Source organism: Paenibacillus algorifonticola (genome assembly GCF_000971975.1).
GTDB classification, from domain to species: domain Bacteria; phylum Bacillota; class Bacilli; order Paenibacillales; family Paenibacillaceae; genus Pristimantibacillus; species Pristimantibacillus algorifonticola.
On the sequence record NZ_LAQO01000026.1, the window covers coordinates 57,672 to 115,342 of the forward strand.

A 57,671-nucleotide genomic window follows, 5' to 3' on the forward strand; every position below is an offset into this window, starting at 1 on the left:
ACCTGAAGGCAACGGAGGAAGAAATCTGGGAGGCGGCGCGCCGGGCATCGCTTGAAGAGCTGATTCGAAAAATGCCTGAAGGGCTGGATACGATTATCGGAGAGCGTGGTGTCAAGCTTTCGGGCGGGCAAAAACAGCGCCTGTCGATTGCCAGAATGTTTTTGAAAAATCCGCCAATCCTCATCCTCGATGAAGCGACCTCGGCACTAGATACGGAGACGGAAGTCGCGATTCAGAAATCGCTGTCCGACCTGTCCGTAGGCAGAACGACGCTAGTCATTGCCCACCGCCTGACGACGATCAAAAATGCGGATCGCATCATTGTCGTCGACGAGAGCGGCATTGCTGAGCAAGGAAGGCATCAAGAGCTAGTTGCGGCCGGCGGCATTTACAGCAAGCTGCATCAGGCACAATACAGCACGGTCTAGCCTTTACGGCGAGAGTTGTTTTTTCAATAAAATGGCCTGATAATCCTCCGGTGTATTCATATTAATGAATTGTTCGGCAATCTCCGGATTATCGGGCTTGTAAGGAATGACGGACAGCTGAGGGAGCACATCCATTACCTTCAGATTGCGGCTGTACAGCGCAGCTGCCCATTTGCCCAGCGTTCGTCCATGAAAGATGGCAAACAAAGGATGGCTTCGCTCTTCGATGATCGGGACGACAGCATCTTTGGCTGGCTGGTTGCCGAGCAGCGCCAGCATTTCAATAAAAGTCAAAGCGGTAAGCAGCGGATAGTCACAGGCTGCGACAACGTAAACCGTGTCTGGCTCCTGGTCGCTCATTCCGGCATGCAGACCGGCAATCGGGCCAAGGCTTGGAAAAATATCAGGCTTAATCGTAATAGAGGGAGCAAGGAAGGGATATAATTCAGGCTCATTAGTAATGATAGAAATGCGGTCTGTTAGAACACTTAGCTGCTCGGTTATCATTTGAATAACGGGTGTGCCATTAATAAGGAGCAATTCTTTACGCTGCTGCATACGGCGGCTTTCTCCTCCGGCAAGCACGATAGCTTCCAGGTTCATCCTCGTTCACCTTGCTTTCCATGATTCGTTGATGTCAGGAACATTGACAAATACTTGACCTCTATTCATAATGTAAGGAACTTGTTCGCTATTTACCATAGTTTAAAGTATGAGGCTATCATTTAACAACATTCTCTTTTGCATAACCTGGGGTGAGGAGCTTGGAGCATTCAATAAAGGATCAATTGAACCGTGGTCTGCGGGACCTGCGTTTATCTGTTACCGACCGTTGTAATTTCCGCTGCCGTTATTGTATGCCGGCCGAAATTTTTGGCAAGGACTACCCGTTTTTGGCTGAAGACAAGGTGCTCAGCTTTGATGAGATAGAACGGCTCGTAACGATTTTTGTATCATTGGGCGTCAAAAAGCTTAGAATTACCGGCGGAGAGCCGCTGCTTAGAAAAGATTTGCCAACGCTGATCAAGCGCTTGAATGCGATCCCGGGCGTTGAAGATATTGCACTGACGACCAACGGGGTTCTGCTGCCCAAATCGGCCGCTGCGCTTGCGGAAGCTGGAATGCGGCGGGTAACGGTCAGTTTGGATTCGCTAAATGACGAGCGGTTCCGACTAATGAACGGAAACCGCAGCGGCGTGCAGGCCGTGCTGGATGGTATTGAAGCGGCATCTGCAGCAGGCATGCCGGTCAAAATCAATATGGTTGTCCAGAAGGGCACCAATGATCAGGATATATGGCCGATGGCAGCTTATTTTCGCGAAAGGGGGCACATCCTTCGGTTTATTGAATATATGGATGTCGGCAATTCAAATGGCTGGAAGTGGGATCACGTTTTTTCAAGCAAACAGATTTTGCAGCTTTTAGAAGAACATCTGCCGCTTGTGCCAGTGGAAGCCCACTATGTAGGAGAAGTTGCTTCCCGCTATCGCTATCAGGATGGATCGGGGGAGATCGGTTTTATTTCCTCCGTAAGTGACGCTTTTTGCAGCACTTGTACACGGGCACGAATATCCGCTGAAGGCAAGCTGTACACATGCCTGTTCGCCTCGAAGGGCTACGATTTAATGGAGCTGCTGCGCACTGACGAAACGGATGAGTCGATTCGCGAAGCCATCGCCAGCATTTGGACGAATCGCAATGATCGTTATTCGGAGGAACGGGCTACCCGCACCCAGTCACCAGCGAAAATCGAGATGTCCCATATTGGCGGCTGATTTCATAAGGCTAGTCAGGCTTAGGCCATCCAACCACGCTTCAGGCAGAAGCGTGGTTTTTTTTTGATTAAAAACATCATAATCGTCTATCACTTTTTCTAATGGAAATCATCATAATTCTTAATTTATACAGCTAAATCTGAGCGAAATACCCCCATTTCACTCGGATTTAGCCATATTTTGCTTCCTAATCGACAAATTAGGGAAAATTAGGAGGCAATGTGCACATTGCCCGATTGCACTTAATATGTTAGTTTGAATATTATTGATGGACTAAAGTGTGTAAGCGCAGTTTACAAGGTGAAACGGCCGAAAGCCGTCCTTTGGCGGCGCGGCGCGTTTCAGTCCGAGAAATATAGAGAAAGGATGAGAAAATCATATCCTTTCCTATATTTTAAAACAGTATGATTTCATGTTTATGAGAGGTGGATTTTGTTGCAACTTCAGGTGACGAACAGTCCTTTTAATCAGGAGCAGGTTGAGCTTCTTAACCGCCTTCTGCCAACTTTGACGGAATCGCAGCATATATGGTTATGCGGATATTTGTCCGCAGTTCAGAGCACAGCAGCTTTTGCGCCCATGAGTGCAGAGCCGCAATTAAGCGCGGCACTTGCTGTAGCTGGGGAAGCGCTATCAGCACCGGTTCAGCCAGCAGGCTCGCGCGAAGTGACGATTTTATTCGGATCGCAGACGGGCAACAGCCAGCGCCTGTCCGGCAAGCTTGCAAGCTTGCTTACGGATAGCGGCTTTCAGGTTACATTGTCCGCGATGAACAAATTCAAGCCTAATGGCTTGAAGAAGGTCGAAAATTTATTGATTATTGCAAGTACCCATGGAGAAGGCGAACCGCCGGATAATGCAATCTCCTTCCATGAGTTCCTATATAGCAAAAGAGCGCCGCAGCTGGATGAATTGTATTTCTCCGTTCTGTCGCTCGGTGATACTTCGTATGAATTCTTTTGCCAGACGGGTAAAGATTTCGACGTTCGCCTTGAGGAGCTGGGCGGCAAGCGCCTGACGCCGCGTATGGACTGCGATCTCGATTATGATGAGCCGGCAGCAGAGTGGTTCAATCAAGTTGCTGCTGCGTTAAGCGAGCGGTTGAATGGATCGACAGCAGCTCCGCAGACAGCGGCTGTTTCTGCAGCAGGTATCGCTACAGCGACTGAATCCGAATATTCGCGTACAAATCCGTTTCATGCGGAAGTGCTCGCGAACATTAACTTGAACGGACGCGGTTCAGACCGCGAGACACGCCATCTGGAGCTGTCGCTTGACGGATCGAGCTTGCAATATGAGCCAGGCGATTGCCTTGGCCTTTTCCCGGAAAATCATCCGAGGCTTGTGGACGAGCTGATTCAGGCTTTGGGCTGGAGCGCGGACGAGAAGGTTCCATTTAACAAAAAAGGCGAGGAAGGCTCGCTGCGCGAAGCGCTTCTGAAGCATTATGAAATTACAGTATTGACGAAGCCACTGCTGGAGCAGGCTGCGAAGCTTTCTGCAAATAGCGGGCTCCAGGAGCTTGCAGCGCCAGGCAAAGAGAAAGAGCTGAAGGACTATATCAACGGCCGCGATTTGCTTGATCTGGCGCAGGATTTTGCGCCATGGAATTGGACGCCGGCTGCGTTTGTAGGCATTTTGCGCAAGCTGCCAGCACGTCTGTATTCCATTGCAAGCAGCTTCCAGGCCAATCCGGACGAGGTGCATTTGACGATTCGCGCCGTTCGTTATGAAGCAAATGGCCGCGAGCGTTACGGGGTATGCTCGATTCACACGGCAGAGCGTCTGGAGCCAGGCGATACCGTGCCGATCTATATTCAGAACAACCCGAATTTCAAGCTGCCGACAAGCGCCGAAACACCGATTATTATGATCGGTCCAGGCACAGGCGTAGCACCATTCCGGGCATTCATGGAGGAGCGCGAGGAATCCGGTGCGGAAGGAAAATCATGGTTATTTTATGGCGACCGCCATTTCGTAACGGACTTTCTGTATCAAACGGACTGGCAGCGCATGCTGAAGGACGGCGTTCTGACGAAGCTGGACGTTGCGTTCTCACGCGATTCGGAAGAAAAAGTGTACGTACAGCACCGTATTTTGGAGCAGGCTGCGGAGCTGTATGAGTGGCTGCAAGCCGGTGCCCATGTATATGTGTGCGGCGATGAGAAGCATATGGCACATGATGTGCATTCCGCGCTCATTACTGTCATTGAGCAGGAAGGCGGCATCAGCCGCGAGAAAGCGGAAGCTTATCTTGCCGACATGCAGCAGCAGCAGCGCTACCAGCGCGATGTGTACTAAACGGACCTAAGCGAGTGCGAGAGGAGATAGCAGCAATGGCAAATGATCAAATCGTAAAGCCTATCGGCGGCCCGCCGAGCGATGTTGAACATATTAAAATAGAGAGCAATTACTTGCGTGGAGCGCTCGTTGAGACGCTTCGCAATCCGGTTACAGGAAGCTTGCCGGAGGATGACAACCGCTTGATGAAATTCCACGGCAGCTACATGCAGGATGACCGGGACCTGCGCAATGAGCGCGAGAAGCAGAAGCTGGAGGCCGCTTACCAGTTTATGCTCCGCGTCGTTGTACCGGGTGGTGTAGCGACAGCCGAGCAATGGCTGGCGATGGACGAACTGGCACATAAATATGGCAATGGCACGCTGCGTCTGACGACACGTCAGGCTTTCCAAATGCATGGCGTGCTGAAATGGAATTTGAAAAAGACGATCCGTACGATCAACGATAAGCTCATGACGACGCTTGCCGCTTGCGGCGACGTTAACCGTAATGTCATGAGCAATCCTAACCCGCATCTGTCCGAGGCACATGAGCAGGTGAATGAGTGGGCGAGACGCATCAATAATCATCTAGCGCCGCGCACACCTGCGTATCATGAAATTTGGCTGGATGGCGAAAAGGTAGAAAGCTCGGAAGCTGCTGGCGAAGTGGAACCGATCTACGGACCGGTGTACTTGCCGCGTAAATTCAAAATCGGGCTGGCTGTTCCCCCGTCCAATGATGTAGACGTTTATTCTCAGGATCTGGGCTACATTGCGATTTTGGAAAAAGGCAAGCTCATCGGCTTCAACGTAACCGTCGGTGGCGGCATGGGCATGACGCATGGCGATACGGCGACTTATCCGCAGCTTGGCCGCGTTATTGGGTTCTGCACACCAGAGCAAACGATTGACGTTGCCGAGAAGACGGTTATGATTCAACGCGATTATGGCAATCGCTCTGTTCGTAAAAATGCCCGTTTCAAATACACGATTGACCGCCACGGTCTGGACTGGTTTGTTGACGAGCTGCATAAAAGAATGGACTGGAAGCTGGAAGCGCCGCGCGAATTCCACTTCGACAGCAATGGCGACCGCTATGGCTGGATTAAAGGCACAAACGGCAAATGGAATCTGACACTGTACATTCAAAGCGGACGGATTCAAGATGACGGCGACTACAAGCTGATGACGGGCTTGCGTGAAATTGCGAAGATCCATACCGGAGACTTCCGCCTTTCACCGAACCAAAATCTCGTTATTGCCAATATCACAACGCAGAAAAAACGCAAAATCGTTGAGCTGATTGAGCAGTATAAGCTGACGGACGGCGCGCATTATTCTGCTTTGCGCCGCAGCTCGATTTCCTGCGTAGCACTGCCGACCTGTGGCCTTGCTATGGCGGAAGCGGAACGGTACTTGCCGACTTTGATCGACAAGCTGGATGTGGTCATGGATGAAGCTGGTCTGCGCGACGAGTCCATCGTTATTCGCATGACGGGCTGCCCGAATGGCTGCGGCCGCCCAGCGCTCGGCGAAATTTCATTTATCGGGAAATCGCCGGGCAAATACAATATGTATTTGGGCGCAAGCTTCAACGGCGACCGTTTGAACAAGATGTACAAGGAAAATATTGATGAAACGGAAATCATCAGCACGCTGACGCCTATTATTAACCGCTTCGCGAAAGAGCGCGAGCAGGGCGAGCATTTCGGTGATTTCGTCATTCGCAATGGCTATGTGAAGGCTACGACGTCAGGGCTTAATTTCCACGACTAGTGGCGCTGCTGCAAGCTTTTTAGCAAGGCGAGTTTGGGCAAGGTGAATAACACGCTTGCCAGCCGCTCTATTTTTTCCATAAAGTAAACAAACAATAATAAGGTCCGGGGCCGGCGCTCCGGGCTTTATTTCGCTTATTGCCTAATGAGCCTTCTCGTGCTTATAATAATTGGGTCGATGTAGAGATAGAGATTGGGATTGAACGTATGCAAAGAGAGGAGCACGTCATAGCGATGATGCCGGAGAAAAAAGTAACGTGGCTGGAGCTGTTTTATGATTTATTGTTTGTGGCGGCTGTCTCCAAGGCCACACATGTGCTGCTTCACGTCGAGCATAGCAGCATTACTTGGGAGCATTTATCCAAATTCATTTTGATTTTTGTGCCGATTTGGTGGGCATGGGTTGGACAGACGATGTACAACAATCGTTTTGGTCAGGATACGTTGAAGCATCGATTATTTATCGTGCTGCAAATGTTTTTTGTCCTCATTATGACGGCAAGCTTAAATGTTGATTTTGACGCGTATTATGTGCCCTTTTTTATTGGTTATATAGGGCTTCGGATTATAACGACCGTGCAATATTTGCTGACGGCACGTTCAGAGGTGCTGCATAAGCTGCAAACCGCACGTTTCTTCGGTACCTATTTTTGGCTAGGGATAGCGGTATCGTCATGTTCCTTGTTTTTTGATTCGTGGCTGCGTTACGTGATTTTGTACACGGGCATTATTCTGGACATTATTGTTCCGTTAATTGGCCGCAAGCATCTCGTTGTCACGCCGATCCATACTCCTCATTTACTGGAGCGTTTTTCGCTGTTTACGCTGATTTTGCTAGGTGAATCGGTCGTTAGCCTGCTTTCCATATTGGAAGAAGGAGAGCTGAATTTCACATCCATCACATTCGTTGCCCTTGCTTTTATTCTTGTTATTGCAATCTGGTGGCAGTATTTCGAGAATATGGAGAAAAACGTAGATAAAACGAAGCGAACAGCGGGGCAAACGATTATTTACGGCCATTTGTTTATCTATTTGTCGCTTTGCATGATCGCTGCGTCGATCCAACTGGTGTTTTTGAACAAACTGGAATATGGCTTTATGCTCGGATTCGTTTTTGGCTCCGTGTTCATTTATTTTCTGTCGGTTATGTGCTTGCTATACAGCTACCGCTTTGAGCATTTGCGCCCAACCGTGAAGCATATTTCGCTGCTGTTGCTGCTGCTGCTTGTTTTATTCAGCGTGAACTTGCTCGTTGTAGTACCGCCGACGGTCGTGCTTCTGGAGCTTGTGCTGTTCTTTATCGTATTTGCCAAAACAACGGCTTAGCTTTCAAAGTATGAATGTTAAGCGGTTATTCTTTATAAAAAGCGTGACCTTCGGTCACAGTATCCTGTAATGAAACAGCGGCAATCTTGGACAAAGTTATAAGATCCTAGACTGCCGCTGTTTTTTGTACAAACGTTTCCTGCTGCTGGAACTCAGAAACAATCGCCCGAGTGCAAAATACATGATAAACGCTGGCTTTATCCACCTTTTGTTATATATACATATGCCTATTTGCTCATACCCGACCAACAGAATGTTGCTTAAGGATGATTAATTCAAATTCCAATTCATGTTAAAATTGTAGAATTACAAATAGAAAGGTGAGAAATACGATGGGATCGTGGGGAACAGCATCGCTGGAAAGCGACGAAGGTCTTGATGTTCTTGATGCTTTAAGCAAATATGCAGTGGACCGCCAGTCTATTAAGTTGAAGGAGCTTCTAGTTCATTATAGAGAGCTTGGATTACTTGCGGAGGATCCGGAAGAGGAGGATTTCCTTTATGATAATACAGCGATTGCTCTAGCTGAAATTGTGTGCGCCTATATCGAAAACGGCAAGACGCAGTACGAGGCTCTGAGTGGTTTGAAGGAGATCGTCTGGGAAACAGAGGAGCTGCTCGAGTTGCAGCAATTGGTTCAGCAGGTGCTGGATAATAAAGGCGGAGAACGTGAGCTGTATGAACTGTGGGATGGAGATTCCGACTGGATCAACCATATGGAAAATGTGGTTCGTATTTTATCGGAGCAGCTTTAAATAGTGAAAAATAAACACTGGCTGCAGCTGCTTTAAGCGGTTGCAGCCTATTTGCCATTCATAATAAGCTTATATTTCCTGAAAATCCAAGAGTTAACCAAGTCAGTCATTGCATTTTTGCTTATGCGCACAGGTGGTTTTTGCTCTTGCAAACCAGCTCCTGTTGCTGCATGTGCCGAAAAACGAAGCGGCTTTGTCATTTTTTTAATATCGTTCGTTACTTCATTAAAAAACGCATCCTCTGACCATTGCCCATAATAGGGAAAGGGGATACCTTCATTTCTTATAAAAAATACTGAGCGTTCATGACCCGTCGAAACAGAGATGGAATAAACAAAGAAGGGGTGATAATCAATCCTTTTTTCCTCTTCCGTAAAATACTGATAAAATGCTTCATAAGCGGCATACACCTGATCGTAATCATGCTTCGTTTGGGCATAATCGGTACGATGGAACTGCACTTGCTTATGCTCAAAAAGCATCAAAATGCTTTTAAACTCTTCAGGTGTTATGAAAAATTTAAGTTTATAAAATCCGCTGTTTTTTAATTTGTCCATTTCTTTCCTCTCACCACCCAATATTGACTCCACTTATATGATCACATTTTAACAAATTGAATCCATGTTCTACCTATTGTTTCCTATTTTTTTGTAAATTAATATAAAAAATATAAAAGAATATTCCGATACTATAAATAGAAGATAATAACCGAAATAAATGAATGGGATAGGGGTGCGTTAAGGATGAAGATTTACAGCTCGACCCAGTATGACTTAAATTTATACACAAATTCGAAACAACAGACCGATAAACCGACCTTGGTCACAGGCACGATATCCGGTCTATCTCATGACACCGATACAGTGGAAATTAGCCCGACTGCCAGACAGTTGGCGGCATCCGATATTGTGAATCATTCGGCTAAATATTTTGGAACCGTTCAAATCAATGAGTCGCTGAATCGCCTTCTCACAGATCAACCCTCGGAGGTGGAGGAAGCTGTTTACGGCATCATTCAATCCAATTTCATTACAGACGTCACCGGAGAAGAGGACCGAGCAGCGTTATTAGAATTGGGACTTACTCAAGCTAAGTATATCGCGGACAACTACATGAAGGATGATGAAGCGGCGGAATTTATGAATACGATCCGTCAAATCGGAGCCATCTCCAAAACGAGAACGGTAGACCCTGAAACGAATGAAACCCATTACGAAACACCGCCGCAAAGGCCTATTGGTGCTCCAGATGATTATATCGATTTGACCTATATGATGAAGAAATTCGAGCCGAATACGCTGGACAAGCTGCAAGATGCAATTGTGAACGGAAAAGACTGGAACAGCATCTTGCAAACCTTCGCTAAGAAAGCAGCGACAAATACGGATTGGGTGAAGGCATACAGAGAGGAAGCTGCCAAACCGATCGGAGACATTGTCGGTGAGAACAGATTCGAGAAGGCCTCTACTGCCAGCTTGACTGCGTTTGTCAAAGATATCAAGGACATCATTGCCAATGCCGGATTTGAAAATACGGGGCTCATAAAGGACAATATAGAGGCTTTTATGCGAACGTTGGAAAGCACAAGGTCCTTTCAGTCTTAAGAGTATCGAGTAAAAAAATACCCGCTTGCCGCTGCTTGGATGAACTCCAGACAGGGCAGGGGGGTATTTTTTTAAGAAACAAATGCAGAAACACATTGAGGAAATTCTTTTCTCTTCAGTAGATAATAAAAACATATTTGGGACGGTTCTGAGAATGGAATCGGAAAATAAACAGTTGATATGGGCCGGAGCGGCAGGCGATATGAATATGGACAAACAGTTCTTTATCGCGAGCACGACCAAACTTTAAGTTAATGCATCCATATTGAAGCTAAGAGAGCTGAAAAAAAGTGATAGGCTTCTCCACGCTGTCTGTAACGGCAAGTTTAATTTCCTATAAAGTAGATTGTTCGCTCAGATGCAGCTTGAGATATTGATAAAGTTTTTGACTGGCTAATTGCAACGGGTAGGCCGATGCTTTGCACAGGATTCCGAAAGTCATATATATAAGTTTTCCACTGATCGTCCGTATGGTTGTTCCCGCAGCAGCGGGCTCCGCTATAATCTTCGGGATCAGTGCGATGCCTAACCCGTTCTCGACGAAAAACTTCAAGGCCGTCATACTCCCTATCTCCATAGTATCAAGCGACAAATTTCCCGTTTCCTGCATAACCATCTCCAGCCTTCTGCGATATGGACAGGTTTCAGCTGTGATGAGCAGTCGATACCCTCGAATATCTTCCGGTGCGAGAACCGCTTTCAGCGTTAGCGGATGGTCTTCAGGCATTAACGCCACAAATTCTTCCTGAAATAGGGGTTCAAAATAAAGATCGTTCCCTATATCCGGTGCCGAACATAATGAAAAATCAAGCTCTCCGCTGAGGATTCGCTCGGTCAGTGTCGGAGTGTTCGCATATTCCAAAGAAATCCGGATGTTCGGATACATAGACATGAACTCCTTTAAAATGCCAGGCAACCGATAGCTCCCTGTTGGCTCCGTGACGCCTATGCGAATATGGCCCGTCTCCCCCAGCTGTAGATTCGACAAGCTTGTTTGTATTTGCTCCATATTCTTTACAATTTGCATGCTTTGGTCATGAAATAACCTCCCGGCTTCCGTCAACCGAAACTCCTTTCCATGTCCTCGTTCGATCAACTGAACGCCTAAATCCAATTCAAGCTTTTGTATTTGCATCGTAACGGTAGATTGAACATAGTTCATTTCTTTAGCCGCACGGGCAAAACTGCCGTATTTTACGATCATTTGGAACGTTTTTAACGTCTTAAAATCCATTATACACCTTCTTCTATAGTTCAAAATATTTGAATAGATCCTTCAAATAGTTCAATTATACAAATGCGATCGGAGGATTTACAATGAAAAGATCAAATTACAATATAAGGAGTGTATCCGTTATGCAGATATATAACAAAGTAGTTCTTGTTACGGGTGGCGGCACAGGGATTGGCAGATCAACAAGTCTCATGCTGGCCAAGCGAGGGGCGACCGTTATCGTTAACTATTCTCGTTCGCAAGCCGATGCAGAAGAAACCGTTCGATCGATCAACAAGGAGGGCGGCCAAGCTGTAGGGGTACAAGCAGACGTATCAAAGGACAAGGAAGTCCGGAGCATGGTCGAAACCATTATTCAGCAATTCGGGACCGTGGATTTGCTCGTCAACAACGCCAGTATTACAAGTCATATTCCGATGGACAATCTGGAGGAAGTTACCGGAGAAATATGGGATGAATTGTTCGATGTGAATGTAAAAGGCATGTTTTACTGCGCGCGAGCTGTCGCACCTTACATGAAGAAAAATAAACAGGGAGCCATCGTCAATTTGGGCAGTATCGCCGGACAAACCGGATTAGGCTCTTCTCTTCCCTACGCCGTATCGAAGGCCGCCGTTCATGGCTTAACAAAATCGCTAGCGCGAGCTTTAGTACCCGATATTCGGGTAAACTGCATCGTACCAGGAGCCGTCGCAACAAGATGGTGGACCGGAAGAGAAGAACAAATGCAGAGATTAGCTCCGAATCTGCTGCTACAGCGTATTTCGACACCCGAAGATATTGCCTCCATGATCTGTGCAACCTTAGAGCAAGAAGCGATGACGGGGCAAATCATTACTGTGGATAGCGGTCAAACGTTGTAGGGGGTAACTGATGTGATAACTTGCCGCTACTTATGATACGGTTCATCGCGCATGAGCTTAAACGCTCTTGTCAATATCAAAAACACCCGTCTGCTGCTGCTTGGACGAACTCCAGACAGGGCAGGCGGGTATTTATATGCAAAGCCTTATGGATGAGGCTCGATTAAAACTCTTCGTCGGATTGGTTAATTTGCCAGTGGATGCCGAATTTGTCCTTCAGGCTGCCGTAGCCTTTAGACCAGAAGGTTTCCGCAAGCTCCATCTCGACGGTGCCGCCTTCTTTGAGCTTGTTGAAGACTGACTGCAGTTCTTCAAGGTCCTTGCTGACGACGGAGAGACTGATGTTCGTGCCTTCAACGAAAGGCGAGTCCGGAAATACATCGGAAAACATAATTGTGCTGCCCATAATTTTCAGGCGCGTATGCATGACCAAAGGTTTCACTGCTTCTGGCATCTCATACATCGGATTTGGCGGCGAATCCCCGAATGTCATAATTTCAGGCTTGTCCGTTCCGAAAACCTCTGCATAAAACAATACCGCTTCACGACAGTTGCCATTAAAATTCAAATACGCCTGAACAGCCACTTACGTCACTCCTTCGTAGGTTTGAGTTGGGGTTAAGTTTGGTCAATTACGCTCCTATTGTATCATTAAACCGAGCTTGTTCAAACTTGAAATCTGTCCAGCGAAGCTGAGGGCTTCTTTACCAGCAATTAGGGGAGAAACCGTCCATAAGACTTATTGTTCCCGGCATCTGCCGCAGATAAAATAAGAGGACAAGCTTCGTTTGCAGTTGACGCTGGAAGCATGCAGCCTGAAGGTTATCATAGCTGTGCTAAAAGCCGGGTACCCGCAGCGGGTGCCCTTTCATTTTTTTCAAAGCGGGCTGTTCAGGTTTAATGAAATCGGGTATTTAATGGATGGGATACATAACGGTTATTGCTTTAGCTTTAAATATGGAAAGTGGAAGGTGAACAGCTGGGATGGAAGAAGCACAACGAGCGGCAATAGATGAGATGAAACGAGAGATTCACCAGTGGTTTGACCAATTGGAGAAGCAGGATGGAGCGGACGTAATCAAGCGCACCAAGCTGCAAGTAGGCGTTTCTGATTATGCGCTAATGGACTGTACGGCGGAGCCCATACAAATTGTAGATCACGATCTGGGATTTGGTTGGCCGGATGAAAAGGATGAACAACCTGATCCGCATGCGCTGTTTACGATAGAGCAGACCCAGATGCTCGTTAAGCCTCAGCTTGCGGAAGTAATTGGGGAGCGCTTGGAATTGCTGGCGGCTTCACCTGTTACGGATTACCGCTTTACTTTTTGCGGGAAGTTCCGGGCTGTGGAAAGCGTCTTCGAGCTCACGCTCGTAGAATACGTGAATGAGGCGAAAAAGCAGGAGCTGCTGGGACATATTCAAACTTATGTGGCGCAAAAGCTGGATGCCGGCAAATATCCGACGAAGCCGCTGGAGACGTTTTTTCTAGTGCGGCACTTGCTGAGTGAGCAGCTTTTCCCGCAGCTGGATGGCGAATGGATCGTTGCCAAATTCGAGAAAATTTTAGAGCTCAATAAATCCCGTAAAGAACCGCTCCAAGAACATCGCAGCTACATCATCATGACGCTGAAAGCTTGGGTTGAAAACCAATTGCTGCCGCCCTATTTCACCATAGAGGAGGGCGAGGATGGGCGGAAGCAGTATAAATTGAAGTCCGAGGCTGCTGCCGAGTCAGTACAGCCTGGGCTGATCACACTGCTGCTTTATGCGGCTGTCGCTATTCTCCGCTTCGAGCCAAGCTATAGCAAGTCAAGGGGGCTTAGCTTTATCGATTGTGCTCGGCAACTTGGAAGCGCCAAGGCAACACAGCTGCTTGAAGAAGGAAGTGGCGCCTATCCGAAAGAAGATAGCGATTATAATGATGCGTTTGTACATTGTAAAGCAAATGATGTATTTTCAACGATTACGATCGTCATCAAGCAGGAGGAGCAGCAGAGCTACGGACGAGCGGTGTCGTTCATCATTCGATTGCTGCAGCAAGGCTTCCCCAAAAGCTATAAGATCAAGCTTAAGTCGAGCGAAAAGCAATATTTGCCGCTCAAAGGGCTAGCCAAATCGGACACGCACCGCTTCTTTGCAAATGCGCTCGCCTTTGATGAGTTGCATCCGCAGCTGGAGCAATATGCGCGCGAGGCGATGGAGGAGTTCGAATGGTACGGCGATGCGGAGGATGAGAAAAGCTGCATGCCGGGTAGCTATGCTGTTTTCGGCCTGGGCCTAGCCGATCTCCGGTATTTTTCGCTAGTCGAGCAGTATATGAAGCTGGTTGATGTAGAGCATCAATCCGTGCAAAATAAATTTACCGCCGAGTTCGCGGCCCGCTATGGTGTTAATGCCGATTCTATCGCAACGCTCGTTGTTTGCATGCTGCATAGCACGGAGGAACTCAAGCTCAAAATCAAGCCAGCATTCGAAGAGGAAGGCAATTTGGCACTGCTGCTGGAGCAAGTGGCGGGGCTGCAAGATTATGAAGTGGAGCATCTCATTTATTTGATCTGGGGCGGGACAGACAAGCTGAAAGCAGCAGCTCGCAAAACGAAGGACACGCGCCAGCCACTCATGGAGCAGCTGCTGCAAGCCGCCTATTAATACAGCGCGAGCGCAAGCAGGAGCGGGAGCAAATGAGCAATGAGCTGAGTGAAGCGTTTTTTTATAAAAGGAGGGCTGCCTATGTATATCGTATCGCCTAATGGTTCACCTATACCGGCCGAGAAGCTGCATCAGCTGGAACAGGAGCGGCAGTTGACACTGCCTGAAGGCTATGTCCGCTTTTTGACTTTTAACGGGCCGGGCACTTATCGCGGCTGGTTTAATATTGAAGTGCCGGATCCCGGCGTGCTGGAGCCGTTTGCAGAGGAGGAGTTTTGGGAGCATGATGATGCCTGCCCGATTTCGCAGCAGCAAATTGCCGAATGCGTGTCGATTGGCACGACCATTGATGGGGATTTTCTCGCGGTGCATCCGGTTGTAAAGGGTATCATCTGGCTGCCGCGGCATTCGGAAATCATTGAGCTGTATCCTGAGGGTGCGAATGAGCATGCCGACTATACGGAGCTTCTGGATCAGATTTATAGCGAAAAGCTGGCTCAGGCAGCGGCAGCTCCGCCTTATTTTGAGCCGTGGACACAAACGCGCCAGCATCAATTTTTTCATTTTGCCCCGGATGATGCCGGATTTGAGCTGCCGGAGCTGGCACGTCAATGCAAGGAAAGCTTTGAGCCGGATTTTCTGATTGAAAATGCCTATACGTGCACTTTGTTTTTGCAGCGTTTGGGCGGATATATTCGGTTTAATTATGCTTACAGGCTGGAGGTGGCCGTTTTCTATGAGGAGGGGCAGGAGCTGCTTTTGCAACAAATAACCGCTTTTTTGGGAGCTAATAATTGTAAATCGTTAACTTAATTGAAAAGGTGGGCGCACAATGGAAACATTAAATCGGTCGGTCTGGAACGGACTGCCGAGCCAGGAGAAGGAAATCGCCTTGAAAATGCTGCTGGAAAAGCTTCCGGAAGGCTTTGAATATCAGGGATTGGAAACGTTCGAACGTTATGGCAGCCGGATAGAAACGGGGGTATTTGAGTATGAGGGCTATAAGTTCGTTTATGTGCCGGGAGATAAAGTAACGCTGGGCTGGGAGCGCTGGGAGCAGGGTTTGGATGCCGCAACAGCTGAAGATTTTCAAGAGACGATGAATGAATATGGTGTTGAGGATCGGGATACGTTTATCCGCGATCAAATGTCGCCGGTCCGCGAGGCGCAAATTGGCGCTTTGCTCGTCGAATGCGAGACGCATTCGCTAGGCTGGTACGAGGTAGAGCTCGATGACGAGGATCTGGCTGAGGATGAGGATTTTCACGAGGAATTGGAAAAATTCAAGCTCAGCACCTATTCAGAATATGAGCGTCACCAAAATTTTCGATTCGTACGCGAAGGGGAGGCCATTATCGCTTATTTGTTTAACGATGAGCTGGACTCGGAAATCGTCGCTGAGCAAATCGAGCAATCAGGCTTTAGCCTGCCTACGGAGGATGAATGGGAGTATCTTTACGGTGGCGGCTGCCGGACGTTGTATCCTTGGGGCGACAGCTTCGACTATGGGATGAAGCTCAGGCATTTTGAGGAGCTCGCCGAAGGCGAGAACAGGCCTTATGATTTGGAGCTGCCAAATGCCTTCGGTATTTGCTTCTCGGGTGACCCTTACCAGTATGAAATGACGCTGAAGGATGAGGAGTTTTTTCCGAAGGGCGGAGATGGCGGCAGCTTGGTATGCGGGGGAACTGGCCCGGTTGTAGGCTATTTGCCAGCAGCAGCGGTCTATTATCGCGATCCTAATGTGTTTGAGCTGGACTTCGAGGATATTATCGGCAATTTGCGTTTTAGACGTATAATCCGGTTGTAATAGGGAGGGCGAGCAGCGTGGGATGGTTCGGGTTCGGATTTATGCGAAAAAAAGGATCGAAGCAGCACCGGCTGCAGCAGGCTCCTACGGCCGAAAAGGATGACCCGCAGCTTCGCAACACAGCGCTGTTGGAGCTGAGCAGACGTCTTGCCTTCGGGCAGTCGCAGATCGTGGACGAAGTGTCTGAGGCGATTCTGCATGAAGAGGATTATTTTGTGCGCTGGTTCGATCGGCTGGATGAGCGGGGAATTAGCTGTCCGATTCCGGAGCTGCCATGGTTTGCGCTGGTCGATTCGCTGCAAGCGGAGGGGCTGGCATGTGAAATCGACTGGAAAGAGGGCAGCTATGAGGTGGCTAGCGTCATTGAGAATTTGCTTGCCCGAAAGCAGCTGCTGCCTGAAGCGGAGTGGAATTTGGAGCATGAAGCAGATGAAATACTCCCAACCTACGATTTTTTGGTGAAAATGTTCAAGCTGCTTCAAGTGCATTCCATCACGCTCGCTTGCATGGATATTAATAGCGATAGCTATGTGCTGATTACCGTCCGTATGGAGGAGTATAGCGAGCTTCGAGCGCTCGCGGCGCGTGCAGGCTATCGTATTGACGGTTTTGAACAAGGATAGCAGGTGTGCGAGCATCAGTAAGTAGATTTAGATAAGCTTGTGAAAAATGATGAGAAGCTCCTGCCATTTTGCTGGCGGAGTTTTTTTTCGTGAAAAGGGTTGACGATTAAAGAGATTCAATATAATATCTGATATATCAGATATCAAATATAAAGTTGAAGAGGTGAGGCGATTGGTAACCATGTCTACCCATACCGCTTTCAATTACATTGGAGGAGAGTGGGTATCTTCCTCGTCCGGTGAAGTAGAAGCAAGCTTGAACCCTTCCGTGAAAGGCGAAATTGTAGGCTGGGTGCAAAGCTCCAGCGTTGATGATCTCAACGCAGCAGCGCAGGCCGCGAAAGAAGCTCAGCCTATATGGCGCAAGCTGGCAGCTCCGGCAAGAGGCGAATATTTGTTTAAGGCAGCGGCGGCGCTTGAGCGAAGGCTCGATGAAATTGCTGAAACGATGGCACGCGAGATGGGCAAGACGCTGCCGGAGGCAAAGGGCGAGACGGCAAGAGGGGTGGCGATTTTGCGTTATTACGCTGGCGAGGGCATGCGCAAGACAGGTGATGTCATTCCGTCAACGGACAGCGAAGCGCTTATGCTGACTACCCGCGTTCCGCTTGGCGTCGTCGGCGTCATTACGCCGTGGAACTTTCCGGTGGCCATTCCACTATGGAAGATGGCTCCCGCACTTATTTATGGCAATACGGTTGTGCTTAAGCCAGCTACGGAAACAGCTGTAACCGCTGTCAAACTGATGGAATGCTTAGCTGAAGCGGGTTTTCCAGCCGGGACGGTCAATCTCGTAACGGGCAAAGGCTCCGTCGTTGGTCAAGCGATGGCCGAGCATCCGTTCATCCAAGGTATTACGTTCACCGGCTCGAACCAGACGGGAAAACGTATTGGCATGGCGGCACTCGCCCGGGGAGCGAAATATCAGCTGGAGATGGGCGGCAAAAATCCGCTGATCGTCGCCGTTGACGCTGACCTCGATCAAGCGGTGGAAGCAGCGATAAATGGCGGCTTCCGCTCAACAGGACAGAAATGCACGGCAACGAGCCGGGTTATTATCGCAAATGATATTTTCGAGCCGTTTGTGGCGAAGCTGCTGGCCCGAACGAAGGAGCTTAAAGTCGGCAGCGCCCTGGAGCCGGATACATGGATGGGACCTTGCGCCAGTGAGCAGCAATATGACAATGTCACTTCCTATATTCGCCAAGGCGTGGAGGAAGGAGCGGTGCTGCTGCATGGCGGCGGACAGCCAGAAGGGCTTTATCAGGAAGGCTATTATATCGAGCCTGCGATTTTTGATCAGGTGAATGCGAATATGGCGATTGCGCGGGAGGAAATTTTTGGCCCAGTGCTGGCGCTTCTCCGATTTGATACGATAGAAGAAGCCTTATCGATTGCAAATGATACGGAATTTGGCTTAAGCGCTTCCATTTTTACGCAAAATATCGCTCATATGCTATCCTTTATTCAGGACATGGATGCGGGCCTTATTCGAATCAATTCGGAGAGCGCGGGTGTGGAGCTGCAAGCGCCGTTTGGCGGCATGAAGCAGTCCAGTTCGCATTCGCGGGAACAAGGGCAGGCAGCGATAGAATTTTTCACCTCTATCAAAACCGTATTTATTAAATCCTGAGAAACAGGCGCAAGGCCTGCTGCATAACGAGGGGGCGGTAATGATGAGCATACACGGTCATGAGGAAGATATAGCTTTGCAGACGCGCTCGATTCGCGACGTCATTTACGAGAAGCTGAAGGAAGCGATTTTGTCCGAGCAATACAAGGCGGGCCATCATTTGAAGGAACGGGAGCTGGCCAAGCAGTTCGGCATCAGTACAACACCGCTGAAGGAAGCGCTGCGAAGGCTGGAGCAGGAGGGGCTTGTTACGACAAGCGCCAGACGGGGAACGTTCGTCTCCAGCGATATTATGAACTCGGTTGAGGAAATCAACTGGGCGCGATCGGCTCTGGAGGGCGTAGCCGCACGGCTGGCGGCGCTTAAAATAACGGATGAGGAAGTCGGCATGCTAACGGAAACAACGGTGCAAATGCGCATTTATACTGAAGCGAAAAATACAGAGCAGCTGATTGCGCTTAATGGGCATTTTCATAAATTGATCCGAACCTATGCGAAAAATAATTATATTTTTCAACAGATTGAAGCGATTCACTCCTTTGACCGTTCCTTTCGTAAAAAGGCGCTGTCGCATGAGGATGAGCTGGAGCGGGGATTTCAGGAGCATTATGCCATCTATCAGGCCATTGTAGCGAAAGATGCTGATCTTGCCGAGAAGCTGATGATCGGACATATTCGCCGGACGATTGAGTTTGTGAAGGAAAGCAAGGCAGCGGCGAAAGCGAAGAGCTAGCATGCGGCGCGAAGACGGGCATGGGCAACAGGGACAGTAGGTTCGGCAGCGGGGCGGGATGAAAATAATGGCTGACCTTCATTCCGCAGGCAAACCGCTTTGACAAATAACAGTAGATTGATAGAAAGGAGATGCTGAAACGATGTATGAAGGCATTAAAGCTAAACTAAGAGGCATCAACGCGATCAATGTGACACCATTCGATGGGCAGCTCGGCATTGATTGGACATCGCTGCAAGGCAACATTCGCTATCTGCTCGATCAAGGCATTCAAGCGATTTATCCATGTGGCAACACAGGCGAGTTTTATGCGCTGAGCGTGGAGGAGGCAAAGGAGGTTACGCGGTTCGTGACAGACACCGTAAACAACGAAAGCTTGGTCATTGCCGGAGTGGGCTATGATGCGAGTACAGCCTCCGAGCTAGCTGTTCATGCGGAAAAATGCGGCGCCGACGGCATTATGGTGCATCAGCCGGTTCATCCCTATTTGTTGGCGCAGGGCGTAGTCGATTATTACAAGCAAATCGCCGCCGCGACCTCGCTGCCCATGGTTTTGTATATCCGCAGCGAGCAAATTACGCACGAGGCGATTGTACAGGCTGCTGCCATACCGAATGTCGTGGGCATCAAATATGCAATTAATCATCCACCATCATTTAGCCGGGCCGTACAGGCTGTGGAGGACGACATCGTGTGGATATGCGGAACGGCTGAAATGTGGGCACCAACATTTTATGCGGCCGGGGCAAAGGGCTTTACGTCGGGAATGGTCAATGTGGATACTCGTCGATCGTTTGCAATGCTGGAGGCGCTGAATGCTGGAAACTATGAGCGGGCAATGGAAATTTGGAGCGAGGTGCTTCCATTTGAGCAGCTGCGGGAAAGCCATCGAAACGGCAATAATGTAAGCGTAGTCAAGGAAGCGATGTACCAGCTGGGGCTGATTGCAACGAGAGTGGTTCGCCCGCCTATCAGCACATTAACGAGCAAGGAATGCGAAGAGGTAGCAGGCATGCTGAAGGAATGGGGCTTGTTGCAGCGCGTCTAAGGGGCGATTCCTTTCATATATGTAAGCGCATTAAATGGATTTTGATCAAAAAGGAGGAAATTGAATGGCGGAGCCAAACATACCAGAACTGCAATTGCTGCTAAGTCGAACCGCGGAGCGGACGCTGGCGCTGAGCCACACCTTTTCGGATGAGCCCGGAGGCATTCGCTGGAGGCGCTGGGACTGGAGCATCGGCGTTGCCTTCTATGGCGTAGTAAAGGCAGGGGAAGCAGCGGGAGATGCACCTTATGACCTGATGCTGAAGGGTTGGATTGATGGGCGAATGAAAACGCATTTTGAGAAAGTATGCGTAAACTCCAATTCGCTGCTGCTGACGCTGCTGCATTTGCGTGATCAGGACGACGAAGGCCAATATGCGAGCTTTTTTCAGACGTTTGACGATTATTTGCTGAATAGCGGGCCGCGCACCGATTCTGGCGCCCTTGAGCACACGGTGCTGGACAATGATTGGTCGGATCAGGTATGGGCCGACACGCTGTTTATGAGCTTGCTTTATATGGCGCAGCGGGGAACGCTTCTCAATGATGAGCGGTTCAGGCTGGAAGCCGGAAGACAGCTCGCTCTGCATTGCAAGCTGCTGTACGACCCTGATGAAAAGCTGTTTTATCATGGCTGGAACGATAAGCAGAAAAAATGGATCGGCGTTCATTGGGGCAGAGGCAATGCGTGGATGACTGCGGGCATTGTCGATATTTTGGAGCTGCTACCGTCCGAGTTTGCGGACCGGGAGTCGATTTTGGAAACGCTCCATGCGCAAGTAAAGAGGCTCGCTGAGCTGCAAGAGGATTCTGGCCTTTGGAGAACGGTGCTGAACCGGAAGGACACGTATACGGAAACGTCGGCCACGGCAGGCATTGCCTACGGCCTGCTGAAAGGAATCAGGCTCGGCTTCATTTCGGAGCAATACCGCGAGATGGCGGAGCGAGCGCTGGCTGCGGTAGCGGCGAGCATTGATGAGGAGGGCAATGTAACAGGAGGCTCCTCAGGCACGCCAGTAAAGGCGGATGCCGAGGCTTATAACCAAATTCCGTATGAGATTACGCCGTTCACGCAGGGGCTCGCGCTGCTTGCTCTCTATGAAGGCTTACAGCATAACAGAAAAGGGAGTGTTTCTATTCATGAAGCTGTCTGATTTACGTTTGACCGTCGTTGGCGTGCCGCGTTCCACCGGTTTTGTCAGCAAGCATGTCATTGTGGAGCTGATGACCGATGAAGGCTTGACGGGCATCGGCGAAATGTCGGACTTTTCCCACCTTCCTTATTATTCGATTGATCTGAAAGATTTGACGACGGTGCTCAAGGGCATCTTGATTGGGCAAAATCCCTTCCAGCTGTCGCGCATGAATATGGAGCTGAAAAGCCATTTTCCCGAAGCCAACTTTTATTATGAGAAGGGCAATTTTATCCGCAATGGCATTGATGCGGCGCTGCATGATTTATGTGCGAAGGCGCTGAATATGCCGGTATCCGAATTTATGGGCGGGGCTATTCAGCAGAAAATTAAAGTATGTTTTCCGATCTTCCGTCACCGGTTTATGGAGGAGGTTGAAGAAAATATCGCCGTCGTCCGCCAGCGGCTTGAGCAGGGCTTTGACGTCTTCCGGCTGTACGTGGGCAAAAATCTGGATGCGGATGAAGCGTTTCTGGATGGCGTGCAGCGTGAATTCGGCTCGCGGGTGAAAATTAAATCGCTCGATTTCAGCCATTTGCTGGACTGGAAAGCGTCGCTCAAGGCGATACGCCGACTATCCGCTTATGATTTTGAAATGGTGGAGAGCCCGGCTCCGCAAAATGATTTCGAAGGGCTGCGGCAAGTTCGCATGAAATCGGATTATCCCGTAAGCGAGCATGTGTGGAGCTTCCGTCAGCAGCATGAGATGCTGCGTCAGGACAGCGTTGATATTTTCAACATTTCGCCGATTTTTATTGGCGGTCTGACGTCAGCACGGAAAGCGGCGGCAGCCGCAGAAGTGGCGGGGAAAGGCTGTCTGCTGGGCACGACGCAGGAGCTGTCGATTGGAACGGCAGCGATGGCGCATCTTGGCAGCACGCTCGTCAACCTCAATTATACTTCTGACCCGACGGGGCCGGAGCTTTATGTAGGCGATGTAGTCAAGGAAGCGGTCCGCTATGAGGATGGTTATCTGCTAGTGCCAGGAGCTGACAAGCCAGGGCTTGGGATGGAGCTGGACCTGGAGAAAATCGAGCAGTACCGCGTGCCGGATTTAAGCTGGGGAGCGGTATCCGTCCATCAGCTGCAAGACCGGACATCGCAAACGAAGCAATAAAGCAACGAAGCAATAAAGCAACGAAGCAATAAAGCAACGAAGCAATAAAGGCAAGCCATGGCAAGCATTCCTATAAAAAGGGGAGACGACTCATGAAAAGCAAGCCGATTCAGCCTTTTGCAAGCAACAGCAAGCGGTGGGTGAACCTCATCTGCTCCGGCGTATTGACGCTGGGGCTCGCCGCGGGCTGTGCAGGAACAGGAGAGAAAGCAGGGAGCAGCGGAAATACCGGGGAGAAGGCAGGTACAGACAAGCCGTATAAGCTGTCGATTGCGCTGCGGCAGGTTGGAGATATCCCGGCGAAGGGCAATGAGGTGGAGCAAGCGATTGAAAAGTATACGAATACGGAGCTCGCGATTCAGTGGATCCCGCAGGCGGCGTTCGATGATAAAATCAACGTCATGATTGCTTCCAATGAGCTGCCGCAAATTTTAAAGGTCAACTATGTGCCAAATGTGATGAATGCAGCCCGTAACGGCTTGTTTTGGGAGCTGGGGCCGTATTTGAAGGATTATCCGAATCTGACGGCACAGGATCAGCGCTACTATGACAATATTAAAATTGACGGCAAGCTGTTCGGCATCCCGAACTACCGCGATATTGGCCGGGCAGCCGTCGTTTACCGCAAAGATTGGTTTGATCAAGCGGGGCTGTCATTGCCCGTCACGATGGATGATTGGTACAACGTTATGAAAGCGTTTTCTGAAAATGATCCAGATGGCAATGGCAAGCAGGATTCTTATGGCACGATGCTGTTCAAAAATTACAACGCCGGAACGCAGCCCGTCATTACAAGGCTCGCGGTCAGCATTGGCGGCGTAAATCGTTGGGGAGAGGAAGACGGCAAATTTACGCCGGAGTTTAAAACACAGCCGTATATGGATGTGCTCCAGCTGTTCCGCAAGCTGTATGCAGACAAGCTGATTAATCAGGATTTTGCCGTCTATGATGTGACAGAGCTGGATAAGGCGATGTATGACGGCAGGGTTGGTATGCGTTTGAATGTTTCGGCGCAAAATGTACAGGGCTACTCTACCGCCATGAAGGATACCATTCCATCGGCAGAATGGGATATTGCGCCATTCGCTGGGCCAGATGGGCCGCGAATCGCGGGTGAGCCGGGCAACTTTGGATTTTTGGCGATACCTAAATCGGCAGTCAAGGATGAAGCGGAGCTGAAGCGCGTGCTGACCTTCCTCGACAAGCTGATGGATGAGCCAATGTCCACACTGCAAATGCGCGGCATTGAAGGCAAGCATTATGAACTGGTGGATGGCACAAAAACAAAGTATACGGATTTTGCCTTGTTCCAGCGGGAGGTCAAGCCGTATCGTGACGGGCTGCTTAACATTGAAGGCTATAACGTGCCGGAGCTTGAGGATACGCCAATTGCACTCAAAGGCACAAAAATGGCGAGAGAAAATATTCAATATGCGGTGCCGAATCCGGCGTTGACGCTCAATTCGCCGACCTATAATGAACGCGGCGTAGAGCTGGATCTGATTATTCGCGATGCGGAAACGAAATATATTATGGGCCAAATTGACGATGCAGGCTTTCAGGCAGAAGTGGATAAATGGGCGAAGGCTGGCGGCGATGCAGTCGTGAAGGAATATGAGTCGTCCTTCGTAGAGCTTGGAGGCTAACAAGGGAGGGACGCGTATGAACGCACAAATCCGCACGACGGGCAGCAGTAGTAGTAGTCCAAGTAAATCAACGCTTGGCAAGGAACGGGTAAGCAGACGCAGCGAGTGGCTGCGGGAGCTGATTAAGGATAAATGGATGTATGCGATGCTGCTGCCAGGCGTATTATTTTTCATCATTTTCAAATATGTCCCGATGTACGGCGTCATTATCGCTTTTCAGGATTATCAACCCTTTCAGGGCGTGCTGGGGAGCAGCTGGGCAGGGCTCAAGCATTTTGAACGCTTTTTCTCGGAGCCGCAGTTTTGGCAGCTGTTCCGCAATACGCTGCTATTAGCGATTTACAACATCGTCTTTTTCTTTCCACTGCCGATTGTACTTGCTTTGATGCTGAATGAGGTGCGGATCGAGCGCTTCAAGCGGTTTGTGCAGACGATGATCTATATTCCCCATTTCGTCTCCTGGGTCGTCGTCGTAGGGGTATTCTACATTATACTGACGACGGAAGGCGGCATTATCAATGAAATGCTGTTTGCGCTGACCGGGCATAAAATCGCCTTTTTGCTGGAGCCGAGCTGGTTCCGAACGATTATCATTTCGCAGTCGATCTGGAAGGAGGTAGGCTGGGGCACGATTATTTTTCTCGCGGCGCTGTCGGGCGTTGATGTGCAGCTGTATGAAGCGGCGCGGATTGACGGAGCCAATCGGCTAAGACAGTTGTGGCATATTACGCTGCCGGCCATTCGCAGCACGATTGTCATTTTGCTTATATTGCGGCTGGGCACGTTTCTGGATTCCGGGTTTGAGCATATTTTCCTGATGCTCACTCCGACCAATCGCGACGTTGGTGAAGTATTCGACACGTATGTGTACGTGAAAGGTTTGACTCAGGCGCAGTATAGCTACAGCGCGGCAGTAGGCTTGTTCAAATCCTTCATCGGCTTAATTCTGGTGCTTGGAGCGAACTGGATGGCCAAGAAATTTGGGCAGGAAGGGGTCTACTAACGCCATCATGAGAGTAGGAGGAATGGGCAATGAGCAGGGAGCAGTCTTATGTTCGCGTTGATAATACGCTGGGCAACAAATTGTTTGACGGAGCCAATATCATTGTGCTGACCATTATCGCTTTGGTGACAGTACTGCCGTTCATTTATATTTTGGCTGTATCCTTTACGAGTCCGGAGGAGGCGGCAAAAGGGGGCTTTATCCTTTTTCCGAAGTCGTTCTCGCTGTCGGCGTATCAATATATTTTCTCCACTGATACGCTGATGCGCAGCCTGCTCGTATCGATTTATGTGACGACGCTCGGCACGGCCATCAATCTGCTGTTGACCTGCCTGATGGCCTATCCGCTTGCAAAGCAGACGCTGCGCGGACGGCAGCCGATTTTAATGGCGGTACTGTTTACGATGCTGTTTAGCGGCGGACTCATTCCGACTTATTTTGTCGTAAGCGGCATGGGGCTGACGAATACGCTGTGGTCGCTGATGATCCCGAATGCAATAAGCGCGTTTAATCTGATTGTGCTGAAAAACTTTTTTCAGCAAATTCCCGATGGGCTGGAGGATTCTGCGCGAATCGACGGCTGTACGGACGTCGGCGTGCTGTTCCGTATCGTCATTCCATTATCAATGCCTGCGATTGCGACCTTCGGAATGTTTTATGCGGTATCGCATTGGAACCAGTTCTTCAGCGCCATCATTTATATTAATGACAGCGATAAATGGCCGGTGCAGGTGCTGCTGCGGGAAATCGTTATTTTGGCGCAAAGCCGGATCGGCGATACCGGATTCGATGAAACGGCGATTCAGCCGCAAACGATTCGGATGGCGGTTATCGTATTTGCTACGATTCCGATTTTGCTCGTATATCCGTTTCTGCAAAAGCATTTTGCCAAGGGCGTTATGCTCGGCTCGGTTAAAGGGTAAGGGCAGGCAGCAAGGTTTGCGTTTATTAAATCAGGTAAAGCAGCGGCAAGGCAGCCGCATCTTCGTCCCGTCCAATGGGATAAGGTGCGCGGCCTTGCCGCTGTTTGTATGAACGGAAAATGGAATGCTTATGAACACAATTGGTTGAAAAAATGAAAGTATTGATTCTGAATCTTTATTGTAATTATTAAGATTGTATATAGAATAGGACGTGTAAACGATAACGGCTAGAAACATCCCATATATATTGCTATCAAAAGGCCATTGAAATGAAAGGGGATGGAAGATGTTGAACGTTTTAGTTGTTGATGATGAACCGAAGCACAGGAGAGGGCTTTCCCGGATGCTTAAACATTTAAGGCCGGAATATACCATTTATGATGCGATGGATGGTGCGGAGGCGCTTCAAAGCATGAGTGTTCATCCGATTGATTTGGTGTTTACGGATATTCAAATGCCCATAATGAATGGCCTCGAATTGATGGAGCATCTCATCGATCGCGGGGGGAGCGAAAGCATTATTATAATGAGCGCTTATTCGGACTTTGAATACGCGCAGCGCGCTCTGCAATTAGGAGCTAGCGATTATTTGCTGAAGCCAGTTGAAGAACAAAAGATCGTTCAGCTGCTTGCGAAAACGGAAAATAAAATGCATGCCTTGCGCCTTGCTTCTATGGAGTCTTCTCTTGCCGAATTGTTTGAGGGATTACCGGATATAGAGGATTATCAGCGGCTTGAAAGAACCTTTCCAGCTATTGGCCATGGTATGGTGTTGGCTGCGATATTGAGCTCTAAAAGGGAGACTGGCGATCGGAAAGGGATGCTGAATGAGCTAAAAGCGATGTTGGAGGCAGCCTTGAAGGAGCATGGGTTTTCCTTCGCTTTCTACATGTCCGATAAGGTGCTGCACACTTTGATCATAAGCGGGGAAAACGTACCAATCTTCACGCCCGAATGGAGAGGAAGTCTCCGTATGATCATTCGTCACTTCTCGGCCCAGCATGGAGCCGAATTAACGTTCGGATTGGGAAATGCCTTTACCAAATGGGAGCACGAAGCCAGAGAATCTTTTAAACAAGCTAATCTCGCCCTGCAAACGAGATTTTACAAAGGTGGAGGCGTTCTGCTCGAAGTCGATCAAATGAATGACAGCAACCATCGGGCGTTGCTAAAGCTTGAGGTGCGTTTTTTGACAAAAGCCGTTGTATCGGGCGATAAGCTAGGCATTCGATCCTATCTGGATGCAACGATTAATCAGGCGACCGCAAGCGGCTTCCCCCAGCCTGAAAAGCTGGTATATGCCATCGCTGCAGCTATTCATCATTTAACCTCCTGTTTAATGGAAAAAGGGCTGCTGTCTTTCAATAGTGCTGCATTTGAGGAAGCACTGCTGCAATGCCACACCGTCGAGCAATTAAAAAAAGCGGCACAGGCATGGATTTTCGAATTGGCCGATTGTTTGGATAATCGAACATCATCCTGTCGAAATGAAGCCATTATTGATGCCTGCAAAGCCTACATTGAAAACCACTATGACGAAGAATTATCCCTCAGTACGATCGCTGCGAAATTTCATTTTAATGCTTCTTACTTTTGTTTATTATTCAAAACGCATACCCATACGACCATTAACCAATATATTATGCAAACGAGAATGAGGGCTGCAGCGGGGCAATTATTGCAAACCTCTCAAAAGGTGTACCAAATTGCCGAGAACGTCGGCTATAAGGATGTAAAATATTTCATACGGCTGTTCCGCAAGGAATATGGCAGCAGTCCAGAGGAATATCGTCATTTATCTGCTACTCGCTAAAGGAGGGGAGCTTAGTTGCGGACGCCTTATTTTTTACATCGCTTTCAAAAGCATTTTAGCTTGCGGTCTAAGCTTTTGCTGACCTATGCATTAATCGTCACGCTGCCGCTCGTCATATTAAGCTCAAAATATTTTTATTCCAGCAGGGAATTTGTTTCGGATTTTGCCCGGCAAAACCTTTATTCGGTCGTGAAGCAAAACAATGAAATGATTGATGAAGAGCTTTCGCGGGTGGAAGAAAGCAGTCTTGCCATGTTCGCAGATCAGGTGCTGTATGAGCAATACTTGCATGCGGATCCAAAGGATGAATACAGCATGATTACGATGGAGAAAAAAGTGAATCAGGTCATCAGCAAATATTTCCTCGACTTAAATCAGATTTACTCGATTCATTTAATGACGAGTTATGCAAATATCGGCACGTCTACTTTTATTCCCTATCAGGACTTTCATAAGACCGCTTTATATCAAAGGGCACGGGCAGGAAATGGGGGGATGGTATGGGTGCCGACGTTTTCGTTTGATCGCATGTTTGATCGGAAAACGAGCCAAGTGAGGCCGCCGGAATATGCCCACCTGCTGTCGGGTGTACGCCTGCTCAAATTGTTTCAAATCAATAATAGCGAAGTGATAGAGCTGCAAGGGAAGGCTGAGATGCCGGTGCTGGTCGTTACCTATAATCCCGAAATGTACGGCGCTCATTTGTCGGGTGCACTTCCAGCGGGTGGAGCTTCTTTTTTTATTATGAGTGCGGAGGGCGAGCTCATATCAGGCACGGACATGTTTAAAGAAGCACGCCCAGGCAAGCCCGCATGGCTCGATGAGATTGCAGCAATGAAAAGCGGCACAATCACCGTTATGCAGGATGGAAAGCCGTTAATCGTTTGCTTTGATACTTCTAAAGTAACGGGCTGGATATCGGGCATTACGATTTCTCCCGGAAAGCTAATGGCCTCATTTTTGCCTGAAATTAAATCATATACGATCTACTTGGCTGTATTTCTCCTTATCGTTTCGCTCCTGCTCGCTTACATATTCGCAAGCTCCATTACTAGGCCCATCCATCAGCTGCTGAAAGCGATAAAAAAGACAGGCGAGGGCGAATTCGACACTAGAATTCCCGTCGAGTCCTATAACGAAATGGGCTATCTGATTCATAAGTACAATCAAATGAATGTGAAAATTAATAGATTAATCGAAGAGAACTACATCGTCAAGCTAAGGGAGAAAGAAACGCAAATTATGTCGCTGAATATACAGCTTAACCCTCATTTTTTGTATAACACCTTAAACATTATGAATTGGACCGCTCTAGAAAACAATCAAAAGGAGCTAAGCAGCATGATTGTCAGCTTATCCGCCATGCTTCAGTACACATCTGCAAATAGTCAGGACATTGGCGATTTCAATGATGATTTAAATTGGCTCAAGCATTATATTTTCATCACGGATCAGCGTTTTGAAGGGAAGTTTACCGTAACTTATGACATTGCGCCCGAGCTTTATACATACACCGTGCCTAAGCTTTTTTTGCAGCCCTTTGTTGAAAATGCGATCGTGCATGGTTTTGCCCATATCCATCGCGGCGGGCTTATTCAAATTCGCGGCTGGCTGGAGGACAAGCAGCGCTGCTTCACGGTTGAAGATAATGGCATCGGCATTCCAGAAAGCCAAATCGCGTCTTTGACAGAAACGGAGAGCAGCTCGATCGGCATCCAAAATGTCGACAAACGAATCAAGCTCATCTACGGAGATTCATATGGTGTAACCATTTATTCTCAGCCCCAAAAGGGGACGGTGGTGAAAATTCATTTGCCTTTGTAGAAGATGCGAAGATCCTCCACCAATACAAAAATGTTCGAATTCTTTTTATAGCTGCTCTTATTTACAATAAAACTATAAACCATTTGTAAATACGATGGAGGGCGAGCCAATGAAGAAGGCTAAACGTTTAAACGCATTAGCTTTGTCGGCAGTTTTCACCATGACAGTCATACTGACAGCCTGCTCCAGCAATGAAGGGTCTCCTGAAAATCAAAACGGCATAAAACCACCCAAAGAAGGCGAGCAGGTTACGCTTAAATTTTCCTTTTGGGGCGACACCATCGAGAAGAAGACGGTCACGGAGGCGCTTAAGCGTTTTGAGCAAGAAACGGGTATCATCGTTGAGCCCATGCATGTGCCATCGGATTATTTGACGAAGCTGACGACGATGGTGGCCGGAAATGTGGCACCCGATCTCGGTTATTTGTCTTCCGGCGCAGCACTCAGCTGGGCAGAGGACGGAAAGCTGCTTAACCTCACCCCGCTAATTGAAAGCGATCCCGATTTTAAAAAGGAAGATTATTTAGATCAAATTTGGTACGACTACGCGCCTGGTAAGACGATCGGAATGAGCACGGCAGTAGAAGGCTATGGATTAATGTACAACAAGGATATGCTGCTGGACGCTGGTGTTGAGCTGCCTCCGACAGAAGCGGGTAAGGCATGGGATTGGGATACGTTTATCGAATATTCAAAAAAACTAACGCTGGATGACACAGGGAAAAATGCGCTGGACCCGGCATTTAATCCGGATAAAATCAAACAGTATGGCTTCCAATATGATCCGTACAACATGATGGCAGCGGTTGTCTCCAATGGCGGCAACTTTCTAACGGAAGATGGTACGGGCTTCGGATTGACGGAGCCAGAAGCTATCGAAGCGATTCAAAAGCTTGCTGATCTGATGTATGTTCACCATGTTTCACCGACCCCGCTTCAAACGAAAAGCCTTCCCGATATGGCGCTGCAGACGAAAAAAGTCGCCATGACCGTATCTGGAAACTGGGCTCTGCAAGCATTCGCCGAACAGGACTTTAATCTAGGTGTAGGCGTTCTACCTAAATTAAAGGAAAGCAATACGCTGCTGGATGGCGCGCCGACGGTTATTTTCAGCTCGACCAAGCATCCTGAGGAAGCATGGCTGCTTTATAAATATATGGCTGATCCAGAGTCGGTTCTGCCGCTGATAGCAGGCGGATTGTGGATGCCGCTCAAAAAATCCTGGTATACCGATCCAGAGCTGATCAGTAAATGGGCGTCAGGAAACAAAGCGCATCCAGAGGGCTATACCGAATCCTTCATGAAGCAAACGCTTGAGAATGGCATCCGGACGCCAGGCTTTGAGGTGAAAAATCTAACTAAAATCAATGCGCTTGTAACGCCTGCACTTGATTTGGTGTGGACAGGGAAAGAAACAGCCGAGCAAGCGTTAAAAGGTGTTGAGCCTAAAGTTGAGCCGCTCATTCAGGGTTATTACGGAAGATAGGCTGATAGCCATTCCCCCGGAGAGGAGGTATTTTTATCACTCGCAAACGTCGTATTGCGCTTGCTGGCATCCTGTTTGCCTTGCCCAGCATTTTGGGCCTGCTCACTTTCACGATTTTGCCGATGCTATCAAGCTTGCTGCTTAGCTTCACGGACTATCGTATTGTGAATACGCCGAAATTCATCGGGTTAGACAATTACACACGGCTTTTTGATGGAACGGATCAATATTTTTACAACTCTTTAGCGGTTACGTTTAAATACGTGATTTTAAGAGTTCCTCTTGGACTCATCTTTTCATTTATCGTCGCCTTTTTGCTTAATATGGAGTTTATTCGCGGCAAGTCTATTTTTCGAACGATCTTTTATTTGCCGGTTATTGTGCCCGCTGTAGCCTCCTCGATGATCTGGATTTGGTTGTTCAGTCCGGACTTGGGGCTATTCAACAGCTTTCTGGAAGCGCTCAATCTCCCAACCTTAAACTGGCTTTATTCAGAGGAAACGGTCGTTCCTTCTATTGTTCTCATGAGCCTTTGGGGGATGGGGAGCACGATCATCATTTTTCTGGCTGGCCTGCAGGGTGTACCGAGATCGTTGTACGAAGCGGCTATTGTGGACGGTGCAGGCGCCATGCGTAAATTTCTACACATCACCATACCGATGATGACACCGATCATTTTCTTTAATTTGATTATGGGGTCGATTGGAGCCTTTCAGGTTTTTACAGAAGCGCTCATTATGACACAGGGCGGACCGAACAACGCCAGTTTGTTCTATAACTATTACATTTATCGCGAGGCGTTTTTATTTGGAGAAATGGGGCATGCTTCGGCGATTGCCTGGATTCTCTTTATGATCATCCTCATCGTAACGGCGATTTTTTTCCGGACTTCAAAATCATGGGTATTTTATGAAAGTGAGGTGTAGCCCAGATGCTGAGAAGTCGCCGAATCTCGCAAATAACCGTCTATTTTTTCCTTTTAATAGGAGCCGCGTTTTGCCTGCTGCCGCTGTTCTGGCTTATACGCAGCTCATTGATGACATCTATTCAAATTTTTGAAATGCCGCCCAAGTGGATTCCTGCCCCGTTTCAATTTCAAAACTATGTGGAGGCGCTGACATCGATCGATTTTTTCCGATTTTTCCGAAATACGCTGACCATTACGATTAGCTGCTTGGCAGGAGCGCTGATCAGCAGCTCGCTTGGCGCGTATAGCTATGCAAGGCTAAGCTGGCCGGGGAGAAATATTTTTTTCTCCTTGCTGTTAGCCAGCATGATGCTGCCCAGTGCGGTTACCTTGATTCCAACCTTTATTGGCTGGCGATTGGTAGATCTCATTAATACGTATTTCCCGCTTATTATGCCGGTCTGGTTTGGCTCAGCCTTTGATATTTTTCTGCTCAGACAATTTTATTCGAGTATTCCAAAAGATTTAGATGAAGCGGCGTATGTCGATGGAGCTGGCCCCTGGACTATTTTTTACCGGATCATTATTCCTTTGTCTAAGCCGGCTTTAATCGTCATTGGGTTGTTTTCCTTTATGAATTCCTGGAATGATTTTATGGGACCGTTAGTTTATTTAAATGAGGAAAGCAAATTTACAATGGCACTCGGTCTCCAGATGTTTCAGTCGCTTCACAGTGCGCAGTGGCATTTGCTAATGGCCGCTTCCACCTTTGTCATTATGCCTGTCATCATCGTGTTTTTTATAGGGCAGCGTTATTTTATTGAGGGTATTACGTTAACCGGAATGAAAGGGTGAGAACAAAAATGAAAGCAAGCATGAGAATTAAACAAGCGGCGCAAGCTTTCGCATTAGGCGAGGTTACACTGTTGGATGGGCCATTTAAGCATGCGATGGAAACGAATCGCCACTATCTTCTGGAGCTGGAGCCAGACAGACTGCTGGCTAGATTTAGAGAATACGCGGGCCTTGCGCCACGAGCGCCACAATATGGGGGCTGGGAAGCGGAGAGCTTGTCGGGACATACGTTAGGCCATTATTTATCTGCGTGCTCGATGATGTATGCCTCTCTAGCGGAGGCAGAATTCAAGGAAAGAGTCGATTATATAACGGATGAGCTTGAGCTTTGCCAAAATAAGCATGGGGATGGTTATGTTTCGGGCATCCCGCGCGGCAAGGAGGTTTTCCACGAAGTCGCTTCCGGAAATATTCAATCGAAGGGATTTGATTTGAATGGGGCATGGGCACCCTTGTACACCCTGCATAAGTTATTTGCGGGACTGAGGGATGCATATAGATTAACAGGCAATGAGAAGGCGCTGGTTGTCGAAAGGAAGCTTGCCGACTGGGTCGAAGGCATTCTCGCGCCGCTGTCTACGGAGCAAATGGAAGAAATGATGATTTGCGAGTATGGCGGCATGAACGAGGTTTTAGCTGATCTTTATGTCGATACGAATGAATACAAATATTTAACGTTAGCCGAGAAATTTTGGCATAAGCTTGTCCTTGATCCGCTGGCTGAGCATGTGGACTGCTTGCCCGGAAAGCATGCGAATACACAAATTCCGAAGCTGATTGGACTAGCGAAGGAATATGAATGGACCAACGATGAGAAGCGCCGTGATACGGCTGAGTTTTTCTGGAACAGCGTCGTCCATCATCATTCCTATGCGAATGGCGGTAATAGCTTTGGCGAATATTTCGGCGATGCGGATTCCTTTAACGACAGGCTGGGACCACAAACGACGGAAACGTGCAACACCTACAATATGCTGAAGCTGACGAAGCATCTGTTTGAGTGGAAAGCATCCGCCGCGGAAGCCGATTATTATGAGCGGGCTATGTTTAATCATATCCTTGCGTCCCAAAATCCGCATTCTGGAGGCATGACGTACTATTTGTCGCTGGCAATGGGCGGGCATAAAATTTTTGATGACAAGTTTGACGATTTCACATGCTGTATCGGCACTGGCATGGAAAGTCAAGCTAGCTATGGGAACGCGATTTATTTTAAAGGGGAAGACAAACTGTTTGTGAACCAGTTTATCCATTCTGAGCTGGCATGGACGGAAAAGGGCGTTACGCTGCTGCAGGAAACGGAGTATCCTTCGGACGATGTTATACGGCTCAAGCTATCATGCGCGAAGCCTGTGCGGTTCAGCCTCAATATCCGCTATCCGGGCTGGGCAGAGCAAGGGGTTTCCATTGAAATCAATGGTGAAAAAGTAGCGGTTGACCAGTCTCCCGGCTCCTTTATCGCGATCAACCGCTTATGGATCGACGGGGACTTGATTCGTGTAGTTTTGCCGATGTCTCTAAGGCTGGAGGCTATGCCGGACAATGCCGATCGTGCAGCGATTTTTTATGGCCCTGTGCTGCTCGCTGGTGATCTGGGGTCCCATGATGATCCCCATGCTTCCGAGTTTCTTTATGCGCCTGTCTTGCTTGCGAAAGGGAAGCCGCTGGATACTTGGCTTGAAGCTGTGCCTGGGAAAAGCTTAGCTTTCCAAAGCAAAATGGTCGGTTATCCCCGCAATGTGGAGCTCGCGCCATTTTACCAAATGGTTGACCGTTCCTATACCGTGTATTGGGACCTGTTCACACCTGATGGTTGGGCGATAGCGGAAGCGGATTACAGGAAAGTGATGGAAAAGATGAAGAGGCTGGAGCAATGCACGATTGATTATGCGCAGCCGGGAGAAATGCAGCCGGAGCGCGACCATGATTTTCAAGGCGACAGCTCGACTCGCGTCGGCATGTTAAACCGCAGGCCATTCCGCATGGCAGGTCAAGGCGGCTGGTTCTCGTTTGACTTGAAGGTTAAGCCCGAAAGTGAAATGATGCTGGTCGTGACTTATACGTCTGCTCAAGAGATGCCTAATTGTGAGTTTGATGTATTACTAAATGGTGAGCTGCTGGCAGAGGTTCAGGAAGGCTTTACGGAGGAGGATAAGTTCTATAATGTGAACTTCCCGCTACCTTCTGCAGCACTAGCTGGCACTGAGAAGGTCACCGTTATGTTTCAAGCTAAGGAAGGTAAACGCGTTCGCCGCGTATTTGGCCTTAGAATAGTGGACAGCGAGCAGTATAAGCAGCTAGGCGTACAAAGCGACTCTATTTAAAAGCGTGGTGAACAGGCGAAACGGCATGAAGAGATTGGACTGGATAAGCGATCGGAAGCCAATCTTTCATGTCGTGCAGCCGCTCTTTCACCACCCATTTAATTATGCAGAGGGAGCGTGAAGCAAATGGAAGCCCAGCGGCTCAAGAGGGTTAGGGAACAGCTGGAACGAGAGCAGTTAGATGGGATATTGATTGCAAGTCCATTCAATCGAAGATATTTGACCGGATTTACGGGTACAGCAGGATTTGTGGCGATTACGAAGGATCAAGCGCTGCTTATCACTGATTTTCGCTATACGCGTCAAGCGACGCAGCAGGCGATTGAATACGAGGTTATTCAGTATGCAGGCAAGCCATTCAAGCTTATTCGGGAAAGACTAGACGCTGCCGGAGTCCGAAAGCTCGGGTTTGAGAAAAATCATGTGACATTGGCAGGCTATGAAGCCTACGAGGAGTCTTTTAACGGACTCGAACTCGTCCCGACCCAAAATATCGTTGAAAAGCTGCGCGGCATTAAAGATGAGCGGGAGCAAGGGTACATTCGCAAGGCGATCGACATTACGGAAAAAGCGTTTGAACATATTTTAGGCGTGATGAAGCCCGGTATATCTGAAAAGGACGTATCCGCTGAGCTCGAATATTTTATGCGTAAAAATGGGGCCACCTCATCGGCTTACGCTACGATTGTAGCCTCCGGCGAACGCTCAGCCTTGCCGCATGGGCTCGCTAGCGAGAAGCTGCTGGGAACGAACGAATTCGTTACCCTTGATTTTGGAGCGAGCTATGAAGGTTATTGCTCTGATTTAACCCGAACGGTGTTTATTGGCAAGCCGGAAGAGCGGCATAAAGAAATTTATAAAATTGTATTGGAAGCGAATGAGACCACCTTAAACGGACTAAAGCCAGGCATGACGGGTAAAGAGGGCGACTCGCTCGGCAGGGACTGCATTGCTGGCTACGGGTATGGCGAATATTTTGGCCATGGGCTCGGCCATGCCTTCGGCTTAGAAATTCATGAATGGATGGGATTTTCTCAGAAGTCGGATGATGTTTTAGCGCCCGGCATGATTTTGACCGTCGAGCCTGGCATTTATATTCCTGATTTTGGAGGCGTCCGAATCGAGGATGACATTTTGATCACAGACACAGGCATTGAAGTGCTGACGAAGTCAAATAAGGAATTAATAGTTTTGTAATTAGAAGGAAGTGATTGCGTCCATGCATGCAGAATCTGCGGAAGTCGTCATCATTGGCGGAGGCATCATTGGGATGGCCATCGCCTATTATACGGCCAAATTAGGAATGGACGTTCTCGTTGTCGAGCGCGGGGAGATTGCGGGGGGAACCTCCTCCAAATGCGACGGCAATATTTTAGCGATTGATAAAGATCCCGGCTTCGACAGCCAAATGTCCTTGAAATCACAGCAATTAGTCGCAGAACTGGTGCGGGAGCTTGATGAGGAATTTGAGTATCGGGCACCCGGAAGCATTCTCGTCTGCGAGACGGAGGAAGAGATGCTCGCTGCTGAGCGCTGGGTTTCACGGCAAAAGCAGGCAGGGCTCCCGTTTCGTATGCTCGATCAGAAGGACTTGCGAGATGAATGGCCCTATATGGCCGAGGATTTATTAGGCGGTTTAGAGTGTGCGACGGATTCAACGGTTAACCCCGTACTGCTAACCTACTCCTTGGCTGCAACCGCTCGCCGTCACGGTGCACGATTTCGAACGCATACAGCGGTTACGGCGGTTTTGCTCGATGAGAAGAGGAGAATTCGGGGAGTGGAGACAGCGGCAGGTACGATTAAAGCGAAAATCGTCATTAATGCGGCTGGCGTATGGTCTAAGCCTATTGGACAGATGGTAGGCATCGATATTCCGATTGAACCGCGAAAAGGCCATATATTAGTCGCTGCCCGCTCAGCCAACATTGGGAAACGCAAAGTCATGGAATTCGGCTATTTAATTAGCAAGTTTGGCGGGAAGCGCCAAGTAGATCCCAAGTTCGAAGCGTACGGTATCGCCCTCGTTTTCGAACCAACCGCATCCCAAAACTTTTTAATCGGATCGAGCCGTCAATTTGCAGGCATGGACACCCGTGTTGATCAAGAGGTCATTCGCCTTATTGCGCAAAGGGCGATCCGCTTTTTTCCGGTCATCGAACATATTCCGATGCTTCGAACGTACGCTGGCCTAAGGCCATGGACAGCCGATCATTTGCCTATCGTTTCACCTATTGACGAAATACCTGGCTTTTATGTAGCAGCCGGCCATGAAGGGGACGGAATAAGCCTCGCCGCAGTTACAGGGAAAGTCATCAGTGAAATGTTAAGCGGAGCCGCAACCTGCATTCCGGTCGAGCCGCTGCGCTATGACCGATTCCGCCGTGGCGGCGTTCATCAGGAGGTCGTTCTATGAAGCTTACCAAAATGGTGACCACCATCGATACCCATACGGGAGGCAACCCGACCCGAACGGTTACGAGCGGGGCACCGGTGCTGATCGGAAGCACGATGACAGAGAAGATGGTATACATGTCCGAGCATTTTGACCATTTTCGTAAAGCGTTGATGTTCGAGCCCCGGGGCCATGAAGTGATGTCCGGTTGTATTTTAACTCCACCGTGTGATAAAACGGCCGACATCGGCGTTGTTTTTATTGAGACGGGCGGCTATTTGCCGATGTGCGGGCATGATACGATTGGCCTTTGCACGGCGCTGATCGAGGGTGGGATTTATCCCGAGAGCAAAAATGTAATCAGGCTGGACACGCCAGCAGGACTCGTGGAAGCCCATCTTGACATTGCTCAGGGAAAAGTGAGAGAAGTGACGTTCACCAACATTGCTTCTTTTTTGTACAAAAAAGATGTCCGGCTCCATGTCGAGGGGATTGGTGAAATTTCCGTTGATATTGCGTATGGCGGCAATTTTTACGGTTTGGTGGATGCGCGTCCGCTTCATTTGCCCCTGGTGCCGAATCGGGCTTCGGAAATCGTACGCTTGGCGATCAAAATTCGGGATGCGATTAACCAAAGCATCGAAGTGGTACATCCCGAAATTGCGGTCATTCGAGGACTTACCCACATTGAATTCTACAGCGATCCGGTATCGCCTGCTGCACATTGCCGCAATACGGTCGTTGTGCCTCCGGGAGGGATTGACCGTTCGCCATGCGGGACAGGAACCTCGGCAAAGGTAGCTGTGCTGCATGCCAAGGGAGAACTTTCCAAGGAGCAGGAGTTTGTCCATGAAAGCATCGTAGGCTCCGTGTTCCGGGCTAAAATTTTGCAGGAGACAGCGGTAGGCGGCTTGCCAGCCGTCATCCCGCAAATATCAGGGTCAGCCTGGGTAACAGGCTTTCACCAGTTTGTTTTCCACGATCAGGATGAGCTCGGGAGCGGATTTTTTTTACTCTAATTCTACTCTAATGATGGTTTGACGGAGGCTTGGATATGGAAATCAACAAATGGTATGCAGCGATTGATACACATTCCGGCGGGGAGCCTCTTCGCATCCTAACAGGCGGGCTGCCGCAAATGGCAGGCGCCTCTCAACAAGCTAAATCTTTATTTTTCAAGCAACATCATGATTCCGTAAGGAAACTGCTTATGGCTGAACCGCGAGGGCATTACGGTATGACAGGCGCAATCGTTACAGCTCCTGTATCGGAGGAGGCCCTGTTCGGCTTGTTGTTTCTGAATCAGGAAGGACTTGCGGCTATAAGCGGGCATGGGATCTTTGCGGTAGTAACAGCATGGGTTGCGACTGGACAACTGGATGCGGCTATTGCAGCTGGCGGTATTTCAATCGATTGCCCGGCGGGAACGGTTAATGCATTCGCGAGCTGCGAAGGACAGGAGGTACGATCAGTCTCCTTTCACAATGTTCCTAGTTTTGTGTATGCGGAATCCCTTGCATTGAGCATCCAAGACATTGAAATCCTTGTCGATGTTGCTTTCAGCGGGGAGTTTTATGCGGTTGTCGATGCTGCCGGACTTGGGGATAGACGGTCAATCCCCGAGCTTCAAGCATATGGAGGGTTAATCCGCAAAGCCATTGAAGCACAACTTGAGGTTAAGCATCCGCTGCTGGAAGGGATTACAGGCATTCATGGCGTGTTCTTTTACGAAAAGGATGAGAGCGATTCGGTGAATCCGGTCTATCGCAGCTGGTCCATATTTGCTGGCGAACAGCTTGATCGCTCTCCCGGAGGAGCGGGGGCCTGCGCCCATATGACGGTTTTAAACCATAAGGGGTCTCTTCACCAAGGGCAGCAGGTTATTTATGAAGGCATAGCCGGTACGCGTGCAAATGGCAGCGTGGAGGAGGAAATATGTGCGTTCGGGTATAAAGCCGTCATTCCAAAGCTTACAGGAAGTGCTTATGTGCTAGGCTTTATGAATTTTGTGCTTGATCCTAGCGATCCGCTGGCCGATGGATTTGTTCTGTACTAGGATATGAAAAATCTAAACGATTAACATTCGAGAGGAGCAATTTTGAAATGGCAAAATTTGAAGGTGTCTATGTGGCAATCGTTACCCCTTTTACCCCTTCCTATGAACTCGACTATAAACGTTTGACAGAGCACTGCGATTGGCTTATCTCCAATGGCGTACATGGGCTTGTTCCCACAGGATCACTTGGCGAATACGCAACGATGAGCAATGAGGAACGCGCAAAGGTAGTGGAAACGGTTATAGAAGCTGCAGCAGGGCGGGTGCCCGTCATTGTTGGTTCCGCAGCGCCTTCTACGAAGCAGGCGGTCGCATGGGTACAGCATGCCAAAGATTCGGGTGCGGCAGGGGTTATGGCGCTGCCACCTATCAATTACAAGCCGCTTGAGCATGAAGTTATCGCTCACTACGAAGCGTTGAATGAGGTTGGCCTTCCGATTGTAGCGTACAACAATCCTCATGATTATAAAGTAGATTTGACGCCGCAGTTTCTTGCGAAGCTATCCAAATTCGACAATATTGTTGCGGTAAAAGAGTTCTCCGGCGACATACGCCGCGTACATGATATTTTGGCCCAAACCGATTTGGAGGTCATGATTGGGGTAGATGACTTAGCGATGGAAGGTCCGCTGTTTGGCGCAACAGGCTGGATTTCCGGTGTGCCTAATGCGCTGCCGAGGGAGGGCGCCCAGCTGTTTAATCTGGCTAGACAAGGGAAAATTCAAGAAGCCAGCGCACTTTACCGTCGTCTGCTGCCTTTGTTCCATATGGATGCCAGCCCGCAGCTCGTTCAATCGATCAAATATATGATGGAGCTGGCTGGTTTCCCGGTCGGGCCTACACGTCCGCCGCGCCTTGCTTTGCCAGAAGCGGATTACGAGCTCATTAGAGAAGCCTTTGAATACGCGGTTAGACCTAATCAGCCAGCAAACTAAAGGAACAGTGTGAGTAGAGTAGCCTAGTCTAATCCGAACAGGAGGGATTGCAAAATGGTTAGCAGTCGAAATTGGATCGGAGGCGAGTGGATTACGCCTGCTGCAGGCGAGTCTATCGTTATAAATCCATCGAACATGAAAGAGGAGGTTGGCGTTCTCCATCTTTCTGACCAGTCGCATGTCATACAGGCGGAGCAGGCAGCGCGTAAAGCGTTTGAAGCATGGTCTCATTTAACAGGTGCCGCTCGAGCAGAGCATTTGTATAAGCTTGCTGCCGCACTGGAATCCAAGCTTGCTGAGGTGGCAAACCTTGCAAGCTTGGAAATGGGCAAACCGATTACGGAAATGCGCGGCGAAGTGATGCGGGGAGTGAATTTGCTCCGTTATTACGCGGCGGAAGGCGTCCGCGCCAATGGGGTTGTTATACCTTCAAGTGAGCCTAACGTTTTGCAGCATACGAAAAAGGTTCCTCTAGGTGTCGTGGGTATTATTACCCCATGGAATTTTCCAGTTGCCATCCCCATTTGGAAAATCGCGCCTGCGCTTATTTGTGGCAACACCGTTATATGGAAGCCAGCGGAGTTTGCCTCCTTAACGGCAACGAAGCTCATTGAGGTTTTTGCAGAGGCGGGGCTTCCTTCCGGCGTCATCAATCTCGTCATTGGCAAGGGCAGCCAAATCGGAGATGTATTGCTGGAGCAAATTCCGCTGGACGCGGTAAGCTTTACAGGCTCTACTTCAATAGGCACGCATATCGCCCAACTCTGCGCCAAGCGAAATATTAAATATCAGACCGAAATGGGCGGGAAAAATGCGGCTATTGTTCTAAAAGACGCTGATCTTGAAAAGACGGTTCCGCTCATTGTCAGCGGAGCCTTCCGTTCGGCAGGGCAGAAATGTACGGCAACGAGCCGAATTATCGTCGAATCGGGCATTTATGATTCGTTTACGAAAGCGCTCGGCACGGCGGTATCGCAAATTAAGCTGGCACCTGCTCTCGATCCTGCCGCTTATTTAGGCCCCGTTGCTTCCGCAAGCCAGTATAAAACGGTCATGTCTTATGTTGATATGGCACAGAAGCAGGCGGATATTATTGCCCAAGGTCCAGCTGTAGCTGAAAAAAACGAGGGGTACTATATCCAGCCAATCGTTGCAGCAGGCTTGGACGCTGGGCATCCTCTCATTCAGGAAGAGGTTTTTGGACCAGTTGCAGCGCTGCTTCAGGCATCCGATTTCGAGGAGGCCATCGCTTTATGCAATCAATCTATTTTTGGGCTGAGCGCTTCGCTATTTACGCAAAATTTGTCCTACGCCCATCGGTTTTTGGACGAAGCGCAGGCAGGCATGGTTCGCGTAAATCAGGAAACGGCCGGCGTAGAATATCAGTCCCCATTCGGCGGAATGAAGCTTTCCAGCTCGCATTCGCGCGAACAAGGGCAAGCGGCCTTGGATTTCTATACCGAATTAAAAACATGCGCCATCCGTTATTTTTAAAATATAGAAAAGTATATTATTTTTACATCCTTTCTCTATATTTCTCGGAATGAAACGCGCCGCGCCGCCAGAGGACGGCGGAAGCCGTTTCACCTTGAAATATAAGAAAGTATATGATTTGCCATACTTGTTCTTCTATTTCTCGGACTGAAACGCGCCGCGCCGCTAAAGGACGGCGGCAGCCGTTTCACCTTGGGGGGGCTGTTAAGATGAAGCATCCATCCTTAGTCATTTGCCGCTGCGAGGAAGTGACCATGGAGCAATTGGAAGAAGCCTATGCGTCTGGAAGCTGTACTTCGCGTCAATTGAAGATGAAAACGCGGGCAACGATGGGCGCCTGCCAGGGACGGGTTTGCCGAACCCTTGTAGAAACATGGATTCATGTGAAAAATCCGGATGGCCCCCGCGACGCTGAATTATTATCGTACCGTCCGCCTATTCGGCCCATCACTTTCGGCCAGCTAGCAAAGGATGAAGCGTAATGGAAAGGATTCAAAACCATCCGATACTCGGTCGTTGGCAGACGCCGCGTGAACCGGTTGCTTTTACCTTTAATGGGAAGCCGATGATGGGGCTTAAGGGAGAGCCAATAGCGGCGGCTCTGCTCGCAGCCGATGTTCGGACGCTGCGCAGGCATGAGGAATCGGGGCATGCTCGCGGGCTTTACTGTGCCATTGGCCATTGCATGGAATGCCGCCTGAGCGTAGAAGGAAAAGGATTAGTACGTTCCTGCCTTACCCCGCTTGAAGAAGGAATGTGTATATCCGAAGGGCTCCAGCTTCCAAATGAAATAACGGGGAGGAAGCTGCTATGACGAAGGATAGCCAGCCCGATCTCATTATTGTGGGTGCTGGGCCAGCTGGCTTGTCGGCAGCTGTTGTAGCTGCTGAACATGGCTTGGTCGTCACTATTTTGGATGAATTTCCCGAGCCGGGGGGACGCATGCTTGGCCAGTTTCATGAAGAGAAGGGCCACTGGTGGGTAGGGAAACAGATCGCCCATAATCTCATCGAGCAGTGCTGCGCATTAGGGGTTCATATTCGCTGCGGTGTATCGGTGCACGGCATGTGGAAAAACGGTCATCGTTGGGTGATTAGAACGTCAGACGGTTCCATCACGGCAGCTAACGTATTGCTGGCAACGGGCGGTGCTGAGATCCCGCAGCCGTCTCCTGGGTGGACACTGCCTGGCGTCATGTCCATTGGCGCGGCACAAGTGATGACTAATGTACATTTTGTTAAACCCGGACGCCGCGGCCTGATTATCGGGGTTAACGTGCTAGCGATGGCAATCGCTCGCGAGCTGTCGGTAAGCGGGGTATCCATCGCAGCCATCGTGCTGCCTTCGCAAAGCCCGCTTTCTGGAAAAGACGCTTTGCCTAAAGAAAATGTAGAAAAATTGCTCGGATTGGCCCATTTAGCTCCGTCTCCGTTAATGAGAATGGGAGGCAGAGCAGCCCATTCTCTAAAAATGGCAGGGGTGGTAACCCATTATTTTCCGCGAGGCGGCATCAAGCTATGGGATATTCCGTTAAAGCTGCGGACAACGGCCATAGCTATCAATGGCAAAGACCGTGTGGAATCGGTGACGCTTGCAGACTTAAATGGTCGTGGAGAAATGATTGCCGGAAGCGAGCGTGAGGAAAAGGTTGATTTCGTCGCTCTTGCGGGCGGATTATATCCATTAGCCGAATTAGCTTCGGTTGCCGGGTGTCCATTTGTTTATATAAAAGAGCTCGGCGGCCATATTCCGCTCCATAGCGAAGAGATGCAGACTCCAGTGGCAGGGCTGTATGTAGCCGGCAATATTACTGGTGTCGAAAGTGCTCTTGTAGCGATGGCGCAGGGGCAGCTTGCAGCCACTTCCATTTGCAGAGATGCAGGGCTGCTCGGCAGCCAAAGCGATACCAAAATAGCGGAGGCGAAGCAAAAGGTTCAGCAAGTCCGGGCTTCCGCTTTAATTCAATTTCATCCGGGCATTCCAAAGGCGAGAGAGCAAGTATACAAAATGTGGGCGAAAGGCTGTGACTGCGTTGAAAATAACTGAAAACACCGAAAAGTGGCGGAAAGTTTCGTATAAATCAGTCAAAATTCATGATCCCTTTTGGTCCAATTATAGAAGCATGGTTCGTGATGAGGTCATTCCCTATCAATGGGAGGCCATCAACGACCGGGTTGAAGGCGCTTCCCCCAGCCATGCGCTGCAAAACTATCGCATAGCGGCTGGCGAAGCCGAAGGAGCTTTTTATGGTTATATTTTTCAAGATAGCGATGTAACGAAATGGTTAGAGGCTGTTGCATACAGCTTGCATGCCGATCCAAATGCGGAGCTGGAAAAGCTCGCGGATGAAACGATAGATTTGTTGGGGAAAGCACAGCAGCCGGACGGCTACCTGAATACTTATTTTACGATTCAAAAGCAGGACCAGCGCTGGACGAATGAACGCGATAATCATGAAACCTATTGCGCGGGCCATCTGATAGAAGCAGCCGTGGCTTATTTTGAAACGACCGGCAAACGCAGGCTGCTGGATATCGCCTGCAAGCTGGCAGATCATATTGATTCCGTGTTTGGCGAAGAACAGGGCAAGCTGCGCGGTTATCCCGGGCATCAGGAAATAGAGCTTGCGCTAATGAAGCTTTATAGCGCAACGGGGCAGGAGCGATATTTGAAGCTATGCCAGTTTTTTATTGACGAGCGCGGCCAGGAGCCCCATTATTTCAAGCTTGAAGCAGAGAAGCGGGCTGAGAAACGGGGTCGGGAATCGCTGCTCCGTGAAGGCTACTATTCGTTATATAAAAACAATTACGAATACAATCAAGCTCATTTGCCTGTTCGGGAGCAGCTGGTGGCGACAGGACACGCCGTTCGAGCGGTATATATGTATACCGCTATGGCAGATTTGGCTGGAGCGACAAACGATACAGCGCTGCTCGAAAGCTGCAAAAGGTTATGGGAAAACGTTACGCAAAAACAGATGTATTTAACGGGAGGCATTGGGTCAAATCACGATGGGGAGGCCTTTTCCTTCGACTATGACTTGCCCAGCGATACCGCTTACACCGAGACATGCGCTTCTATCGGCCTTATTTTCTGGGCGCAGAGCATGCTCCATCTTGAACCAGACAGCAAATATGCAGACGTTATCGAGCGCGCTTTGTATAACGGAACTATCAGCGGCATGGGGCTGGATGGCAAAAGCTTTTTCTATGTCAATCCGCTGGAAGTGTGGCCAGCCGCCTGTAAACGTCCGGATAAAAGGCATGTGAAGCCCTCCCGGCAAAAATGGTTCGGCTGCGCTTGCTGCCCGCCCAATCTCGCCCGTCTTATCGCCTCACTCGGCTCTTATATTTATTCCCAAAACGAGCATACGGTTTATGTCCATCAGTATATCGGCAGCGAAACTACGCTGAAAGTGGCTGGGCAAAACGTTAGCCTATCCCAGCAAGCCAATTTTCCTTGGGAAGAAACGGTTGATATTAACGTGACTCCTGAACGTGAAGAAGCGTTTACGATCGCCGTTCGCATCCCGGATTGGTGCGACGATGCAGCGATTAAGGTGAATGGTCAAGCGATTGCTCCAGATTCGCTCCAATTCCACAAAGGTTATGCCGCGATAACCCGTATTTGGCATACGGGAGATCAAATCGCGCTAAAATTCCCCATGGCAATCAAGCGCCTATATGCGCATCCTGAGGTTCGTGCTAACGCGGGCAAGGTGGCCTTGCAGCGGGGGCCTGTCGTTTATTGCTTGGAGGAAGCGGATAATGGGGCGGCCTTATCGCATATTTCGCTGCCTGAGCAAGCACGGCTTGCCGCCCATTTTAAACCTGATTTGCTTGGCGGTATTGTCGTAATTGAAGGCCAGGCCTTGCGTAGCGAGCTGTCAGACAGCAGCCCAAGATTATATGAATCCCGCAAGCGAAGCGAGCAGTCCTTCACTTTTCGGGCTATTCCTTATTATGCTTGGGCTAATCGTGGTGAAGGAGAAATGGCCGTGTGGGTTCGGGAAAGCTAAAACGCTGATTAGAGGGAGGCCTGAACATGAAAAAATGGATTTCATTCATCATTAGTTTTGTGTTATTCGTTTCTATGTTTGCTATGCCCGCTGCCGCGAAGCCTAAACCTGTTCAGCCGGAACTTTCGAGCGGCGAAGCGAAGATTGAAGATATTTTTGGAAGAACTATTAACTATTACGGCGTTGAACTGGTTGACTGGCAAGGCTATATCGCCAACCCCTATGTAAAGTTGAACGTCATTCCACCTGCCGATGCCGCTTACCCGCTCACCATAGACATTAAGGCAACAGGCACCTCTCGCTTGATGATGGACCGGCCAAGTACATTGAGCGCAACAGGTGCCCAAAAAACGCTAGTATTTGATACCGCCCACGATCGCAAAGCGTTTTTGCTGGAAATTCATCCGGACCGGATAGGCGGCAGCGGCGAAATTGAACATTATACGCTTGAGCTGTCGGTGACCGATGCGAATGGAATGGTTCGAACGCAAACAACGCCTATTCGCGTATTGGATCAGGATGATGAGAAGGAGCCTGAGCTTCCTTTAAAATTCGATTACCGATTTGATACGATACAGCCTTATTTTAGTGATCCTGCTATTCGCGAGGCGGGCGAGCAGGCGATTAAGGATTGGTTTTATTTTTTTGATATGGAGTCGTTTGATACGGTTCCCGCGAACTCTGAAGTAAGCATGCTTCCCGAGGATAACTTTGACGGCCATATTGAAGTAACCAATGATGAGCCGTACAACGGGATGTGGATTTTTCTAAGAGGGCTCAATGGACCTTATTCTACAGGCGCCCCGACGGACAATGGAAAATATCATAAGCGCAGCGGCATTACAATTCCGGATAAGCTTCATCGTTCATTAATGACGATCCTTGATTTTTACGATACGGCGACGCCATTTACCTCTTTGGATGACGAAGAGTGGTACCTTACGGAAATGTCGAATACATCTACCGATGTGTATGGCCTCATTATGCATGAGTTTGGCCATGCGCTCGTATTTTCCGGCAACTGGAAAGGGGTAGCTGCTTATAAGCGAAGCGGGGGCACAGCAGACAATATCGTTGCCTATCAAGGCGGGCCTGTTCCGCTCGACGGAACCTATCATATTCCAGGAGAAGAGCCCTATTGGGATCGGATCAGCGGTCAAAATGGCGGACGAACGCATCTTTTTCACAATAAGCGCTGGATGCTGACGAAGCTGACCCTGCTGATTGCAGAAAAAGCGGGGTGGAAGCTAAACGATAAGCTGACTCCTTTCCTGAGTCCGTCTATTAAGAACATTCCGATTCCAAATGCGAAGCAGGGGAAAAATTATGAGCTGCAGCTGCAAGCGGAGGGCGGGGTTCCTTTTTATGATTGGACGATTCTAGATGGTGCCTTGCCTCAAGGGCTGGCCTTGGACCGCTTCACCGGCAAAATCGCGGGAAAAGTGTCTGGGCAAGCAGCAGAAGGAAGCTATACGTTCACTGTACAGCTCCGCGATTACGATGAACTTGGAACCCCTGTTCAAAAGAAATTTACGTTAAATGTGGGCCAAGGGGAGCTTTTAGGAAGCTATTTGTTTGATGAAGAAGAGGGGACGATCGCCCTTGATTATTCGGGAGCGGGGTACGATGTCTCGACCTTGCATGCAAGCAGAACAGATGGGGCGAGAGGGGGTGGGATAGCCTTTAATGGTGCTTCCAATTATGTCGAACTGCCACGTGACATGCTGAAAAAAGCAAAAGCGTTCTCGTTCTCTTCATGGGTGAACGTGACAGGTAGTGTCTATTCTCCAAGCTCAGTTGGCGTGACGAATTCGGTTTATAATACGAGCTCGCGGATTTTTGAATTTGGCTCATCGGATTCGAAGCATATAGCACTATCAACGGATTCCCAAGGCGGCTTGGACTTTACAGTATCGAGAAAAGGGGGCAAAGAGGAAGTAAGCATCTCTGGGGGCGGCATATCCTTGGGAAAATGGCAGCATGTGGCGGTCACGGCATCGGGTAATACGGCCGTCCTTTATGTGAATGGGACGGAAGTGGCGAGAACCTCTAATTTGACCCTAGGAGCGATCGAATCCATTTTAAAGGGGAAGCACCATTACGTTGGAAAGTCTCAAAGCAATGATCGTTATTGGAACGGCATTTTGGATGAAGTTAAGCTTTATAATCGCGCTTTGTCTGCTGCCGAGATTGCCAGTCTTGCAGCAGATCAGCCATTGCCTCCAGTTGTTGATCCACCAGCGCCAGTAAATCCTAATGTGGCGATTGAAGGAAGCATTACAACTTCCTACGTCTCGCCTTGGGAGAGCTTGGTAGGTCTAAATGACGAGTATGAACCGGAGAGCTCCGCAGATCGAGGGCATCCGGTGTATGGCAACTGGGACTCGCACGGAACCGAGCAATGGGTGCAATATGATTTTGACCAGCCTTTTACGATATCGTCTAGTGAAGTGTATTGGTTTGATGATAATGACGGCATCGATTTGCCGGAGTCGTTCTACATCCAATATTGGGATGGAACGAATTGGGCGCATGTTTCCAATCCTTCTGCCTATGGTGTATTGCCGGACCAGTATAATGTGACCACCTTTGATCCGGTGACGACGACGAAAATTCGGCTAACGATGAAGGCCAAGGAAACGACTTCAACGGGCATTGAGCAGTGGAAGGTCATCCGCGTGACGGAAACAGACTAGGCCCTATTAGACAGACATAAGAGCAACTGGCAGAAAACAGAAGACAGAGGACAGAAGGCAGGCAATCCAAAAATAAAAGGGAGGCTTGGCGATGTTGAAAATGGATACGAAACGCAAATCCGTTAAAAAAATAATGTCAGCAGTTGTTTGTTTGGCCTTGCTTTTAGGTGTAATAGGCACGATTCCACAAAAACCGATTTATGCAGCTGCCAATTTTGCAGAAGTAGTAGATATATTTGGGCGGACCGTTAATGACAACGGCATTGACTTGGTCGATTGGCAGGGCTACCTTGCGAATCCTTCCGTTAAGCTTACGGTTAAACCGCCATCGAGCGCTGTTTTCCCCGTTACGATTAACCTGCGTACACAGGGAACGACCAGGCTGATGATGAATAAGCCTAGTACGTTATCGGCAACAGGCTCGGCGAAAACGCTAACTTTTACTAATGCATCCCAGCAGCTGGACTTTGAATTAGCGATTCACCCAGACCGTATTGGCGGACCTAACGAAATCGAAAATTACACGCTGAGCTTGCAAGTCGTTCAAAGCAATAATACACAGAGCACACAAACGATTCCGATTCGGGTGCTGGATCAGGATGATAATGCAGAACCGTCGCTGCCTATTAACTTTGATTACCGTTTCGATACGATCACGGGCATCTTTGCAGATGCGGGAGTGAAGGCGGCTACGGAGCAGGGCGTCAAGGACTGGTTTTATTTCTTTGATGAGACGCCATATGACACAGTAGCTTCAGGCACTGAAAACATTTCAATTCCAGGCGATAACTGGCTTAATCCCATTTCGGCAACCAATAATGCCGCCTATAACGGCGTATGGGTTTTTCTGCGCGGCTTAAATGATCCTTACTCAACGGGTTATCCGGCAGATAACGGCAAATACCATAAACGGGCTGGGGTTCAGGGGCCGATTCACCGCTCTTATGGACTGATTTTGGACTTTTATTCAGGGTTTACACCGTTCTCCTCTTTGAATGATGAAGAGTATTATTTAGCTCAAATGCCCGGAGCTTCTTGCACCTCAAACTGCCAAACAGATGTGTTAGGCTTGATCGCTCATGAATTTGGCCACGCTGTTGCCTTCCACAGCAGCTGGAGCGGCATGGTAAACTACCATAGCGCCGGTGGCAGCAATGATGCGGAAGTAATCGCTTATCAAGGGAACGCGGTTCCGCTCGATACCAGCTATCATATTTCGGATGCCAATCCCTTGTATTGGGACCGAATCAGCGGCCAAAGTGGAGGCAGAAATCACAAGTTTCCTTCCCAGCGCTGGATGATGACGAAGCTGAGTTTATTGATCGCCGAAAATGCAGGCTGGAAGATCAATAAAAATCTGTCTCCATTCGTAGCGCCGTCCATCGTAACAACCTCGTTGCCGAACGGAACGAAGGGCGCAGCTTATTCGCAGCAGCTCACAGCCAAGGGCGGTGTGCCTTTCTACGATTGGAATGTAACGAGCGGCTCGCTTCCACCAGGGCTGACGTTAGATCGCTTTAAAGGAACCCTTACAGGAACGATTGACAATAGTGCGCCTCAAAGCAGCTATACGTTCACCGTTCAGCTAAGGGATTACGACACGCAAAGCACGCCTGTCACCAAATCGTTTACGATTAATTTAGGTGGAGGCGGCCCAGTCAGCAGTGTCGTTGCCCAATATTTATTTGATGAAACAAACGGAACTTCGGCAGCGGATGCATCAGGCAATGGAAAGACTGCTACGCTGAGCGGCGGCATTACTTGGGTCGCAGGGCATGCGTCCAACGCGGTCAATTTTAACGGTTCCACGGAATATGGCAGCTTGCCATCTGGCATTGTAAGCAGCTTGAATGATTTCACTATTGCTACTTGGGTCAAGTTGAACTCGGTATCGGATTGGACGCGAATTTTTGATTTTGGCACGGGTACAACGACCAACATGTTCTTAACGCCAAGTCCAGGCGGTGCTGGGCTAAGATTTTCCATTACGAATAGCGGCAGCGGAGGGGAGCAGCGGATATCATCAACGACGGCGTTCCCGACAGGGGTATGGAAGCATGTCGGAGTAACGCTGTCGGGGAATACGGCAAGTCTGTATGTAGATGGCGTGCTTGTAGGCACCAATACGAATATGACGCTTAAGCCATCGAGTCTAGGCAATACGACGCTTAACTATTTGGGCCGTTCGCAATATTCAGGAGACCCATACTTAAACGGTGGACTCGACGATTTCCGAATTTACAATCGAGCGCTTAGCGCAGCGGAAATGACCACACTATTTAACAGCTAACGCAAAAGCAAAAGCTCCTGTTCTCAGTGTCGTTTCTGTAAGTGAAATGCCCTCTGGAAGCTCATTGCAAAGCCCTTGTGGGCCTGGCGATGAATGTCCAGAGGGCATCATTTTTGAGCTGTGTGGAAAGAAAATATAGTATTAGAGCGGGAACGGCATTAAACTAAAGGGCAGCATAGTTTAATCATTAAGGTGCTCCTGGTATCGAAAGAACGACTGGACAAGGACCTCCAATTGACAAAGTGGCTGGTCATCTCGTTGCTTCCTTAGACGGATTACGTTCGGCCGCTGCGATCAGGCTCTCCGTTCATTCTTCAGCCCAGCGTTCAAAGCGTGCACGAGGGGGAAGATCCTTAATCGCTTGAAGAAGCTCTGTTTTGCTTGTCTTCAGTACTTCCCTGAGGCTGGGTACTGAAGGTGCAAAAAAAGACCCAAATGTGATTTGGGTTGACGAATTGAAGGATGAGTTGTCTTAATATTAAATGATGTAATCATAACTGAAAGAGTGTTGGATTTTGTGGTATAACACTACCCTAGCATAAACCCAATTTTCTAAAAATAGTTTTTAGTCTAGCCAATACAGGCTATTAGTCCATACCTAAAAAAACCGACTCACGTACACTGAACCATCTTTATAGGGAGGTGTCGTTATTGAGTTGTCCCGATATAAAAAAACGGTGTAAAAAGAAAACCATGATGGTGTGCCATCCAAAAGAAAAAAAAAAGAAACGTCGTCTTCGAGTAAGTAAAAAGATAGTTTGTGAAAAGTGTCCCCCGCTTGAAGGACGGCAATTACTTGAAGGACTTGCGGGTGCGATTGCAGAAGCTGGACCTCAAGGACTTGCAGGAGCACTCGGACCCCAAGGATTAGCAGGGCTTGTGGGAGCAATTGGCGCACTTGGACCCGAAGGAATTGCAGGAGCACTTGGACCCCAAGGAGCAGCAGGAATTGTAGGAGCGATTGGCGCACTTGGAGCCCAAGGAATTGCAGGAGCACTTGGACCCCAAGGACTAGCAGGACTTGTAGGAGCGATTGGTGCACTTGGACCTGAAGGAATTGCAGGAGCACTTGGACCCCAAGGACTAGCAGGACTTGCAGGAGCAATTGGCGCAGCTGGACTGGCAGGACCAGCAGGAGCAGCGGGTCCAGCGGGACCAGCAGGAGCAGTGGGTCCAGCGGGACCTGCAGGGCCGGTAGGTGGAGTATTAGGCTTTGCAGATTTTTTTGCCTTGATGCCTCCTAATAATGCAGCAACTGTTGCTACCAACACGGACGTAAGTTTTCCGCAAGATGGTCCAATTAGTGGGACTGCAATTACCCGTATAAATGCGAGCTCATTTAACTTGTCTGCAATTGGCACATATCAGGTTTTGTTTCAGGTAAATGTAAACGAAGCGGGTCAACTGATTTTAACACTAAATGGCGCTGATCTGGCCTATACGGTGGTCGGGCGTGCAACAGGAACTTCTCAAATAGTAGGAATGGCACTTGTGCAAACGACGCTCATTAATTCAGTACTCACAGTTCGAAATCCTGCTGGCAATTCCACGGCACTCACGATCACTCCATTAGCTGGAGGAACAAGGCCAGATTCCGCACACCTTGTTATTATGCAGATCGCATAGAGGGGAAAATACAATATTTTTCGATAAAATGCCAAATATCAAATAGAGGCCGCCCTCAATATTTCTGCGGTATAATTCTTGGTACGGGGACATTGTGCTCCTACGATACAAATACAGATATACCATATTACTTTGATGACTATATAAAGGCAGTTGGAAAAGGAAAAGAAACAAGATACTGTGCAACAATTGTTTAATGTGTAGATGATTAAGCTAACGAAACGTTAGCTCAATAAAACAGCGGCAGTCTAATACTTTATTTTCTCGTCCAAGGCTTACCGCTGTTTTTATTGTTGGGCCATTCTTATGCATTAATTTTCAGTCTAATCGTTTCTTTTCTTTTAACAATCCGAGCAATTCATTTTTTATAGCGCTGCCAGCCGTTAAAAAATGCGGTGCTTCCAGCCGTTCAGCTTGGCAATCGCTTCGACATAATAATAATCGCAATAGATGAGCGATACATCGATAAAGCTGTTGCCGCTGCCCGTTCCATGCAGCAAAATCGCCTCATGCTCCGGCTGCTCCCATGTCGCATAATTTTCCGTTAGCGAACGCAAAATCCGCTCCGCGGCATTCGCATACAAGCTTTTCTCGCCCGGTGCTACAAGCTCCGTCAGCTCCAGCAGGCCAGATGCGGAGATGCTTGCCGCCGAGCTGTCCCGAAACAGGCGCTCATCGTCTCCGAGACGGAAATCCCAATACGGCACCTGATCATCCGGCAGGCCAGCGATAAAATAATGGGCGATGCGCTTCGCCGTATCCAGGAACCGCTCATCTCCAGTATGGCGATACGTATTCGTAAAACCGTAAAGTCCCCATGCCGTACCGCGGCTCCATGACGATTCCGGCGAATAGCCTTGGCCGCCGAAGTTTTCGAGGTAAGCGCCATTTTCAGCATCAAAGGAAATAATATGCTTAGTCGAGCCATCTGGACGAATGCCGTGCTGCATCGTCGTCTCGGCGTGGCTAATTGCAATATGCTTGTAACGCGGATCTCCGGTTACTTTGCTCGCCCAGAACAAGAGGGAAATGTTCAGCATGCAGTCGATTATGACCCAGCCATATTTGTCCTCATTCCAGGCGCGAATGAATTTTCCAACCGGATTATAGCGGGCAGCGAGGAAGTTCGCCGCTTCGATTCCTCGGCGCAAAGCATCCTCATCGCCAGTGAGACAGCTTATTATTACTTTGGTACTGGTTATTACTGATTTTTGCGGTATTTGAGCGGTGTGGTTCCGAGTACCTTGCGGAATAGTTGGTTAAAATAGGAGGCATTCGGGAAACCGATGGCAATGCCGATCTGCTCCACAGACAAATCTGTTGTGCGCAGCAGACGGCAAGCTTGCTTAATGCGCCGGGCGGTTAAATAATCGACAAGCCGGCTGCCCGTTTCCTGGTGAAACACTCTGGAAATATAGGATTTGGACAAATTCATTTGTGCCGCGAGCTGCTCCAAATGAATTTCTTCATGGTAATGCTCCTCGATCCAGCTCATGATTCGCTCGGAATAACGCAGCGAACGACGCTGTTCGGCAGGCAGCAGGGTACTGCTGCCACTTTCCAGACAGCTTACGAGCTGAAGCAGCAGCATCGTAATATTTTCAACATTTTCACCATGAATGGAGCCGTTTGACTGTTGATCGTAGTCGTAGGCCTGAAGCATCCATTCCATAACCTCGGCACGCTCGCTGAGATCAAAGCCGCATCGATCATTCGTACCTTGCCATAACGCCGAAAATATCGTTTTGCGATTCGGAAAACCGAGCAGCAGCTTCTCTGCGACATGAGGGTCGATGTAAAAAATCGAGCGCTGAAACGGGCTTTCCGGCGAAACGTCCGAATAAATGCGATGCAGCTGATAGGGCTGGAAGAAAAACAGCATGCCCTGGCGAATATCGTACATTTGCTGATTGACGACAATATGCCCCTGGCCGCGATGGATGTACATAATTTCACAGCATTGATGCCAGTGGTAATAACCTTTGTAGTGGTCGTCCGTGTACAGATTATAATTCCACACGAGCGACTGCTGATTGTGAAAAAGAACAGGTTCGAACAGCTGCTTCATAAGCCCTCCGCGATGACAAAATATAAACATTTGTATTCGGTTAAATATCAAAATGGTTGCAGTTGCTTTAACCAATGCCATATTTGGCGAGATACTGCGGATACGAATGAAGATGAACGGCTCTGGCCTTGCGCTGAGCTTCCTCCCGATGCTCCGGCACCTGCTCAGCCTCGACATAATCAGCCAGCACGTCGATGACGTCATCTAGAAGCTTCGCCCGAAAATACAGCTCCAACCGTTCGAGGGCCGCAGTCCCTGCTTCTGCTTGCACCTTTTCTCTCCATATCGGCCAGGACGGACCATGCGTTAGTGGCCAAAGCAGTACCGAGTAGTCCATCGCCGCATCGCCCTGGCCAGATAAGTCGTCCCAGTCGATTATCCGGAAGCCGTGCCTGTCGCATGTCAGTACGTTGTTGCTGTTCAGGTCGTTATGAACAACATCACTCGCAGGGAGTAGAAACGCAGGGGTCAGCCGAACGGTGTCCCTCAGCCTCCCAACCTCTTCCTCGAACCACAAAATCGTCTCGTCCGACACGAAATCCCTGAGCAGATCGCGCGAACTTCGGATTTCGTCGAGATCCTCCGTAAACCGGGTAATATACTCGTCCTCGAACGCCTCTGCATAAGTGCGGGTCTCAGCTTTGGGCAGCATTCCGCGAAGACGTTCGTCACGATGGAGCTTAGCGACTGTCGCCATGGCCCCCGTTAGCGCAACCTCAGGGTTCCGCGTTTCCTTAAGCGGGATTGCATCCTCGATAAATTCGAAAACTAGTCCGTAGGGATATCCCGGCACGATTTCGCACTCAATCGCATGGACCAGTCTGGGCGCGGTGTAGTTCTCGGCAAGATAATCACTAACGCCCGCCCACTGCTGAAGACGCGCGGCTTTGCTAGGTGGGGCCAGCTTGACGTGAAGCTGAGTGCGGCCGTCCGTCAGACGGACAGACAAGTTGCCGAAGCCTCCAGGGTTATAGATATATGACGCCCTGATATTATTAGGGTCTAAACCAATGGCATCAGCGTTTACCGACGCCCATTCCGCAATCATTTTTTCAACTAGTTGTACCTGCATATCTACACTCTACTTTCTCGGCATATTTTGGTCTATACCGGATATTTTTGCATATTAACCTGTTCTAACTATGCAGCTCATCATCCGCTGCTGTTTTTCCGCTGCACAACTCCAGAAAAGTATCTGCGATTTTTCGGCAATCCTCATAGTCCAGGTTGCCAGAGTGGGCAACGATGATCGGATATTCTCCGTCCGCGCTATTGTGCCGCATATCCCAAATATAATGATTGCCGCTGCCGTCCATACCGAAGGAAACAGCTCCGGGCATATAAGCTGGAAAGTCATATGCGAGGTTCATTTCCCTCAAATTCGCTGCGCTGAAAAATTGAAAATGGCGGTCGCCACTGCCGAATTCACCGCCATTGGAATAGCGTAGGAACGCGAGATAGCTACCCGGCAAATTTTTCTGCGGAAAGGTCCATGTGGCAGGATTTAGCGGGACATAGTGCAGATGCAGCGGGTCCGTCACTGGAAAAGGATTATGCTGCCTATCAGCAATTTCCTGCTTTTCTTCTTCGGTAAGGGCTGCATTCCAGTTGTTCAGAAAATGCTGCAAATCATCCTCAGACAAAGCGTCTGCTTTCTGATAGCTATTTTCAAAACGAAACGTCCATTTCATTAACGAATCCTCCTGAAGCCAAATGTTAAGTTTCACTAAACGGCTCATACGCTCATACGGCTTAAATGGCTTAAACGGCCCGTTATGATAGTGGCCCTATTGGCCTGAAATATATTCACCGAACAGCTGCCGCGCTTTATCCCAGTCTACGCCTAGCTCGCCCTTCCAGCCGGCCCATGGCATCTCCATATCGGAGCGTCCTTTGGTATTATTCAGCTGGAGCTCTCCGTTCAAAACGTCCTCAATATTCGTCCAAGAGTCATAAGTGAGGGGGAGGACCGTATTTGGTAATACTCCTACCGATGCTAGAGATTTCAGAATGCTGCGGCGCATGCCGGGCGTTCCCTTTAGAAGCTTCGCTGCGCTGAGGCGCTTCTCCAATTGGCCGGGCGTTTCATCGTCTTCCGCTTCATCAATGAAGTGCAGAAGCTGGGTGAATTTTTGGATATCGTCAGCCGTTGGAACAATTGGTCCATGCTCAGTCAACTCAGCTAGTTCGGTCAAATGGGCGTAAGCGCCAACTGTCGAATCATAGGCATTTCCCAAATGAATGGCGTACCGAATATACGTTAGATGCTCGTACTGGTCTTTGCTGAATCCGCAATATTTGCAGCATACGAAACGCTCCGCCTGCTCATACGGATGCTCCTGCATATGAATCATTTGTTTATAGTTAATTAAAGAAGATATGCCCGCTGGAAAGCTGCCGCCGACGCCAGCAATGAACACGCCAGCAATGCTGACCCACGAAAATGATTCGATGGATTGAAG

49 protein-coding genes (2 of these 49 cut by a window edge) are annotated in these 57,671 nt (G+C 49.0%); 40 read left to right on the forward strand and 9 right to left on the reverse strand.

What is annotated here, in order from left to right; genetic code table 11:
* Positions 1–428: the 3' end of an ABC transporter ATP-binding protein gene (locus WH37_RS25420; protein ID WP_046233451.1), read on the forward strand. Its footprint begins 1,291 nt before the window's first position; 428 of the gene's 1,719 nt are visible here — the last part of the coding sequence; its start codon lies off the left edge, out of view; the stop codon is at positions 426–428.
* A gap of 3 nt (positions 429–431) precedes the next feature.
* Here the strand turns inward: WH37_RS25420 and mobA are convergent, their stop codons facing one another.
* A complete protein-coding gene (mobA, locus tag WH37_RS25425; RefSeq protein ID WP_052737207.1) occupies positions 432–1,031 on the reverse strand; it encodes a molybdenum cofactor guanylyltransferase in 600 nt (199 codons plus the stop codon).
* A 161-nt stretch (positions 1,032–1,192) separates the two neighbouring features.
* Here mobA and moaA point away from each other — a divergent pair, with 161 nt between their 5' ends.
* The 5 genes from moaA (at position 1,193) to WH37_RS25450 (ending at position 8,341) form a co-directional block, all read left to right on the forward strand.
* On the forward strand, positions 1,193–2,203 hold the full coding sequence (gene moaA / locus WH37_RS25430; RefSeq protein ID WP_046233452.1) for a GTP 3',8-cyclase MoaA: 1,011 nt from the start codon (positions 1,193–1,195) through the stop codon (positions 2,201–2,203).
* A 435-nt stretch (positions 2,204–2,638) separates the two neighbouring features.
* Positions 2,639–4,504, forward strand: a complete 1,866-nt coding sequence (locus WH37_RS25435) for an assimilatory sulfite reductase (NADPH) flavoprotein subunit (protein WP_046233453.1) — start codon at positions 2,639–2,641, stop codon at positions 4,502–4,504.
* 35 nt (positions 4,505–4,539) lie between these two features.
* Positions 4,540–6,261, forward strand: coding sequence for an assimilatory sulfite reductase (NADPH) hemoprotein subunit (gene cysI / locus WH37_RS25440; RefSeq protein WP_046233454.1), 1,722 nt, complete (start codon positions 4,540–4,542; stop codon positions 6,259–6,261).
* A 236-nt stretch (positions 6,262–6,497) separates the two neighbouring features.
* Positions 6,498–7,586 (forward strand): low temperature requirement protein A, encoded by a 1,089-nt coding sequence (locus WH37_RS25445; protein ID WP_046233517.1) that lies wholly within the window; start codon positions 6,498–6,500, stop codon positions 7,584–7,586.
* A gap of 332 nt (positions 7,587–7,918) precedes the next feature.
* Entirely contained in the window at positions 7,919–8,341 is a 423-nt protein-coding gene (locus tag WH37_RS25450; protein ID WP_046233455.1) for a DUF4259 domain-containing protein, read from the forward strand.
* 47 nt (positions 8,342–8,388) lie between these two features.
* Here WH37_RS25450 and WH37_RS25455 read toward each other — a convergent pair whose 3' ends face one another.
* Positions 8,389–8,898: a hypothetical protein gene (locus WH37_RS25455; RefSeq protein WP_046233456.1), complete on the reverse strand. Its 510-nt coding sequence runs from the start codon at positions 8,896–8,898 to the stop codon at positions 8,389–8,391.
* Between the two features lie 186 nt (positions 8,899–9,084).
* On the opposite strand from WH37_RS25455, the gene WH37_RS25460 reads away from it, so the two are divergent.
* Positions 9,085–9,945, forward strand: coding sequence for a hypothetical protein (locus WH37_RS25460; protein ID WP_046233457.1), 861 nt, complete (start codon positions 9,085–9,087; stop codon positions 9,943–9,945).
* A 334-nt stretch (positions 9,946–10,279) separates the two neighbouring features.
* Here the strand turns inward: WH37_RS25460 and WH37_RS25465 are convergent, their stop codons facing one another.
* Positions 10,280–11,179, reverse strand: coding sequence for a LysR family transcriptional regulator (locus WH37_RS25465; protein ID WP_046233458.1), 900 nt, complete (start codon positions 11,177–11,179; stop codon positions 10,280–10,282).
* A gap of 122 nt (positions 11,180–11,301) precedes the next feature.
* Here WH37_RS25465 and WH37_RS25470 point away from each other — a divergent pair, with 122 nt between their 5' ends.
* Positions 11,302–12,042 carry an SDR family NAD(P)-dependent oxidoreductase gene (locus WH37_RS25470; protein WP_046233459.1) on the forward strand — a complete coding sequence of 247 codons (741 nt, stop codon included), beginning with the start codon at positions 11,302–11,304 and terminating at the stop codon, positions 12,040–12,042.
* 163 nt (positions 12,043–12,205) lie between these two features.
* Here WH37_RS25470 and WH37_RS25475 read toward each other — a convergent pair whose 3' ends face one another.
* Positions 12,206–12,628 (reverse strand): VOC family protein, encoded by a 423-nt coding sequence (locus tag WH37_RS25475; RefSeq protein WP_046233460.1) that lies wholly within the window; start codon positions 12,626–12,628, stop codon positions 12,206–12,208.
* 202 nt (positions 12,629–12,830) lie between these two features.
* Between WH37_RS25475 and WH37_RS25480 the strand changes: the two genes are divergently transcribed.
* The 32 genes from WH37_RS25480 (at position 12,831) to WH37_RS25635 (ending at position 53,141) form a co-directional block, all read left to right on the forward strand.
* Entirely contained in the window at positions 12,831–13,058 is a 228-nt protein-coding gene (locus WH37_RS25480; protein WP_046233461.1) for a hypothetical protein, read from the forward strand.
* The gene (locus tag WH37_RS25485) at positions 13,027–14,694 is read left to right on the forward strand and encodes a DUF6138 family protein (protein WP_046233462.1); all 1,668 of its coding nucleotides are present in this window, start codon (positions 13,027–13,029) and stop codon (positions 14,692–14,694) included. The genes WH37_RS25480 and WH37_RS25485 overlap by 32 nt, the downstream gene beginning before the upstream one ends.
* A gap of 81 nt (positions 14,695–14,775) precedes the next feature.
* Positions 14,776–15,507 carry an SMI1/KNR4 family protein gene (locus WH37_RS25490; protein WP_046233463.1) on the forward strand — a complete coding sequence of 244 codons (732 nt, stop codon included), beginning with the start codon at positions 14,776–14,778 and terminating at the stop codon, positions 15,505–15,507.
* 19 nt (positions 15,508–15,526) lie between these two features.
* Positions 15,527–16,504: a hypothetical protein gene (locus tag WH37_RS25495; protein WP_046233464.1), complete on the forward strand. Its 978-nt coding sequence runs from the start codon at positions 15,527–15,529 to the stop codon at positions 16,502–16,504.
* Positions 16,505–16,521: 17 nt separating this feature from the next.
* Positions 16,522–17,127 (forward strand): DUF6630 family protein, encoded by a 606-nt coding sequence (locus WH37_RS25500; protein ID WP_052737208.1) that lies wholly within the window; start codon positions 16,522–16,524, stop codon positions 17,125–17,127.
* 181 nt (positions 17,128–17,308) lie between these two features.
* Positions 17,309–18,760, forward strand: coding sequence for an alpha-ketoglutaric semialdehyde dehydrogenase GucD (gene gucD, locus WH37_RS25505; protein WP_046233519.1), 1,452 nt, complete (start codon positions 17,309–17,311; stop codon positions 18,758–18,760).
* Positions 18,761–18,800: 40 nt separating this feature from the next.
* A complete protein-coding gene (locus WH37_RS25510) occupies positions 18,801–19,493 on the forward strand; it encodes a GntR family transcriptional regulator (RefSeq protein ID WP_231594362.1) in 693 nt (230 codons plus the stop codon).
* A gap of 142 nt (positions 19,494–19,635) precedes the next feature.
* Positions 19,636–20,541: a dihydrodipicolinate synthase family protein gene (locus tag WH37_RS25515; RefSeq protein ID WP_046233466.1), complete on the forward strand. Its 906-nt coding sequence runs from the start codon at positions 19,636–19,638 to the stop codon at positions 20,539–20,541.
* A 64-nt stretch (positions 20,542–20,605) separates the two neighbouring features.
* The gene (locus WH37_RS25520; RefSeq protein WP_052737209.1) at positions 20,606–21,694 is read left to right on the forward strand and encodes a glycoside hydrolase family 88/105 protein; all 1,089 of its coding nucleotides are present in this window, start codon (positions 20,606–20,608) and stop codon (positions 21,692–21,694) included.
* Positions 21,681–22,850 (forward strand): mandelate racemase/muconate lactonizing enzyme family protein, encoded by a 1,170-nt coding sequence (locus WH37_RS25525; RefSeq protein ID WP_046233467.1) that lies wholly within the window; start codon positions 21,681–21,683, stop codon positions 22,848–22,850. The genes WH37_RS25520 and WH37_RS25525 overlap by 14 nt, the downstream gene beginning before the upstream one ends.
* 92 nt (positions 22,851–22,942) lie before the next feature.
* Positions 22,943–24,496: an extracellular solute-binding protein gene (locus WH37_RS25530; protein ID WP_046233468.1), complete on the forward strand. Its 1,554-nt coding sequence runs from the start codon at positions 22,943–22,945 to the stop codon at positions 24,494–24,496.
* A 16-nt stretch (positions 24,497–24,512) separates the two neighbouring features.
* Positions 24,513–25,499 carry an ABC transporter permease gene (locus WH37_RS25535; protein WP_046233469.1) on the forward strand — a complete coding sequence of 329 codons (987 nt, stop codon included), beginning with the start codon at positions 24,513–24,515 and terminating at the stop codon, positions 25,497–25,499.
* A 29-nt stretch (positions 25,500–25,528) separates the two neighbouring features.
* Positions 25,529–26,422 (forward strand): carbohydrate ABC transporter permease, encoded by an 894-nt coding sequence (locus WH37_RS25540; RefSeq protein ID WP_046233470.1) that lies wholly within the window; start codon positions 25,529–25,531, stop codon positions 26,420–26,422.
* 286 nt (positions 26,423–26,708) lie between these two features.
* Complete coding sequence (locus WH37_RS25545) at positions 26,709–28,235, forward strand: response regulator (protein WP_074904757.1); 1,527 nt, start codon at positions 26,709–26,711, stop codon at positions 28,233–28,235.
* A gap of 15 nt (positions 28,236–28,250) precedes the next feature.
* Entirely contained in the window at positions 28,251–30,059 is a 1,809-nt protein-coding gene (locus WH37_RS25550; RefSeq protein ID WP_052737211.1) for a sensor histidine kinase, read from the forward strand.
* A 109-nt stretch (positions 30,060–30,168) separates the two neighbouring features.
* A complete protein-coding gene (locus WH37_RS25555; RefSeq protein ID WP_046233472.1) occupies positions 30,169–31,545 on the forward strand; it encodes an ABC transporter substrate-binding protein in 1,377 nt (458 codons plus the stop codon).
* A 122-nt stretch (positions 31,546–31,667) separates the two neighbouring features.
* Positions 31,668–32,471 (forward strand): carbohydrate ABC transporter permease, encoded by an 804-nt coding sequence (locus WH37_RS25560; RefSeq protein ID WP_197091396.1) that lies wholly within the window; start codon positions 31,668–31,670, stop codon positions 32,469–32,471.
* A gap of 5 nt (positions 32,472–32,476) precedes the next feature.
* Complete coding sequence (locus WH37_RS25565; RefSeq protein ID WP_046233474.1) at positions 32,477–33,307, forward strand: carbohydrate ABC transporter permease; 831 nt, start codon at positions 32,477–32,479, stop codon at positions 33,305–33,307.
* Positions 33,308–33,315: 8 nt separating this feature from the next.
* Positions 33,316–35,631 (forward strand): glycoside hydrolase family 127 protein, encoded by a 2,316-nt coding sequence (locus WH37_RS25570; protein ID WP_231594363.1) that lies wholly within the window; start codon positions 33,316–33,318, stop codon positions 35,629–35,631.
* Positions 35,632–35,757: 126 nt separating this feature from the next.
* Entirely contained in the window at positions 35,758–36,828 is a 1,071-nt protein-coding gene (locus tag WH37_RS25575) for a M24 family metallopeptidase (protein ID WP_046233475.1), read from the forward strand.
* A 22-nt stretch (positions 36,829–36,850) separates the two neighbouring features.
* On the forward strand, positions 36,851–38,047 hold the full coding sequence (locus WH37_RS25580; RefSeq protein ID WP_046233476.1) for an NAD(P)/FAD-dependent oxidoreductase: 1,197 nt from the start codon (positions 36,851–36,853) through the stop codon (positions 38,045–38,047).
* On the forward strand, positions 38,044–39,045 hold the full coding sequence (locus tag WH37_RS25585) for a proline racemase family protein (RefSeq protein ID WP_046233477.1): 1,002 nt from the start codon (positions 38,044–38,046) through the stop codon (positions 39,043–39,045). The genes WH37_RS25580 and WH37_RS25585 overlap by 4 nt, the downstream gene beginning before the upstream one ends.
* Before the next feature lie 35 nt (positions 39,046–39,080).
* On the forward strand, positions 39,081–40,082 hold the full coding sequence (locus WH37_RS25590; RefSeq protein ID WP_046233478.1) for a proline racemase family protein: 1,002 nt from the start codon (positions 39,081–39,083) through the stop codon (positions 40,080–40,082).
* A 47-nt stretch (positions 40,083–40,129) separates the two neighbouring features.
* Positions 40,130–41,017, forward strand: coding sequence for a dihydrodipicolinate synthase family protein (locus WH37_RS25595; RefSeq protein ID WP_046233479.1), 888 nt, complete (start codon positions 40,130–40,132; stop codon positions 41,015–41,017).
* 54 nt (positions 41,018–41,071) lie between these two features.
* Positions 41,072–42,511: an aldehyde dehydrogenase family protein gene (locus WH37_RS25600; protein WP_046233480.1), complete on the forward strand. Its 1,440-nt coding sequence runs from the start codon at positions 41,072–41,074 to the stop codon at positions 42,509–42,511.
* 209 nt (positions 42,512–42,720) lie between these two features.
* Positions 42,721–42,993 (forward strand): (2Fe-2S)-binding protein, encoded by a 273-nt coding sequence (locus tag WH37_RS25605; protein WP_046233481.1) that lies wholly within the window; start codon positions 42,721–42,723, stop codon positions 42,991–42,993.
* Positions 42,993–43,325, forward strand: a complete 333-nt coding sequence (locus WH37_RS25610; RefSeq protein ID WP_046233482.1) for a (2Fe-2S)-binding protein — start codon at positions 42,993–42,995, stop codon at positions 43,323–43,325. Before WH37_RS25605 ends, WH37_RS25610 begins: the two co-directional genes overlap by 1 nt.
* Positions 43,322–44,557: an NAD(P)/FAD-dependent oxidoreductase gene (locus WH37_RS25615; protein ID WP_046233483.1), complete on the forward strand. Its 1,236-nt coding sequence runs from the start codon at positions 43,322–43,324 to the stop codon at positions 44,555–44,557. The genes WH37_RS25610 and WH37_RS25615 overlap by 4 nt, the downstream gene beginning before the upstream one ends.
* Positions 44,544–46,529, forward strand: a complete 1,986-nt coding sequence (locus tag WH37_RS25620) for a glycoside hydrolase family 127 protein (RefSeq protein ID WP_046233484.1) — start codon at positions 44,544–44,546, stop codon at positions 46,527–46,529. The genes WH37_RS25615 and WH37_RS25620 overlap by 14 nt, the downstream gene beginning before the upstream one ends.
* 26 nt (positions 46,530–46,555) lie before the next feature.
* Positions 46,556–49,225, forward strand: coding sequence for a LamG-like jellyroll fold domain-containing protein (locus tag WH37_RS34975; protein ID WP_082111001.1), 2,670 nt, complete (start codon positions 46,556–46,558; stop codon positions 49,223–49,225).
* Positions 49,226–49,316: 91 nt separating this feature from the next.
* Complete coding sequence (locus WH37_RS25630) at positions 49,317–51,515, forward strand: LamG-like jellyroll fold domain-containing protein (protein ID WP_063838043.1); 2,199 nt, start codon at positions 49,317–49,319, stop codon at positions 51,513–51,515.
* An 879-nt stretch (positions 51,516–52,394) separates the two neighbouring features.
* On the forward strand, positions 52,395–53,141 hold the full coding sequence (locus WH37_RS25635) for a collagen-like protein (protein WP_231594364.1): 747 nt from the start codon (positions 52,395–52,397) through the stop codon (positions 53,139–53,141).
* A 383-nt stretch (positions 53,142–53,524) separates the two neighbouring features.
* On the opposite strand, the gene WH37_RS25640 is transcribed toward WH37_RS25635, so the two are convergent.
* From WH37_RS25640 to WH37_RS25660, 5 genes are all read right to left on the reverse strand, one after another.
* On the reverse strand, positions 53,525–54,394 hold the full coding sequence (locus WH37_RS25640) for a glycoside hydrolase family 88 protein (protein ID WP_082111002.1): 870 nt from the start codon (positions 54,392–54,394) through the stop codon (positions 53,525–53,527).
* Complete coding sequence (locus WH37_RS25645) at positions 54,343–55,209, reverse strand: AraC family transcriptional regulator (RefSeq protein ID WP_046233486.1); 867 nt, start codon at positions 55,207–55,209, stop codon at positions 54,343–54,345. Before WH37_RS25645 ends, WH37_RS25640 begins: the two co-directional genes overlap by 52 nt.
* 67 nt (positions 55,210–55,276) lie before the next feature.
* Positions 55,277–56,281 carry an aminoglycoside phosphotransferase family protein gene (locus WH37_RS25650; RefSeq protein ID WP_046233487.1) on the reverse strand — a complete coding sequence of 335 codons (1,005 nt, stop codon included), beginning with the start codon at positions 56,279–56,281 and terminating at the stop codon, positions 55,277–55,279.
* A gap of 64 nt (positions 56,282–56,345) precedes the next feature.
* The gene (locus tag WH37_RS25655; protein WP_046233488.1) at positions 56,346–56,900 is read right to left on the reverse strand and encodes an SMI1/KNR4 family protein; all 555 of its coding nucleotides are present in this window, start codon (positions 56,898–56,900) and stop codon (positions 56,346–56,348) included.
* A 96-nt stretch (positions 56,901–56,996) separates the two neighbouring features.
* On the reverse strand, positions 56,997–57,671 hold the 3' portion of the coding sequence (locus WH37_RS25660; RefSeq protein WP_046233489.1) for a hypothetical protein. The gene runs 198 nt beyond the window's last position; 675 of the gene's 873 nt are visible here — the last part of the coding sequence; the start codon falls outside the window, past its right edge; the stop codon is at positions 56,997–56,999.

Coding starts and splice junctions, on each gene's coding strand:
- mobA (WP_052737207.1), bottom strand. CDS start 1,031: ATGAACCTGGAAGCTATCGTGCTTGCCGGAGGAGAAAGCCGCCGTATG.
- cysI (WP_046233454.1), top strand. CDS start 4,540: ATGGCAAATGATCAAATCGTAAAGCCTATCGGCGGCCCGCCGAGCGAT.
- WH37_RS25445 (WP_046233517.1), top strand. CDS start 6,498: ATGCCGGAGAAAAAAGTAACGTGGCTGGAGCTGTTTTATGATTTATTG.
- WH37_RS25450 (WP_046233455.1), top strand. CDS start 7,919: ATGGGATCGTGGGGAACAGCATCGCTGGAAAGCGACGAAGGTCTTGAT.
- WH37_RS25455 (WP_046233456.1), bottom strand. CDS start 8,898: ATGGACAAATTAAAAAACAGCGGATTTTATAAACTTAAATTTTTCATA.
- WH37_RS25460 (WP_046233457.1), top strand. CDS start 9,085: ATGAAGATTTACAGCTCGACCCAGTATGACTTAAATTTATACACAAAT.
- WH37_RS25465 (WP_046233458.1), bottom strand. CDS start 11,179: ATGGATTTTAAGACGTTAAAAACGTTCCAAATGATCGTAAAATACGGC.
- WH37_RS25470 (WP_046233459.1), top strand. CDS start 11,302: ATGCAGATATATAACAAAGTAGTTCTTGTTACGGGTGGCGGCACAGGG.
- WH37_RS25485 (WP_046233462.1), top strand. CDS start 13,027: ATGGAAGAAGCACAACGAGCGGCAATAGATGAGATGAAACGAGAGATT.
- WH37_RS25490 (WP_046233463.1), top strand. CDS start 14,776: ATGTATATCGTATCGCCTAATGGTTCACCTATACCGGCCGAGAAGCTG.
- WH37_RS25495 (WP_046233464.1), top strand. CDS start 15,527: ATGGAAACATTAAATCGGTCGGTCTGGAACGGACTGCCGAGCCAGGAG.
- gucD (WP_046233519.1), top strand. CDS start 17,309: ATGTCTACCCATACCGCTTTCAATTACATTGGAGGAGAGTGGGTATCT.
- WH37_RS25510 (WP_231594362.1), top strand. CDS start 18,801: ATGATGAGCATACACGGTCATGAGGAAGATATAGCTTTGCAGACGCGC.
- WH37_RS25515 (WP_046233466.1), top strand. CDS start 19,636: ATGTATGAAGGCATTAAAGCTAAACTAAGAGGCATCAACGCGATCAAT.
- WH37_RS25520 (WP_052737209.1), top strand. CDS start 20,606: ATGGCGGAGCCAAACATACCAGAACTGCAATTGCTGCTAAGTCGAACC.
- WH37_RS25525 (WP_046233467.1), top strand. CDS start 21,681: ATGAAGCTGTCTGATTTACGTTTGACCGTCGTTGGCGTGCCGCGTTCC.
- WH37_RS25530 (WP_046233468.1), top strand. CDS start 22,943: ATGAAAAGCAAGCCGATTCAGCCTTTTGCAAGCAACAGCAAGCGGTGG.
- WH37_RS25535 (WP_046233469.1), top strand. CDS start 24,513: ATGAACGCACAAATCCGCACGACGGGCAGCAGTAGTAGTAGTCCAAGT.
- WH37_RS25540 (WP_046233470.1), top strand. CDS start 25,529: ATGAGCAGGGAGCAGTCTTATGTTCGCGTTGATAATACGCTGGGCAAC.
- WH37_RS25545 (WP_074904757.1), top strand. CDS start 26,709: ATGTTGAACGTTTTAGTTGTTGATGATGAACCGAAGCACAGGAGAGGG.
- WH37_RS25555 (WP_046233472.1), top strand. CDS start 30,169: ATGAAGAAGGCTAAACGTTTAAACGCATTAGCTTTGTCGGCAGTTTTC.
- WH37_RS25560 (WP_197091396.1), top strand. CDS start 31,668: ATGCTATCAAGCTTGCTGCTTAGCTTCACGGACTATCGTATTGTGAAT.
- WH37_RS25565 (WP_046233474.1), top strand. CDS start 32,477: ATGCTGAGAAGTCGCCGAATCTCGCAAATAACCGTCTATTTTTTCCTT.
- WH37_RS25570 (WP_231594363.1), top strand. CDS start 33,316: ATGAAAGCAAGCATGAGAATTAAACAAGCGGCGCAAGCTTTCGCATTA.
- WH37_RS25575 (WP_046233475.1), top strand. CDS start 35,758: ATGGAAGCCCAGCGGCTCAAGAGGGTTAGGGAACAGCTGGAACGAGAG.
- WH37_RS25580 (WP_046233476.1), top strand. CDS start 36,851: ATGCATGCAGAATCTGCGGAAGTCGTCATCATTGGCGGAGGCATCATT.
- WH37_RS25585 (WP_046233477.1), top strand. CDS start 38,044: ATGAAGCTTACCAAAATGGTGACCACCATCGATACCCATACGGGAGGC.
- WH37_RS25590 (WP_046233478.1), top strand. CDS start 39,081: ATGGAAATCAACAAATGGTATGCAGCGATTGATACACATTCCGGCGGG.
- WH37_RS25595 (WP_046233479.1), top strand. CDS start 40,130: ATGGCAAAATTTGAAGGTGTCTATGTGGCAATCGTTACCCCTTTTACC.
- WH37_RS25600 (WP_046233480.1), top strand. CDS start 41,072: ATGGTTAGCAGTCGAAATTGGATCGGAGGCGAGTGGATTACGCCTGCT.
- WH37_RS25605 (WP_046233481.1), top strand. CDS start 42,721: ATGAAGCATCCATCCTTAGTCATTTGCCGCTGCGAGGAAGTGACCATG.
- WH37_RS25610 (WP_046233482.1), top strand. CDS start 42,993: ATGGAAAGGATTCAAAACCATCCGATACTCGGTCGTTGGCAGACGCCG.
- WH37_RS25615 (WP_046233483.1), top strand. CDS start 43,322: ATGACGAAGGATAGCCAGCCCGATCTCATTATTGTGGGTGCTGGGCCA.
- WH37_RS34975 (WP_082111001.1), top strand. CDS start 46,556: ATGAAAAAATGGATTTCATTCATCATTAGTTTTGTGTTATTCGTTTCT.
- WH37_RS25630 (WP_063838043.1), top strand. CDS start 49,317: ATGTTGAAAATGGATACGAAACGCAAATCCGTTAAAAAAATAATGTCA.
- WH37_RS25645 (WP_046233486.1), bottom strand. CDS start 55,209: ATGAAGCAGCTGTTCGAACCTGTTCTTTTTCACAATCAGCAGTCGCTC.
- WH37_RS25650 (WP_046233487.1), bottom strand. CDS start 56,281: ATGCAGGTACAACTAGTTGAAAAAATGATTGCGGAATGGGCGTCGGTA.
- WH37_RS25655 (WP_046233488.1), bottom strand. CDS start 56,900: ATGAAATGGACGTTTCGTTTTGAAAATAGCTATCAGAAAGCAGACGCT.